Source organism: Mesorhizobium sp. M0904 (assembly GCF_040319475.1).
GTDB lineage: Bacteria > Pseudomonadota > Alphaproteobacteria > Rhizobiales > Rhizobiaceae > Mesorhizobium.
The window spans coordinates 55,909-111,849 of the sequence record NZ_JAMYOC010000020.1 but is presented as its reverse complement, the minus strand read 5'-3'; the positions used below and the strand labels follow the sequence as shown (position 1 = coordinate 111,849).

Sequence of the window (55,941 nt, the reverse complement as noted above, 5' to 3'; positions counted from 1 at the left end):
GCAGGAGCAGGAATTCATGGCCGATCTGATCGTCGTCTACTGGCGCGACATCCCCGCCCAGGTCATCGTCAAAAAGGGCCGGCAGAACGCCAAGCGCGAACTGCCGCTGCGCTTCACCGAGGCGATCGACATGTGCGCCATGCGCACCGGCGCCGGCGGCACCGACGACTATCTTGCCGAATGGCGCAAGGCAGAACCCATCCTAGTCGGTGACGATCTTGAAGCCGAGGCGGAGAAGGCTCTTCAGGAAATCGATGCGAAATACGACCGCGAGCGGCTGATAGCTCTGGTCAAGGCGGGCGGCAAAGAAAATGTCTGATCCCCAATCAATGCCGGCGACGACGGCTCAGACCGGCCTGACGCAGGCGACCATCGTCAGGAAGGCGGCGCCGAAATCCGACTACAAGCCGGCCGACGTGTCGCCGCAGCGGCGCGTGCAGCGTTCGTTTGCAGTGCGGCTTTGGTCGGTCCGGCATTCGCGGTTGCTCGAATGGTTTTACGCCAAATTCGCCGACATGTTTCTGCTCCTCCACCCGCTTTGGAAGGGCATCGGCTACAGCCGCGTCGAAGGACCGGTGAAATTCGTCGAAAAGCGCGTCAAGGGTTTCATGTTCGACTGCCGCATGTGCGGCCAGTGCATCCTTTCCTCGACCGGCATGTCGTGCCCGATGAACTGCCCTAAGCAATTGCGCAACGGCCCTTGTGGCGGTGTCCGCGCCAACGGCAATTGCGAGGTCGAGCCTGATATGCCCTGCGTCTGGGTTAAGGCCTGGGAAGGCTCGCGGAACATGGTGCATGGCGACAGGATTTTGGAGGTGCAGAAACCGGTCGACCAATCCTTGCGCGAGACCTCCGCGTGGCTGCGCGTCACCGCGCAGGCGGCGGCCGCCCGCGATGCGGCCCGGAACATTACCAACACTGGAGCGTCGGCATGATTGGCCGCCAGCCCGACGAGAATCCGGCCGGCATCCATTTGCCGCTCGATCCCCTGCCCGGCCACACCTCGCGTGGTCGCCTGGAGCGCGTATTGAGACGCGGCGAATTCGCAGTGACGACCGAGCTCAATCCGCCCGACAGCGCCGATCCGGAAGACGTCTACAACCGCGCCAGGATTTTCGACGGCTGGGTCGACGCCATCAATGCCGTCGACGCTTCCGGCGCCAACTGCCACATGTCGTCGGTCGGCATCTGCGCCCTCCTGACCCGCATGGGCTATGCCCCGATCATGCAGATCGCCTGCCGCGACCGGAACCGCATCGCCATCCAGGGCGACGTGCTTGGGGGTGCTGCGATGGGCGTCGCCAATATGCTCTGCCTGACCGGCGACGGCGTGCAGGCCGGCGACCAGCCCGGCGCCAAGCCGGTGTTCGATCTCGACTGCATGTCGCTGCTCGAAACCTGCCGTATCATGCGCGACAACGGAAAATTCCTGTCCGGCCGCAAATTGACGACCCCGCCGCAGCTTTTCCTTGGCGCGGCCATCAACCCGTTCGCGCCGCCGATCGATTTCCGGCCCTATCGGCTTGGCAAGAAGATCGCTGCCGGCGCGCAGTTCGTGCAGAGCCAGTATTGCTTCGACGTGCCGATGTTCCGTACCTACATGCAGAAGGTCCGCGATCTCGGCTATACCGAGAAATGCTTCATCCTGTGCGGCGTCGGGCCGCTGGCCTCGGCCAAGACGGCCAAATGGATCCGCTCCAACGTGCCGGGCATTCACATTCCCGATCAGATCGTCAAGCGCCTGGAAGGCGCTCAGGATCAGAAGAAGGAAGGTAAGCAGCTCTGCATCGACATCATCAATGAGGTGAAGGAAATTCCCGGTGTGTCCGGCGTTCATGTGATGGCCTATCGCCAGGAAGAATACGTCGCCGAGATCGTCGACGAATCCGGCGTGCTGAAGGGCCGCCGGCCATGGAAGCGCGAAATCCGCCGCGACGACCAGCTCGTTGCCGACCGGCTCGACCACATACTGCATGACGACCTCACCGAAACCCAGGTCGACATGGTCAAAACCGCGCATTGACAGCGCGAATCGTCAGCATTCGCTTGATCACAAACAGATAACGATATAAAGAACTCTTTATATCACGATGGAGAGATTTCATGACCCGCACCATCGTCGCATCGGCGACACGAGAAATCATCATCGGCTTCGATCAGCCCTTCTGCGTGATCGGCGAGCGCATCAATCCGACCGGCCGCAAAAAGCTCGCCGCCGAAATGATCGCCGGCAATTTTGAGACCGTCATCAAGGATGCGCTGGAGCAGGCCGCCTGCGGCGCGACCATGCTCGACGTCAACGCCGGCGTCACCGCAGTCGACCCCAACTCCACCGAGCCGGCGCTGCTGGTGCAGACGCTGGAGATCGTGCAGGGCCTGGTCGATCTGCCGCTGTCGATCGACTCCTCGGTGACCGCCGCGATCGAAGCGGCGCTGAAGGTCGCCAAGGGCCGGCCGCTGGTCAATTCCGTCACCGGCGAGGAGGAAAAGCTCGAAGCCATCCTGCCGCTGATCAAGAAATACAACGTTCCGGTCGTCGCCATTTCCAACGACGAGACCGGTATTTCGATGGACCCCGATGTGCGCTTTGCCGTCGCCAAGAAGATCGTTCAGCGCTGTGCCGACTTCGGCATTCCGGCGCATGACGTGGTCGTCGACCCGCTGGTCATGCCGATCGGCGCGCTTGGCGATGCCGGCCGCCAGGTATTTGCCTTGCTACGCCGGCTGCGCGAGGAGCTCAAGGTCAACACCACCTGCGGCCTCTCCAACATCTCGTTCGGCCTGCCGCACCGTCATGGCATCAACGCCGCCTTCATCCCGATGGTGATCGGCGCAGGCATGACCTCGGCGATCATGAACCCGGTGCGGCCGCAGGAAATGGAAGCGGTGCGCGGCGCCAACGTGCTGAACGGCACCGACGAGAACTGCACCAACTGGATCAGGACATACAAGGACTACAAGCCTGCTGAAGGCGGCCAGGCCGTTGCCGCCCGGACGCAGGTCAACGCGCCGGGCGATGGCAATGGCAATGGCGGACGCAGGCGCGGCGGCCGCGAAGCTCGGATGGCCCGGGGTTGAGCCATGGCTTGGCCGACACGATATGGGTTTACGACTGGGGAGGAACCGAAACACCGCGGCATCGCTGCCGTAGCCAAGACCCGAGCAGCGTAGAAAGTAAAGTCTGGAACGAATGAACTCTCCCGTCAACATCACTGATCCGCTCGTGCTGTTCATGCCGTCGGGCAAGCGCGGGCGGTTTCCGGTCGGCACGCCGGTTCTGGATGCCGCGCGCCAGCTTGGTGTCTACGTCGAGAGCGTGTGCGGCGGGCGTGCCACTTGCGGGCGTTGCCAGATCGAGGTGCAGGAAGGCAATTTCGCCAAGCACAAGATCGTCTCCTCCAACGATCACCTCTCGCCCAAGGGCGCCAAGGAAGAGCGCTACGAGCGCGTTCGCGGGCTCCCCGAGCGGCGCCGCCTGTCCTGCTCGGCACAGATCCTCGGCGATCTCGTCGTCGACGTGCCGCAGGACACCGTTATTAACGCGCAGACTATCCGCAAGGACGCCGATACCAGGGTCATCGCCCGCGATGCGGCTATCCGCATGTGCTATGTCGAGATCGAAGAACCCGACATGCACAAGCCGCTCGGCGACCTCGACCGTCTGAAGATCGCGCTGATGAAGGACTGGGGCCTCAAGAGCCTCGATTTCGATTTCCATCTGTTGCCGCAGGTGCAAGGCATTTTGCGCAAAGGCAACTGGGCCGCGACGGCCGCCATCCACAAGGACACCGACAGCGAGACCGCGCGGGTCATCGCTCTGTGGCCTGGCCTGAAGAACGAGGCGTACGGGCTTGCCTGCGATATCGGCTCGACCACGATCGCCATGCATCTGGTGTCGTTGCTGTCGGGTCGGGTCGCCGCCTCGTCGGGCACCTCCAATCCGCAGATCCGCTTCGGCGAGGATCTGATGAGCCGCGTCTCTTACGTGATGATGAACCCGGACGGCCGCGAAGGCATGACGGTCGCCGTGCGCGAGGCCATTTCGGGCCTCGTCGACAAGGTCTGCGCCGAAGGCAACGTCCAGCGTAACGATATCCTGGATTCCGTTTTCGTCGGTAATCCGATCATGCATCATCTGTTCCTCGGCATCGATCCGACCGAGCTCGGCGGCGCTCCCTTCGCGCTAGCCGTCTCCGGCGCCGTGCACATTAAGGCATCGGATATCGGCTTGAAACTCAACCAGGGCGCCAGGCTTTACATGCTGCCTTGCATTGCCGGCCATGTCGGCGCTGATGCGGCTGCAGTGACGTTGTCGGAAGGCCCGCACCGGCAGGACGAGATGATGCTGATCGTCGATGTCGGTACCAATGCCGAGATCGTGCTCGGCAATCGCCAGCGGGTCGTGGCGGCCTCCTCGCCAACCGGCCCGGCCTTCGAGGGTGCGGAAATCTCCGGTGGCCAGCGCGCCGCACCGGGTGCAATCGAGCGCGTCCGTATCGATCCCGAAACGCTGGAGCCGAAATACCGCGTCATCGGCTCGGAACTCTGGTCCGACGAGCCGGGCTTCCTCGACAGTGTGCAGGCGACCGGCGTCACTGGTATTTGCGGCTCCGGCATCATCGAGGTGGTCGCCGAGATGTACCTCGCCGGCATCATTTCCGAGGACGGCGTCGTCGATGGATCGCTGAGCGGCCACTCGCCTCGCGTTGTCGCCAATGGCCGCACCTTCTCCTATGTGCTGAAGGAAGGCGAGCCCAAGATCACCATTACCCAGACCGACGTGCGCGCCATCCAGCTTGCCAAGGCGGCGCTTTATGCCGGAACCAAGCTTTTGATGGAAAAGCAGCACACCGAACATGTCGACCGTATCCATTTTGCCGGTGCGTTCGGCTCGTTCATCGATCCGAAATACGCAATGGTGCTGGGCCTGATCCCGGATTGCGACCTCGACAAGGTCTCGGCCGTCGGCAATGCGGCCGGCGCCGGCGCCCGAATGGCGCTCCTGAACCGCGGCTATCGCCGCGAGATCGAGGAAACCGTCAGCAGGATCGAGAAGATCGAGACGGCGCTGGAGCCGAAATTCCAGGAACATTTCGTTTATGCCATGGCGCTCCCAAATAAGGTCGACCCGTTCCCCAAGCTGTCGGCGGCGGTGAAACTGCCGCCGCGCAAGACGGTGAGCGAAGACGGCATTGCCGGCGACGCTGCCCCGCGGCGGCGTTCGCGCGAAGGCCACGCCGCGCGGCGCGGGCGGGGATGACTCGCCTCCGCTCGGCTGTCAGCCTTTCAATTTTCATTTGTATGCAAATGTTTCCAGATCGCGCCGATCTGGAAACGAAATTGCGTTTTCGTGAAATCCGCCAGATACATGTGCGGAGCATTTAACCGGCATCGAACGGCAGGCAGAAACAGTTTTCGGCCACCGCAACGCTCCAAAGGAGATCAAGATGTCGATGTTCGGAAGCCTCGGCCGCTATGGTGCGGCCTTCAAGAAAACACGCGAAGCGCGCAAGTCGCTGCGCATCCTCAACAGCTTGCCGCCTGAGATCCAGAAGGACATTGGCTGGCCGGTGTCGCCGCGTTCAACCGAAAGGCAGCGGTCGGTCGGCTGGGGCATGCAGCGCGGATGAACTTCATCGACAAATGCAAGCTGCTTGGTATTCGCCGGGGCCGCAATGCGGCTCCGGCTGCACCCAGCAATTGGCTGCGCGCCGCACTCCCGCCGCGGCGCTGAGCTGCCCAGGTGGGCTGGCGACTTCATGGACCGAAGGCTTTATCGCCAGCTGGAGTCAAACCACCGTGTTGAGATTGCATAAATATTGACTTTTTTGGTGGCGACACAATCTTCAAAATAGTCGGGGGTTCTCTTAGTCGGCTCAGCCGAAGTCCGTGTATCTGCATGCCCAGTCTCAAAAGCCACGTCGTTTCGTTCGTGCTCAGGTACAGCCGTAAGAAGGCGTTTTCCAGCCCGGAGAACCTGCAGCGCTGGATCGCCTATGCGCGCAAGACGGAAAACCATCGGCCGCCTGCGTCGCTGCGGTCGCGCCTCGAGATCACAACCCGCACGATCAACGGCTTTCCCGTCTACGAGATCGCGCCCAAGGCTGGTGAGCGGAGGCGGATTCTCTACCTGCACGGCGGCGCTTACGTCTTTGAAATCACCCCCTATCATTGGCGGCTGATCGCCGACATGGCCGACCGCCTCGGGTTCGGCATCACCGTGCCGATCTATCCCATTGCTCCCGAACACGATTTCCACGCGATGTTCGGTATGGTCGGCGCCGTCTACCGCCAGATGTTCGGCGAAACCAGGGCAAATGACATCATCTTCATGGGCGATTCCGCCGGCGGAAACATGGCTGTCGTGCTGACCATGATGGCTGCGCAAGACGGCCTGCCCTTGCCATCACGCCACGTGCTGATTTCGCCCGGCCTCGACGTGTCGCTCGCCAACCCAGAAATGTATGAGGCCGAACGCAACGATCCGTGGCTGGGCATTGCCGGCGGCCGCGAGGCGATCCGGCTTTACAGCGCCGGCATAGATCCCACCGACTGGCGCATCAGCCCGGTTTACGGCGACCTGTCGGTGCTGCCCAAAACGCTGCTGCTGACCGGTTCACGCGATCTGCTCACCCCCGACAATCTGATCTTCGCGGAAAAGGCGCGCGCGGCCGGCGTCGAAATAGAGGTCGTCCACGAGCAAGGCATGTTCCATGTCTGGCCGTTGATCGACATGCCGGAGGCGCGGCGCGCGCGGGACAGCATCGTTGCGTTCTTGACCAACGAAACTGACAGTTATCATGCCAAGGCAGGAGAGTTGTCGCTGCAAAGGCCAGACCGCGACGGAACCCCTCGCGATCTGGTTGCGCCGCTCAGGTCGTAGTTTGGCTCAGAACTTCCCAGTTTCCCTGAACATCTCAAACGTCGCGCGGATATGGTCGGCGACTGCCTTCACCGGCGCGCTGGCGTCCGGCGTCACCACCATGGCGAGGTTGTAGGTGCCGATGTCTGGCATGCCGTCCTTCGGGCACAGCTCGACCATATCACTGCCGAGGAACGATTTCGGCAGCGGCGCGACTGCTAGATCCGCCATGATCGCGGCGCGCTGGCCGGCCGTGTGCGCGCTCATATAGGCGATACGGTAGTTGCGGCCCTCGCGGCCAAGTGCCTCCAATGCACCCGCCCGCCAGGCGCAGCCTTCTTCCCACAAGGAGACCGGCAGCGGCTCGCGCAGATGCGCACAGCCCCCCTTGGCACCGGCCCAGACGATAGGCTCGGTGAGCAGTACTTCGGCGCCGATCGCGCTGGTCTTGTATGAGTTGGTGAGCAGCGTGATGTCGAGTGCCCGATCGTCCATGCGACGGCGCAGGTTGACGCTCTGGTCGATGGTGACGTCGACCGCGATGGAAGGATGCGACTGTGCGAATCGCTTCAGCACATGCGGCAGCACACGTTCGCCATAATCGTCCGGCGAGCCGAGCCGCACCACCCCGACAATGTCTGGAATGATGAACTTCGACACCACCTCGCGATTGATCGACAGCAGCCGGCGCGCGTAGCCGAGCAGCATCTCGCCATCGGTGGTCAGCGTCACCGAACGGGCGTCGCGCGCGAACACCGAGCGGCCGAGAATGTCCTCCAGCTTCTTGATCTGCATGGAGACAGCCGACGGCGTGCGGAAGACCGCATTGGCCGCAGTGGTGAAGCTGCCGGTCTCGGCGATTGCAACGAAAGTGCGCAGAACGTCGAGATCGAGCAGCGGCAGCGGATGATTGAGTGGGGCGTTCATGGCAAGCGACCTTCAATTTTTCTGATGCAAACCATCATTCCATTTCGTTTGATTGAACATCAGTTTGGGAGGATAGTCAACTCCATCGAAGGCAGGACGCATCGAAGTGGTCCCGAAACAACCATGACACGGACCTGCAATCGACACGAAATGAAGCTGAAACAAACCCGGTGTACCGCCTGACGCTGCAAGCGCCGGGACAATCCCGGCCCAACGCGAAGGAGAATGAGATGTCTATCCTGTCATCCATCGGTCGGATCGCGACCGAGTTCAGCGAGGCCCGTGCCCGCTACCAGACGGAACGAGCCATCCGCGCGCTGCCGATTGAACTGCAGAAGGATATCGGCTGGCCCGAAGCTGCCGATGCCAAGACCGGCACTCGCCATGGTGTGGGATCTTGGGCTGGAGCAAAGTAAACCGTGTGTATCAACAGCTGAGGCCTGCCGCGCAGATCAGCCCGGCAGGCCTTTTTGTTTGTATTCAAATGATTTTCCCCGAGCCATGTCGCCGTCGCATGCCGCATATGAGCAAGTCGCATAGCAGCCCGCACTGGCAATCAACACATTGTAAATAATCGAAAATCCTGGGCAGGTTGCCCAAATTTGTCGCATTCCGTGTCGCTTTTCATATCAAGTGCTTCGCTTTTGCGATTTAGTTTCCCCTCACGTAAGCCTATATCATCATCAACAAACGAGCTGCCCCACTCCATCAAGCGAAGGCGACCCGTCTGAGCAACTGAATGGAGATGATCATGAAGCTTTTTGCCCGCCTCTTTGCCCGCCGCGAAATGAACCTGACGACCGCGCTCGAGCGCCAGCGCCTGGCCAACACCATGCCCGGCCAGACCGGGGCCATGGCTGCCGCGCGCCTCGGCTTCGTCGCCTGAGACAGCAATCCTGGCGGAAGCAGCCCAGCGCTGCTTCGAAGTCGATCCAGCGCCGCCTGGTTTTGCCGAGGCGGCGTTTTCGTGTGCGCAGACTGCGTAGGCTCGGTGGTCGATCCGGCGGCCTGTCACGTCCTTCGCCGCACAGCGATTGCCCATTTGCGACCCGTGTCGCAAATAAAGTCGCTCCGTTGCCATCTAGCCAATTGACAGGAAACGTCTTTCCTGATGTCGCTATGCTAATCGCGACATCCTGTTCGCGCCATTGCAGCGTGAGGATCTACCCGTGAACGTCGTAAAGCACCCGATCCGGCGATCGTTTGTATTCTTCCTGGTCCCCGATTTCACCATGATCGCCTTCGCGACGGCGCTCGATCCGTTGCGTTCGGCCAACCGCATGCTCGGCTATGAAGCCTATCGCTGGCGGCTCGCCAGTATCGACGGCAAGCCAGTGCGCGCCTCGAACGGTGTCGAATGCGCCGTCAACACCTCGCTGGAGGAAGAGCGCAAGAAAATGTCCGGACCGGACCGGCCGAACATGGCCATCGTCTGCAGCGGCATAAATGTCGAGCGCTACCAGAACAAATCGGCCTTTGCCTGGTTGCGCGAGGAGTACAATCGTGGCGTTGCCGTCGGCGGCCTGTGTACCGGCGCGCATATCCTGGCCGCAGCAGGCCTGTTGTCCAACAAGCGCTGTGCCATCCATTGGGAGAACCTGCCGGGCTTTTCCGAGGCGTTCCCCAAGGCCAATGTCTTCGCCGACCTCTTCGAGATCGACCAGAACATCTACACCTGCGCCGGCGGCACCGCCGCCCTCGATATGATGCTGAAGCTGATCGGCGACGATTTCGACGAGAGCCTCGTCAACCGTGTCTGCGAGCAGGTGCTGACCGATCGCGTGCGCAGCCCGACCGACCGCCAGCGCCTGCCGCTGCGCGCCCGCCTTGGCGTGCAGAATTCCAAGGTGCTGACCATTATCGAGCTGATGGAAGCCAATCTCTCCGAGCCGCTCTCGCTGATCGAGATCGCTGACCATGTCGACCTGTCGCGCCGGCAGATCGAGCGCCTGTTCCGCACCGAGATGGGGCGCTCCCCTGCCCGTTACTATCTGGAGATCCGCCTCGACCGCGCCCGGCACCTGCTGATCCAGTCGTCGTTGCCGGTCGTCGAAGTGGCGGTCGCCTGCGGCTTTGTTTCCGCCTCGCATTTCTCCAAATGCTATCGCGAGTTGTACGCCCGCTCGCCGCAACAGGAACGCGTCGACCGCAAGCAGCTTCTGGCGGCTTGATCGGGCACGTTTCGCGGGCGGCCGAAATTGTCATGACATTGTCTGGCGACATGTGGTATCCTTCAATCGAGAGGTATCAATGACGACCAGAACCACCAGATCGGAAAAACTGGACTTGCGCCTTACCCCCCAGGCAAAGCGTACACTCGCAACCGCCGCCGCGACTGAACGCCGTTCGCTCAGCGATTTCGTGCTTGAAAGCGCGCTTGCGCGAGCCGAAGAAACATTAGCCGACCGGCGCAGCTTCCATCTCGACGCCGAAAAATGGGTCGCGTTCATGGCAGCGCTCGACGCGCCAACGCGTGATCTCCCCCGCCTCAAGCGCCTATTGAACGAACCAAGCATCTTTTCCGGTCGCGATCCAGCGTGAGCGAATTCCAGATCGAGAAACTGGCCCGCAAGCATTTGGTGGACATGTTCGACTGCGGTGAAGAACCGCTCAATCGCTTTCTCGTACGCTATGCATTCCAAAACCAGCAAGCCAATGCTTCGCAGACCTACATTGGTCTCTCTGGCGAGGCTGTGATCGGCTTTTATACCCTGGTCGTTGGTGAGGTTAAACATGAGGGTGCGCCCGAACGATTGACAAAAGGTCTCGCACGCCATCCGGTGCCTGTAATGCTGCTGGCGCGTCTTGCGGTCAGTCTGGACTGGCAAGGCAAAGGCGTCGGCGGCGGACTGTTGCGCGATGCCGTTCTGCGCTGTTTGCAGGCGGCCGATATTGCAGGCATCCGCGCGGTCGTCGTCCACGCCAAGAACGACGGCGCCCGCACGTTTTACGAGCGCTACGGATTCGTGCAATCGCCGACGGACCCGCTGCATCTATACGTACTTATCAAGGACTTACGAAGTCTCTGAGCCGTTCAGGCGCCTTGCTGACCCGACTATACCTGCGCCGTGCGCATCGCCTCGACGCGGATGTCTTCCGTCAGCCGCGCCTTCAGCGCCGAAAATTCCGGGCTGGTCTTCAGCGTGTAGTGGCGCGGATGCGGCAGGTCGACGGCAACGTCCGACTTGATGCGGCCGGGCCGCGCCGTCATCACCACCACGCGCGACGCCATGAAGATCGCCTCTTCGATGTCGTGGGTGACGAACAGCACCGTTTTTTGCCGGCGCTCCCATATGCCGAGAAGCAGCTCCTGCATCAGCCCTCGGGTCTGGTTGTCGAGTGCGCCGAACGGCTCGTCGAGCAGCAGGATCTCCGGATCGTTGGCCAGTGCCCTGGCAATCGCGGTGCGCTGCTGCATGCCGCCGGAAAGCTGCTTCGGCCAATGGTTTTCAAAACCTCTCAGCCCGACGAGATCGACGTAAGAAGCGACGATTTCGCTGCGCTCGTGCTCGGCCATTCCACGTTCGCGCAGGCCGAAGCCGATGTTCTCGGCGACCGTCAGCCACGGAAACAGCGTATAGGACTGGAAAACCATGCCGCGGTCTGGACCGGGCCGGTCCACCACCCTGCCGTCGAGCATAACACGTCCCCCACTCGGCGCTTCGAGGCCGGCGACGATCCTGAGCAGCGTCGACTTTCCACAGCCGGATGGCCCCAGGATGGTGATGAAGTCGTTGGCGGCGACCGCCAGATCGATCGGCATCAGCGCCTTGACCGGCTGCCCACCGCCGACACCAGTGAAGGTGCGCGAGACGCCTTCGATGACCAGCTTGCTCACGCCAGGCTCCATGGAAACAGCCAACGGTTGAGCGACTTGAAGGCGAAATCGGACAACAGCCCGATCAGGCCGATGACAATGATGCCGAAGATGATCTGCCCTGTCGCCAGCCGCGACTGGCTGTTGATGATCATGTAGCCGATGCCCGACGACGAGCCGATCAGCTCGGCGACGATGACATAGGTCCAGGCCCAACCGAGCACCAGGCGCAGGGTTTCGGCGATCTCGGGCGCATTGGCCGGCATGATCACGCGCCGCACGATGCCGTTGTCGGACGAGCCAAGCGTGTAGGCCGCCTCGACCAGGTCGCGCCGTGTGCCGCCGACCTTGACCGCGATGATCAGGATGATCTGGAACACCGAGCCGACGAAGATCACCAGTAGTTTTTCGAGCTCGCCAACGCCCGCCCACAGAATGAGCAGCGGGATGAAGGCCGATGCCGGCAGATAGCGGGCGAAGGAGACGAACGGCTCCAGGAACGCCTCCACGGGCTTCCAGGCACCCATCACGATGCCAAGCGGCACGGCAACGATGGCCGCCATCAGGAACCCGCCGAAGACGCGCCAGATGGTGATAAGGATGTCGAGCCAGAAGCGGTCCTCGACCAGCAGCCGCCAACCGTCTCTCACCATCGACAGCGGATCGGCAAGGAAAATGCGATTGACGTGGCCGCCAAGCGTGATCCACGCCCAGAACGCCACGAACAGCACGAAGAACGAAATGCCGAGCACGGTTCGAATGCCCGGCGAGACCGGATGCAAGGGGCGCGGCATCTTCGACCGTCCTCTGATCGGAATGAAAAAGCGGCGGCGCACGCGCCGCCGCCGGGCGACAATCCTGCCGGTTAGTCGGCGACGGCGCTGGTGTCGGCCAATGTCGATACGTCGGGCGCTTCCTTGATCAAGCCCATCTGCAGCAGAAGCTCGCCGGCGGTCTTGGAAAAGTCCTGGAATTCCTTGGTGAAGAACTGCTTGTTTTCAGCCTTGTCGGCCCATTTCAGGTATTTTGCCGACTCTTCGAATTCCTTGGCCGACTGCTTCACGTCGGCGCCCATCGTCTCGTAGGATTTCGCCGGGTCGCTCTTTATCAGGTCAAGTGCCTCGAAATAGCTGTCGGCAAGCGCCTTGGCCGCATCCGGATTGGCCTTGAGGAACTCCGGCGTGCAGCCGACCGTGTCGAGCACCATCGGATAATCGAGAGTGGTCACAAGGATATGGCCCTGGTCGGACTTTTCGCGCACCGCCGAGATGAACGGCTCATAGGTGACCGCCGCATCGTTCTGTCCGGCGAGAAACGCCTGCGCCGCCGCGTCCGGCTCCAGGTTGACGTCCGTCACGTCCTTGGTCGACATGCCGTTCTTGTTGAGCACCCAGGCCAGCATGAAATAGGGCGACGTGCCCGGCGCCGAGGACGCGACCGACTTACCCTTGAGATCGGCGACGGTCTTGATGTCGTTGCGGGCGACGATGCCGTCGGCGCCGTAGGACTTGTCGAGCTGGAATATCTGCTTGGTCGTCACGCCGTTAGCGTTCCAGACCAGCCAGGTCTCGACCGTAGTGGCGGCGCATTGCAGGTCGTCGCTGGCGATGGCGAGGGGCCGACTGGCTTGCGGCACCTTCTTCAAGGTGACGTCGAGGCCGTGCTTTTCGAAGATGCCGGCCTGCTTGGCGAGCGTCAGCGGCGCAAAGCCGGTCCATCCACTGATGCCGATGCTGACCGATGTAGCGGCGGTGGCCGGCGCGGACAATCCGACGGCAAGCGTCAAGCTTGCTGCAAGAATTCCGATCCTGTTCATGTCGGTTCCCCTTTTTTGTTCGGATGGAGAATTGTCTCACAGACGCGCACAGGCTTGTCAATGAAGCAGATGCTGCACTGCGGCATGTCACCACCGGCAGCAAACTTCGCCATTAACGGGTGTTGTACATCCAGCTGCGGTCGCGCCACATTTTTTCGCCGACCAGGCAGTCGGTGACGGGGATGTCCTGTGCCAGCACCAATGGCGGATGCGCCGCCTCTTCCGCCGCTCGCTGCGGCCAGGCCGGACCGGCAAGCTCCAGCACCAGCTTGCGGCGGATGGCCTCCGGAAACTGCGTCCAGTCATTGACCGGAATCATGAAGGAGCCCGGCCCGCCGATGACGCAGTCGCTGTAGTAGCGGTCGAGATTGTTGACATCGTAGGCGCTGGTGAACCCGCCCCTGGTCATCAGCGGCAGGCCGTTGACGGTGATGCCCTGCTTGATCACGGCGTCGCGGGTGATATCGACAGGTGCGCCCTGGTTGTTGGGGCCGTCACCCGAAATGTCGATCACCCGCTTGACGCCCTGGAAGCCGCTTTCGGCAAAGAGATCGCTGGCGAATTCCAGCGCGCCGGAGATCGAGGTGCGCCTGGCACTGGCCGGCGGATGAGCGGAAAGCTGCGCTGCCAGCCGCTCGGCGTCGGCACGATTGGCGATCACCGTCCACGGCACGACGACCTGCTGCCAGGTCGCGCCAGCCCATTCGACATAGGTGACGGCAATCTTGCCATGAGCGCCTTCGCCGATTGCCTGCAGGACATCGTCATGCGTCAGCGCCGCCGCATAGCCATGACGCTGGATTTCGAGCTCGTCCGGCGACATGGACAAGGATACGTCGACTGCCAGCACCAGTTCGACATCGACCGGCTCGGCGGCGCGGGAGATTGCCGCCGGCCATAGCACCGACGCCAGCGCGGCGGCACCCGAGACGAAATGTCTTGCACGGGCAAAACCAGACATGCCGCACGTTAAGCGAAAATCGCCGATCGACAAAGAGAAAGCCCGGTGGAGAGCCGGGCTCATTCGGTCACATTTTTGCGACCGTCCCGATGCTTAGCTGCGCGGATTGAGGTTCTCCGGGTCGTAGAGCGGCCTGTAGCCGACGGCGGCCACTTCGACCGGGTATTTCTCGCCGAAATATTCGACGTTCAGCTTGCGGCCCTCCTGGCAATACGCCCAGGGAAGGTAGGCGAGCGCGATGTTCTTGCCGAGGGTCGGACCGTAGGCCACCGAGGTCGTGAAGGAGCGGCGGCCGAGCTCGTCGACGAGCGTCTCACCGGTTTGCGGGTCCATCACCGGCATCGTGCCGACCGGATAGCGGGGAACGCCGTTGGAATCGGTATTGTCCGTCATGATAAGCGTGCAAAGCATGGCCGGCTGGTGCACCCGGGCGCGATATTCCAGATGCTTTGCCTTGCCGCAGAAATCGGGCTCCTTGACCTTCGGTCGGGCAAGGTCGGCTTCCAGCAGATTATATTCGGTCAACAGATCCGCGTTTTGCAGACGCAGGCTCTTCTCCATACGGCGGCTGTTGGCATAGGTCTCGACGCCAAAGGCCATCACGCCGGTCGACCGCAGCGCGTCCCAGACAGCGAGGCCGTCCTCGTAGCGCATGTGCAGTTCCCACCCTTGCTCGCCGACATAGGAGATGCGGAAGGCGGTCACGTCCTTGCCGGCGATCCTGACGGGCTTGATCGCGGCAAAGGGAAAATTCTCCGGCGTCAGCCCGTCGGGGTTTTCCACGCACTTGCTCAATGTCGCCCGCGCGTTCGGACCCCAGATGCCGATGGTCACGTACTTCTCGGTCACGTCGGTGACGGTAACGTCGAAGCCTTTGTCTTCTGCCGTCCGGCGCATGTACTGGAAGTCGCGCGGCCCGGCATCGGCGCCGTCGATGACGCGGCAGCGGTCGGCCATGCGGATGACGGTCAGGTCGGCGCGCACCATGCCTGCCTCGTCGAGGAAATGGGTATAGATGCCCTTGCCGATATTGCCGTCGCCGCCGATCTTCGCCGCGCACAGCCATTCCATCAGCGCGACATTGTCCGGGCCTTCGACGTCGTACATGGCGAAATGCGACAGGTTGACGATGCCGCAATCCTCGCTCATGGCGAGATGCTCGGCGTTCGAGACGCGCCAGAAGTGGCGGTTATCCCATTCGTTTTGGCGCACCGGCACCCGGTTGCCGTATTTCTCGAGCAGATGCTCGTTGGCGGCGTAGCCATGGGCGCGCTCCCAGCCGCCGAGCTCCATGAAATAGCCGCCGAGTTCCTTCTCGCGCTCCCAGAACGGCGAGCGGCGGACATTGCGAGCCTTGGAGAAGGGCTCGCGCGGATGGACCGCCGGATTGTAGACCTTCATCGCCGTTTCAGTGCAGCGGTCCCAGATGAACTGCTCTTTCGTCTGGTGCGGATAGAAGCGCGAATAGTCGATGGCGTGATGGTCGATCGCCGTGCGGCCGTCTGTCATCCAGTCGGCGACGAGCTTGCCCATGCCGGGACCGTCCTTGACCCAGATCGCCACGGCATACCAGAGGCCCCTCACCTTCTGGCTTTCGCCCATCGAAGGACCGCCGTCCGCCGTCACCTGCAGCAGCCCGTTGAAGGAATGGCTCTCATTGTAGCCCAGCTCGCCCAGGATCGGCGTCAGTTCCATGGCCCGCTCGAGCGGCGCCAGGATCTGCTCCATGTCGAGATCGCGCTGCGAGGGCGAAAGCCGTGCCTCGTTTTTCTCGAGAATATCGCGCGGATGGCAAAGGCGCGGATTGGTCTCTTCGTAATAACCCCATTCGATCTGCCCGCCTTCGGCGGTCTTGGGATCGCCGGTATCGCGCATATAGGCCGAATTACCCTGGTCGCGCAGCAGCGGCCAGCCGATCTCCTTGCCGGTGCCGGCGAACTCGGTGTACGGCCCGAAGAAGGTGAGCGGGTGGTCGATCGGCATGACCGGCAGGTCCTCGCCCGCCATTTCCGCGATCAGCCGCCCCCAGATGCCCGTGCAGACCACGACGTAGTCGGCCTGGATGGTGCCGCGGTCGGTCACCACGCCCTTGATGCGGCCGTTGTCGATGACGAGCGACCTGGCCGAGGTGTTGGCAAACGCCTTGAGTTTGCCCGAGGCTTCCGCCTGGTCGACCAGCTTGCCGGCGACTGTCTGCGAACGCGGGATGACGAGGCCGGCATCGGGATCCCACAGGCCGCCCTGTACCATCTGTTCTTCGATCAGCGGGAATTTTTCCTTGATTTCGGCGGGATCGATCAGGCGGGCGCGTGTGCCGAAGGCCTTCGCCGAGGCGATCTTGCGCTTGATTTCCGCCATGCGGGCGTCGTCTCCGACGCGTGCGACCTCGAGGCCGCCGATGCGGGCGTAATGACCCATCTTTTCGTAGAAATCGATGGAATAGAGCGTCGTCCAGCACGACAGGAAATCATGGCTGGTCGTGTAGCAGAAGTCGGAGGCGTGCGCCGTCGAGCCGATATCCGTCGGGATGCCCGATTTGTCGATGCCGACAATATCGTCCCATCCGCGCTCGATCAGGTGATGGGCGACCGATGCGCCGACGATGCCGCCCAGCCCTACGATGACGACCTTCGCCTTTTCCGGAAACCCTGCCATTGCCCGCGACTCCAAGATGCTATTGCGAGCAGACTATAGGTCGGCGCGGCGGCGCGCTTGCAGCCTGTTTGCGACATCGCCAAAAAAGCCCGCGCCACCAGCTCGTCGAATGCAGTTGGTCCTACGCCTTCGCCCTGCTCGGTACGAAAGCGCTGCTAGAGCCCGTTCTGCGCAGCTTCGAAGAAAATTGAATACCTTCATCGCCGATTACTGGAAGTAAATAAAAGGCCGGGCGTTTGCCCGGCCTTCAAAAATCATGGCGTCGACTTTACTTGATGCGCGCGACGCCGCCCGAGATCTCGACGGTTTCCGAACCCGTCAGCGCCTCGAGGTCGCCATTCGGCAAGGTAACAAAACAGCCGCTCGGGCAAAATTCCACGGTTTCGCCGGCGGCCAGCGCCAGCTCGGTCTTGCCGCCGCCTTCCGTCACGATCAGCGTGCGGGTCTCGGCGTCCTTGTTGACCGCGCTGGCGGCATGGGCCGAACCGCCCACGGCCAGAAAAGCGATGGCGGCGACGAGAGACTTCCACATTTTGCAGTATCGGTGTTGCCACCGCCTCTGTTGCATTTCGCAAGGCATTCTCGCCGTTTGCAGGTGAGCTTATATGCAATGCAAGCTGAACAGCAACTGAATGCCGCATTCATGCCGCAATTGATTTCCGAAGACTTGAAGGCACGCTGCTAGTCAGGATCTGGCTTTCGTACCTTGCGTCCCGACTTGGCGAGACGTTTCGCCTCGACCGCCGCTAGAGCTTTTGCTTGTTCCCGTTCGGCGAATTCGACTTCGATCTTGTCGTCGTCGATCGGCCACGCCTCGTGCTTTTTGGTCTCGACGACGGCGCGCGGTGTCGACGGAATTTCGATATGCTGGTCGGCGAACACATCGAAGATGGCAAAGCGGATGTCGTTCTGGACGATATTGCCACTAAGAACGTCTGCCAGGAACACGCGGATCTCGAATTCGAGCGCGGCCGGGCCGAAATTGGAAAACAACACAAAGGGTTCCGGGTTCTTCAGCACCAGCGGATGGCTGCGTGCGATCTCCAACAGGACGCCATGCACGTGCTTGACGTCGCTGCCATAGGCAACGCCGACCTTGATGTCGATGCGGCCGAGCTTGTTGCGGTGCGTCCAGTTGCCGACCGCATTGTTGATCAGGTTTGAATTGGGCAGGATCACCGATTGCCGTTGAAACGTTTCGATCTCGGTGGCGCGCACGCTGATCTTCTTGACCGTGCCGCTGATGTCGCCGGCGACGATCCAGTCGCCGACCTTGAACGGCCGCTCGGCCAGCAGGATCAGGCCCGACACGAAATTCGAGACGACATTTTGCAGGCCGAAACCGATGCCGAGGGACAGGGCGCCGGCGACCAGCGCAAGATTGGAGAGGTCAATACCAGCCGCCGAGATGCCGACCAGTGCCGCGACCGCGACGCCGGCATAACCGACCGCCAGCCGGATCGAATTGCGCACGCCGGTGTCGACCCGGCCGCGCGCCATCACCGAGCCGTCGAGCCAGCCCTGGAACCAGCGCGTGAGGAAATAGCCGATAATGAAGACGACGACGCCGGTGAGAATGCCGGTGACCGAGATCGTCACCGAACCGATGGTGAGGCCGGTCGCCAGCTTGTAGGCCCAGGCCTGGATGTCGCCGGGCTGGAAACCCCACATCAACAGGATCAGCGGCAGGAACACCAGCACAATCATGATGTTGATGGCGGCGCTGACGACAAGCCCGAGCTGGTCGAGGGCGGTCTCTTCGTAGCTTGAATTGGCCGCTAGCCAGCGCCCGATCGAAGTTTTGGCGAACCCGCCTTCCTCGCCGATCGCCCGCGCCGACAGGAAACCGATATAGGCGGTGACCAGGATCGTGCCGGTGACTACGACCTGCAGCGAGACGAAAATTGCAAGGCCGATATAGCCAAGCAGTGCCGATGCGATGGTGAAAAGGCCTAGCGCGATGGCGGTGTAGCGCAGCCACGCCGGCCATGGGCGCCAGCTTCCGTCGGGAGCCTTGAACGGCTTCAGCAAGCCCATCAGGATCAGGATGATGCCGACGATGATGGTGGCGATGAAGCTTCTGGCGATGGTCAGCGACAGTGGCGAGCCCATCTTGTCGTTCACGACCGACAGGAAATAGTTGATGCCGATGGCGACGGCCATAGCGGTCGTCAGCCGCACCAGCCAGCGCGCCGGGCCGGTTTCGACCGGGATCAGACGCCAGTTCGGCAGTCGGGGCTCGAGCGCTGCGTTGGTCAGGCGGTTGACGCAGAACACCACCGCGACAACGGCAACCAGCGAATTCAGGAAGATGCCGATGTCACCGCGTAAAACGTTGTAATAATTGAAGAAGAAGATCGTCGAGACAAGGAAGGCGCCGACCGCCAGCGTCGGCAGCAATGTCGACCAGAACGCCACCGACAGCCGGCTGAGATAGGAGGGGTCCTCGACGGAGGGATCCGCTTCGAAGACGCGGCCGAACAGGCGTCGGCCGCCGATAAAAAGCACTGCAGCGAATGCGAGCGCCATCAAAGTCGCGGCAAGAATGGCCTGGAACTTGAACTTGAAGGCGAAGCTCAGCCAGGACGAGACCGCCTTATAGAAGCCGGAAAACTCAGCGTTGGCGTCGGAAAAGACTTCGGGGCTGAGCGCATCGGACAGCACGTAGCGCTTGGTAAGCACATTGCGAAACAGCTCGCTGCGCATGTTGCCGATCTTCTCGATCAGCCCACTGATGCGGATCGACAGGTTCTGCGCGCTGGCAATAACGGCGTTGATCTCGGCTTTTTCGGAAGCCAAGGCCTGGCGTTCACCGGTTACGATGTCTGGCTCGGCCGGCTGGCCCGCGGCCGGCGGAGGTCCCAGCACCTCAATCCGATCGTTGATATCGCCGAGACGCGAGCGGAACGCTAGCGCGCTGGTGAGCGCCGCCCGCGACAGATCCTCCAATTGCAGACGGATTTCCACCAGGGTGGCATCGTCTTGGCCGTCCTGCTGTATCTTCTTCTCGAGACCGTCGGTTTTGGCGGTCAGACTCTGGATGACCTTCTGCTGGTCTGCGATCAACCCGGCGGCGCCCTGCCCGAGTGCCTGCGCCATTGCAACGAACGACGGCGGCGCCGAGACGACAAGCGCAAGAATCAAGACCAGGCGGAGTAAACGAAAGAACATGTTTTTTCTGGTGACTCGCGGGCGGCATCGGCAGTTTTGAAGCACGTCCTTGATAAAGAGGCTCATATCACGGGGCAAGTCACCCCAGGCGTCTCGTTTTTCGAAGTCGGCCAATCGAACTCGGCCAATCGGAGTCGGTCAATCGAAGTCGGGGAGTCGAAAAGCGATGGCGCAATCTTGGCTTTGCGTTGGCCACCTGCTCTATAGTCTGCCGCCAAGCCTGAAATGGATGACAATAAGAATGGCGGAATATTCGGCCTTTTCGCTTCTCAAAAACGCGCTGACCGGAAACAAGGATTGGAGGCCGGCCTGGCGCAAGCCCGACCCGAAGGCGTCCTACGACGTGATCGTCATCGGCGGCGGCGGCCATGGCCTGTCGACCGCTTACTACCTAGCCAAGGAGCACGGCATCACCAATGTCGCGGTGCTGGAGAAGGGCTGGCTCGGCTCCGGCAATGTCGGCCGCAACACCACGGCGGTCCGTTCCAATTATCTCCTGCCGGCCAACACGCGCTTTTACGAGCATTCGATGAAGCTGTGGGAGAACCTGGCCCACGACCTGAACTATAACGTCATGTTCTCGCAGCGCGGCTGCCTGAACCTCGCCCACACACCCGCCCAGCTCGACGACTATGCCCGGCGCGGCAACGCCATGCGCCATCTCGGCGTCGACGCCGAACTAATGACTACGGCGGAGATCGCCCGCCTGGTACCGGCACTGGACGTCTCGGCCACCGCGCGCTTCCCGATTGTCGGCGGCCTGATGCAGCGGCGCGCCGGCACCGCCCGCCACGATGCCGTCGCCTGGGGCTATGCGCGCGGTGCAGATCGCCGCGGCGTCGACATCATCGAAAACTGCGAGGTCACCGGCTTCCTGCGCGACGGCGACCGTATCACCGGCGTCACGACGACGCGCGGCGAAATCCGCGCCAAGAAGGTAGCCGTCGCAGTGGCCGGCAGCACCGGGCAAGTCATGCGGCTCGCCGGGATCGAGACGATGCCGATCGAGAGCCACGTGCTGCAGGCCTTCGTCACGGAATCGCTAAAGCCGTTCATCGATACGGTCCTGACCTTCGGCATGGGCCATTTTTATATGTCGCAATCGGATAAGGGCGGCCTTGTCTATGGCGGCGATCTCGACGGCTACAACAGCTACGCCCAACGCGGCAGCCTGCCGATCGTCGATGAGGTGATGAGCGAGATGCTGGCGCTGTTCCCTGGGCTGGCCCGTGTCCGCATGCTGCGCTCATGGGGCGGCGTCTGCGACATGTCTATGGACGGTTCGCCAATCATCACCACCGGTCCGCTGCCGGGCATGTATCTCAACTGCGGCTGGTGCTATGGCGGCTTCAAGGCGACGCCGGCTTCCGGCTGGTGCTTTGCCTGGACCATTGCCAAGGACGAGCCGCACGATCTCAACGCGGCCTTCACGCTCGACCGCTTCTATCGTGGCCTGGTGATCGACGACAAGGGCCAGGGCGCCACGCCCCGGCTGCATTAGGCCATGATCCCGAACCTCAGGTCCGCGTCAGCGAAAAGTGGAAACCGGTTTTCGGACAAGATCATGGTCAAACGAGAAGTTTAAGAGATCCATGCTCATCACCTGCCCCTATTGCGGCCCGCGCGACGTGATCGAATTCACCTATCAGGGCGACGGCAATCGCCAGCGCCCACAGCCGGCCTCGCAGAATCTCGACGCCTGGAACGCTTATGTCTACGACCGGCTGAACCCGGCCGGTGACCACAATGAGATCTGGCAGCATTCCGGCGGCTGCCGCGCCCATCTCAGGGTCGTGCGCAACACGCTGACGCACGAGATCTCCAGCACCGCGTTCGCGCGCGGCGATCACAATTCGGTTGCGCGGCACCGGGCCGAGGACAAGCCATGAGCCCGCGCCGTACCGAGGCCGGCGGCCTCATAGACCGGCTGCGGACCATTCGTTTCACCTTCGACGGCGCGCCCTATACCGGCCACGCCGGCGACACGCTGGCTTCGGCGCTGCTGGCCAACGGCGTCACCCTGTTCGGGCGTTCGTTCAAATATCACCGTCCCCGCGGCGTGCTGACCGCCGGCGTCGAGGAGCCTAACGCGCTGGTCACCGTGTTGAGGGGCGAGGTTCGCGAGCCGAACATTCCCGCCACCATGGTCGAGATCTATGACGGGCTGACTGCAATCAGCCAGAACCGTTTCCCCTCACTTGCCTGGGACGTCAGTGCCGTGAACCAGCTCGGCGGCAAGCTTTTGTCGGCCGGCTTCTACTACAAGACCTTCATGGGACCGGTGATCGGTCCGCTGAAGGGCACGCGCTTCTGGATGTTCTGTGAGCATTTCATCCGCCGTGCCGCCGGCCTGGGCAAGGCAGGCACGGCTCCCGATACGGCGCGCTACGAACGCATGAATGCGTTTTGCGATGTGTTGGTAGTCGGCTCCGGCCCGGCCGGGCTGATGGCCGCCAGGGCTGCTTCCGATCAGGGTGCACGCGTCATCCTGGCCGAGCTCGAGCCGCATTTCGGCGGCTCGGCCAATTGGTCGGGCGAGACGATCGATGGCATGCCGGCCGCCGACTGGGCGGGGCGCGCCGCTGGCCAGCTCGAAGGCCGTGACAATGTCCGCCTGCTGCCGCGCACCACGGTCTGGGGCTATTATGACGGCAACACGCTTGCTGCGCTCGAACGCGTCACCGACCACAAGGAAACGCCGGGCAAGGGCGAACCCCGCCATCGCTACTGGACAATCCGCGCCAAGTCGGTGGTGCTGGCCACCGGCTCCCTGGAGCGTCCGCTGGTCTTTCCGGGCAATGATCGACCAGGCGTGATGCTGGCGCATGCGGCCGAACGTTTTGCCAATGAATATGGCGTGCTGCCCGGCGACAGGATCGGGCTGTTCACCAACAATGACAGCGCCTATCGCGCGGCCCTGGCGCTGAAGAAGGCCGGCGCCGTGGTCGTCGCCATCGTCGACGTACGCCCTGAGCTTTCGAGCGAGATGCGCAAGCTGGCCGGCGAAACCGAGGCCGAGATCTTTTCTGGCCACGCGGTGATCGCCACCGAGGGCGGCAAGGCGCTGTCCGGCTTCAAGGTGCAGCGCTTCGATATGGCGAGGGGCGCGCTTTCCGGCGATGCGCGCAGCATCCACGCCGATTGCCTGCTGATGTCGGGCGGCTGGTCGCCGACCATCCATCTGGCCAGCCAGGCCGGCGCCAAGGCGGAATGGAACGAAACGTTGCAAGCGTTCCTGCCGCCGAAACCTACAACACGGCAATGGATCGGCGCCGGCGCCTTCACCGGCAGTTTCTCCACCGCCGAGGCGATCGCCGAAGGCCGCGCCGCCGGTTTTTCCGCGACGGGCGGAACCGGCACGCCGGCGGCCTTGCCGGTTGTCGAAGCCGCTCTCGGCGATCCCGATCCGGCGCCGGTGTTCGAGATCAGGGCCAGTGGAAAGAGCTTCGTCGATTTCCAGCATGATGTGACGGCCGACGACGTGCGGCTGGCGCATCGGGAAGGCTTCGTCTCGGTCGAGCATCTGAAGCGCTACACCACGCTCGGCATGGCGACCGACCAGGGCAAGAGTTCCAACATACCAGGCCTGGCCATAATGGCCGAGGCGCTGGGCAAGCCGATCCCGCAGGTCGGCACGACGCGCTTTCGCCCGCCCTTTGCGGCGGTATCGATCGGCTCGCTTGCCGCCGAACGCTTCGGCGATCTGAAGCCCGAGCGGCTGACGCCGATGCATGACTGGCACGTCGCCAACGGCGCCACCATGTATTCGGCCGGCCTCTGGTACCGGCCGATGATCTACGGCCATCCCGGCGAGACGATCGAGCAGGCCTATGTGCGCGAAGCGAGAGCCACGCGCGAGAGCGCCGGCATCGTCGACGTCTCGACACTGGGCAAGATCGCCGTGCAAGGCCCTGACGCTGCGGAATTCCTTGACCGCGTCTACACCAACATATTTTCGACGCTGGCCGTGGGCAAGGCGCGCTACGGGCTGATGCTGCGCGAGGACGGTCTCGCCTTCGACGACGGCACAACATGGCGGCTCGGCGAGCAGGATTTCCTGATGACCACCACGACCGCCAATGCCGGCAAGGTGATGCAGCATCTGGAGTATTTCCTCGACGTGATCTGGCCGGAGCTGAAGGTCCACGTCACCTCCGTGACCGATCAATGGGCCGGTGCCGCCATCGGCGGGCCGAAGGCAAGGCAGATATTGGCTGCTTGCGTCAGCGGCACCGCCGTCGACAATGCCGCCCTGCCCTTCATGGGCATCGTCCACGGCGAAATCGCCGGCGTGCCGGTGATGATCTGCCGGCTGTCCTTCTCCGGCGAAATGGCCTTCGAGGTCTATTCCGGCGCCGGTTACGGCACCCATGTCTGGGAGGCGCTCATCGAAGCCGGCAAGCCGTTCGGGCTGGTGACCTACGGGCTGGAGGCGCTGGGCACCATGCGCATCGAGAAAGGCCACGTCACCGGTGCCGAGATCGACGGCCGTACCACGGCACGCGACCTGCATCTCGACTGGATGCTGTCGAAGAAGAAGCCGTTCATCGGCTCGGCGATGATGGATCGCGAGGGGCTGATCGCACCCGACCGCCTGGAACTCGTCGGTATTGTTTCGCTCGACAACCAGCCGCTCAATGGGGGCGCACACATCGTCGAGGAGCTTGACGAAGCCAATCCCCACGGCTCGCTTGGCCACATCACCGCCTGCTGCTATTCGCCGGCGCTCGGCAAATATATCGCGCTTGCCCTGGTCAAGGGCGGCAAGGCGCGGCGCGGCTCGCGTGCCTACGTTTCCGACCCGTTGCGCAACCGGTTCGGGCCGGTCGAGATCGTCTCCAACCATTTCTTCGATCCGGACGGGAGCCGCATGCATGGTTGAACGCCAGTCGCCGCTTGAGCCGGTGCTGCATCCGGGCTCGCATGGCAATTTCGAGCACGGCGTCGAAATCATCCTCTCCGAAACCAGGCCGGGGTCGATTCTGCAGCTCGCCGCCTGGCCCGGCGAGGAGAAGACGTTGATGGCCGGCATCCATACGGTCACCGGCCTGACTTTGCCCGACGGCGCCGGCGGCGGTGTGACGAACGGCGCCAGGTCGGTGTTCGGCTTTGCGCCGGGAAAATTTACGGTTGTCGATGAAGCCGAGGGATTGGCGACGGCCTTTGCCGATGTCGTCACTCCGGCCATCGGTACGGTCACCGACCTTTCGCACGGCCGCACCGCGATCCGTATCGCCGGGCCGAAGGCCGAGTGGGTGCTGGCGAAATTCTTCGCCATCGACTTCGCGCTGCCGGCCTTCCCGATCGGCGCCGGCCGCTCGACCATGCATCACGACGTCTTCGCGCAGATCCAGCGCACCGCGGCCGATCAGTTCGACATCTACGTGTTCCGCTCGTTCGCACGCTCGTTCTGGAAGGCACTCTGCCACGCCAGCGAGGAAGTCGGCTACGACGTGCAATAACTCAGGCGGCGCGTCGCCACGTTAGCTGGCGAACGTCACCCACTCTTCCAGCGGCGCGCGGTCGGTGCGGAATGCGTTTTCGGGCTTGGACGTGTCCTCATGGCCGAGCGCCATGCCGCAAACGACGATCTCCTCGTCGGGAATGTTGAGCACCGGCCTGATCTGCCGGTGATAGGGCGCGAAGGCAGCTTGCGGACAGGTGTGCAGGCCCCTGCCCCGCGCCGCGACCATGATGTTTTGCAGGAACATGCCGTAGTCGATCCACGACCCCTTGTTCAGCCGCCGGTCGACGGTGAAGATCATGCCGACCGGCGCATCGAAGAAGATGAAGTTGCGGTCGTGCTGCGCGCGCATCCTGTCGACCTCGCGCCGGCCGATGCCGAGCACGCCGTAGAGACCGAAGCCGTTGGCCCGCCGCCGCGTCAGATAGGGTTCGAAGAACTGGTCGGGATAGTAGCGATATTCGTCCCACTCCGCCTTTTCGGCGCGGATGCCCGAGCTGAGGATGGCATCGGTGATGCGCTGCTTGACCTCCCCCTTGGTCACATAGACCTTCCAGGGCTGCATGTTGGTGCCTGAGGGCGCGCGCGCGGCAACGGCGAGAATATCGCGGATGGTGTCGTCGTCGATCATATCGGGCAAGAAGGCGCGTACCGATCGGCGCGAGGTGATCGCCTCATCGACGATCGCCGCCGCAATCCGGGAGTTGTTTTCCAGCATGGCCGTCCCTTTGCGTATGATCCCGAACCCGATTCTCCGGAAGGATCATGCGCCGACTAGAAGTGATGGAGCATCCTTGCGCGTCTTTTTGAACGCCCGATAAGCCTATCCGCCTCGACCGGACGCCCCACTCGCCGCGTGCGCCGAGCCTTTGCCCGAACCGTCAAAATGGCGCAAGTAAATCTTGTGGGCGCATGAAAATCCTCTTGATTTTTTCACAAACGTGCCTTCACATGAAATTTGCTGGGAATTTTTCACCGAAACAGGGACAGCTTTGCCCTCAACCGCGGCCAGATCGGAACAAGACAGCAGCGAACGGCTGCTGGCCGGCGACATCCGCGCGTTGCGCAAGGCGCGCGGACTGACGCTTGCCGAGACCGGCCTCAAGCTCGGCCGCTCCGTCGGCTGGGTCAGCCAGGTCGAGCGCGGCCTGTCGATCCCGTCGCTCGGCGACCTCAGAGCCTTCGCGGAATTGTTCGGCGTGCCGGTCAGCCTGTTCTTCAGCCATGACGTGCCTGTCGAGACCGAGCGCGGCGTGGTCGTGCGCGCCGGCAGCCGACGCGTGCTTGGCACAAGCGATTCTGGCCTGGTGGAGGAGCTGCTGTCGCCCGATCTCGGCGGTAGCTTCGAGATGCTGCGTTCGGCCTTCGCCCCGGGTGCCGAGCTGAAGACCGAGGCGCGCCGGCCGACCGAGGAAGCCGGCTACGTCGCTTCCGGCAGCTTCGACATCGAAATTGCTGGCGTCTGGCACCGGCTTGGCGAAGGCGACTCCTTCCGCTTTGACGGCAAGCCATTCCGCTGGCGCAATCCTGGAGCCGAGCCGGCTGTCGTCATCTGGGTGGTTTCGCCGCCTGTCTATTGAACGAATGCATGTCGCCCAAAAGTGCGTGGCGGTTTTGGGACAACGACATGCATCAAAACAAATAGTCGGAGAAGAACATGGCCGGTTTGCCGACCACGGCACGCGTTGTGATCATCGGAGGCGGTGTCGTCGGCGCCTCCTCGCTCTATCATCTCGCCAAAGCGGGCTGGATCGACTGCGTGCTTCTGGAGAAGAACGAGCTGACTTCCGGCTCGACCTGGCATGCCGCCGGCAACGTGCCGACTTTCTCCTCGTCATGGTCGCTGATGAACATGCAGCGATATTCGACCGAACTCTATCGCCGGCTGGCCGACGAGGTCGGCTATCCCATGAACTACCACGTCACCGGCTCGCTCAGGCTAGCCCATAGCGCGGAGCGCATGCAGGAATTCCAGCGCGCCAAGGGCATGGGCCGCTACCAGGGCATGGACATCGATGTCGTCGGGCTCGACGAGATCAAGCGTCGTTACCCCTTCATCGAGACGCATGAGCTGAAAGGCGCGCTCTACGATCCGAATGACGGCGATATCGACCCGGCGCAATTGACCCAGGCGCTGGCTAAAGGTGCCCGCGACATGGGCGCGAAGATCATCCGTTTCTGCCCGGTCACCGGCGTGCGCCGAGAAAACGACGAGTGGGTGGTCGAGACGGCGCAAGGCGAGATCCGCTCCGAGATCGTCGTCAACGCCGCCGGATACCGAGCCGCCGAGATCGGCAGGATGTTCGGCCGCGAGGTGCCGATGATGGTGATGAGCCATCAATATATCCTGTTCGAGGAAATCCCCGAACTGGCGGCGTGGTCGAAGGAACAGGGCAAGAAGCTGCCGCTGCTGCGCGACGTCGATACGTCCTATTATCTGCGCCAGGAAAAGAACGGCATGAATCTCGGCCCTTATGAGCGCAATTGCCGCGCCCACTGGGTCGGCCACAACGACCCGATGCCCGACGACTTTTCGTTCCAGCTGTTTCCCGACGATCTCGATCGGCTGGAACATTACCTGGCCGATGCTGTCGCCCGCGTGCCGATCCTCGGCACCGCCGGCCTATCCAAGGTCATCAACGGGCCGATCCCCTACGCGCCGGACGGCAACCCGCTGATCGGGCCGATGCCCGGCGTGCCCAACGCCTTCGAGGCCTGCGTCTTCACCTTCGGCATCGCCCAGGGCGGCGGCGCCGGCAAGGTGCTGGCCGAATGGGTGACCGACAGCCAGACCGAATGGGATATGTGGTCCTGCGATCCGCGCCGTTTCACCGCCTTCGCCTCGGCTCCGGATTATTGCATTGCCAAGGGCATGGAAATCTACGGCAACGAATATGCCATCCAGTTCCCGCGCCATGCCTGGCCCGCCGGGCGCGACCGCAAGCTGTCGCCGCTCCACGGCCGCATCAAGGCACTCGGCGCCCAGTTCGATGCCTATAATGGCTGGGAACGCGCCACCTGGTATGCGCAGCCCGGTGACGACGTCTCCGAAGAAGCCACGCTGACTTTCCGCCGCGACGGGCCGTGGCAGCATCGTGTGCGCCAAGAATGCCTCGCCGTCCGCGATGCCGCCGGCATTCTGGACCTGCCGGGCTTTTCCCGTTTCAATCTCGATGGTCCAGGTGCCGCCGAATGGCTGAGCCTCCAGGTCACGGGCCTGGTGCCGAAACCCGGCCGCATCGGCCTCGTCTATTTTGCCGACGACAAGGGCCGCATCGTCACCGAAATGTCGGTGGTCCGCCACGACGAGAACCTGATGACGCTGATCACCGCCGCGGTGGCGCAGTGGCATGATTTCGAATGGCTGAAGTCGCGCATCCCGAAGGACGCCGCATTCAAGCTGACCGACCGGACGGAGGAATACTCTACCCAGATCCTCGCCGGCCCCAACTCGCGAAAAATCCTGGCCGAACTCTGCGCGGCCGACCTCACCCTGCCCTGGCTGACGCATCAGGAGACCAGTATCGCCGGACGTTGGGCAAAGCTAGTGCGCGTGTCCTTCGCGGGCGAGCTCGGCTGGGAAATCCACAGCAAGATCGATGATACCGCAGCGATCTTCGACACCGTCTGGGCAGCTGGCCAGAAGCAGGGCCTGAAACCGTTCGGCATGTACGCGCTGGATTCGCTCCGGCTCGAAAAAGGTTACCGCACCTGGAAGGGCGACCTGTCGACCGACTATTCGATCCTGCAGGGCGGCCTGGAGCGCTTCGTCAGATGGGACAAGCCCGACTTCCGCGGCAAGGCGGCGCTGCAGAACGAGAAGCAGCAGGGCGTCAAGAAGCGCTTCGTCACGCTTGTCGTCGAAAACCCCGGCGACTGCGATGCGCCTTATATGTCGACGCTGTGGCATGACGGCCGGATCGTCGGCGAGACGACGTCCGGCGGCTGGGGTCATCGTATCGACAAGTCGATCGCGCTCGGCATGCTGCGCGCCGACCTGACCGAGCCGGGAACGGCGGTCGAGGTCGAGATCTTCGGCGAACGTTTTCGGGCGGTCGTGCAGGAGGATGAGCCGTTATGGGATCCAAAGAACGAGAGGCTCAGAGCATGAAGAAAGTGATCCTCACCGATGGCGGCATGGGCCAAGAGCTGGTCCGCCGCAGCAGCTCCGAGCCGACGCCGCTGTGGTCGGCCAGGGTGCTCATCGACGAACCGGATCTGGTGCGCGACCTGCATGCCGAATTTATCCGCGCCGGCGCCCGCGTCATAACCATCAACACTTATTCCGCAACGCCGGAGCGGCTGGCGCGCGAAGGCGCGGAAGAGCTGTTCAAGCCGCTGCAGAAGCGCGGCATCGAACTGGCAAGGCAAGCGCGCGACCAAGCCGGCGACGCGGCGATCGCCGGCTGCCTGTCGCCGCTGTTCGGCAGCTATGCGCCAGCGCTGACGATATCCTTCCAGGATACGCTCGACGTCTATCGCCGTATCGTTGCCGAGCAGGCGGACGGCGTCGATCTGTTTCTGTGCGAAACCATGGCGTCGGCCGAAGAGGCGCGCGCCGCCGTCACCGCGGCATCGGAAAGCGGCAAGCCTGTATGGGTGTCGTGGACGCTCGCCGACCACGGCGCACCGCGCCTGCACAGCGGCGAAGCCATTGCGGCGGCGGCAAGCGCTCTCGACGGCCTGCCCGTCACGGCCCGGCTGATCAATTGCTGCCGGCCCGAGGCGATCGCTGCAGCGCTCCCCGAACTGATCGCCCTCGGCGGGCCGGTCGGCGCCTATGCCAACGGCTTCACCTCGGTCGAGGCACTCAAGCATGGCGGCACCGTGGAAGTGCTGCACGCCCGCCACGACCTCGATCCGGATGCCTATGCCGGCCAGGCGATCGGCTGGGTCGAGGCTGGCGCCGGCATCGTCGGCGGCTGCTGCGAAGTCGGACCTGCCCACATCGCCGCGCTGCGCGACCGGCTCGAACAAGCCGGCTACGAAATGTCGGGAGTAGCATAATGCCCAGACCATCATCGCGCATTTCCGGCATCGTGCCTTCGGGCAAGGATGGCTGGGAGGTTCATTCCGCTGCCTGGGCGCGCAAGCAGGCTGGCGAGGACATCATCATGCTGTCGGTCGGCGACCATGATTTCGACACGCCGGGCGAGACGATCGAAGCCTGTGTGACGGCCGTCCGCGCCAGCAATCACCACTACACGCCGCTGGCCGGCGTTCCTCGCCTGCGCAAGGCGATGGCGGCGGCGTCGACGCGGTGCACCGGGGTTGCGACCAGCCCCGACCAGGTCATCGCCACGCCGGGCGGGCAGGCCGCGCTTTACGCGGCCATTCAAGCGGTTCTCGACCAGGGCGACCATGCCATCGTCGTTGCGCCCTATTACGCCACCTATCCGAATACCTTCAGTGCGGCGGGCGCCGAGTTCAGCGTCGTCGAGACCCCCGCCGAAGACAGCTTTCAGCCGCGCGCCGCCGACATCCGCGCCGCCCTTCGGCCGAACACCCGCGCCATCCTGATCAACACGCCGAACAATCCCACGGGCGCCGTCTATTCGCGCGAGCGCCTGGAAGAGCTGGCGCAGATCTGCCGCGAGCATGACCTCTGGCTGCTGTCGGACGAGGTCTACTGGACGCTGGGCGGCGGCGAGCACGTCTCACCACGCTCGCTGCCTGGCATGGCGGAACGCACGCTGGTCATCAATTCGATGTCCAAGAGCCACGGCATGACCGGCTGGCGCATGGGCTGGCTGACCGGGCCCGAGGAGATGATCTCGCTGCTGACCGACCTCAATCTGGTGATGACCTACGGCCTGCCGGCCTTCATCAGCCTCGCCGGCGCCGAGGCGCTCGAAAACGGCTACGGCGTCGAGGAGATCGCCGAGCGCTATGCCGCGAGGCGCGCCGTCGTTCTCGATGCCATGCGCGGTATGAACAACGTCACCGTGCGCGGCTCCGAAGGCGGCATGTATGTGATGCTCGACATATCGGCGATCGAGCCGGACGACGAAAAATTCACCTGGGCTTTCCTCGACCAGGAGAAGGTCGGCGTCATGCCCGGTTCGAGCTTCGGCGCGGCCGCAGCAGGCCACATCCGCTTCAGCCTCTGCCAGCCTGAGCCGGTGCTGATGGAGGCTGCCACACGCCTGCGCCGCTTCGCATCCAGCTATCGCCGTGAGGCCGCATGAGCGCCCCGCCCACCAAAACCATTCCGACCAAGGCCATTCCTCCCAAAGCAAGGGCGGTCATCATCGGCGGCGGCGTCTCCGGTTGCTCGGTCGCCTATCATCTGGCCAAACTCGGCTGGACCGATATCGTGCTGCTCGAGCGCAAGCAGCTGACGTCAGGCACGACATGGCACGCTGCCGGCCTGATCGGCCAATTGCGCGGCTCGCAGAACATGACGCGGCTGGCGAAATATTCGGCCGACCTCTACGTCAAGCTCGAGGCCGAGACCGATGTCGGCACCGGCATGCGCCAGGTCGGCTCGATCACGGTGGCGCTGACCGAGGAGCGCAAGCACGAGATCTATCGGCAGGCGTCTCTCGCCCGCGCCTTCGATGTCGACGTGCGCGAGATTTCGCCAGGTGAAGTCAAGCAGATGTACCCGCATCTCAATGTATCCGATGTGGTCGGCGCCGTGCATCTGCCGCTCGACGGCCAGTGCGACCCCGCCAACATCGCCATGGCCTTGGCCAAGGGCGCGCGCCAGCGTGGTGCGACGATCGTCGAGAATGTGAAGGTCACCAAGGTCCGTACCAGGGCCGGCCGCGTCACCGGGGTGTCCTGGGCGCAGGGCGACGAGCAAGGCACGATCGATACCGACATCGTCGTCAACTGCGCCGGCATGTGGGCACGCGAGCTTGGCGCCCAGAACGGCGTCACCATCCCGCTGCACGCCTGCGAGCATTTCTATCTCGTCACCGAGCCGATTGCCGGGCTTTCCCGCCTGCCGGTGCTGCGCGTCCCGGACGAGTGCGCCTACTACAAGGAAGATGCCGGCAAGATGATGCTCGGCGCTTTCGAACCCGTAGCCAAGCCGTGGGGCATGAACGGCATAAGCGAGGATTTCTGCTTCGACCAGTTGCCCGCGGACATGGATCACTTCGAGCCGATCCTCGAAATGGGCGTCAACCGCATGCCGATGCTGGCCACCGCCGGCATCCACACCTTCTTCAACGGCCCCGAAAGCTTCACGCCCGACGATCGCTACTATCTCGGCGAGGCGCCGGAGCTTTCCGGCTACTGGATGGCGACCGGCTACAATTCGATCGGCATCGTCTCCTCCGGTGGCGCCGGCATGGCGCTGGCGCAATGGATCAATGACGGCGAGGCGCCTTTCGATCTCTGGGAGGTCGACATCCGCCGCGCCCAGCCGTTCCAGAAGAACCGCCGGTATCTCAAGGAGCGCGTCTCCGAAACGCTCGGCCTGCTCTACGCCGATCATTTCCCCTACCGGCAGATGGCGACTTCGCGGAACATAAGGCGCTCGCCGCTGCATGAGCATCTGAAGGCGCGCGGTGCGGTGTTCGGCGAGGTCGCCGGCTGGGAGCGCGCCAACTGGTTCGCTAGGCCCGGCCAGGAGCGCGAATACCGCTATTCCTGGAAACGGCAGAACTGGTTCGACAACCAGCGTGAGGAGCATCTGGCGGTCAGGAACGGCGTCGGCCTGTTCGACATGACCTCGTTCGGCAAGATCCGCGTCGAAGGCCGCGACGCCTGCGCCTTCCTGCAAAGGCTCTGCGCCAACGACATGGATGTGGCGCCGGGCAAGATCGTCTATACCCAGATGCTCAACCAGCGCGGTGGCATCGAGAGCGACCTCACCGTCTCGCGGCTGTCTGAAACAGCCTTCTTCCTCGTCGTGCCCGGTGCGACGCTGCAGCGCGATTTGGCCTGGCTGCGAAAACACCTTGCCGACGAGTTCGTCGTCATCACCGATGTGACCGCTGCCGAAGCCGTGCTCTGCCTGATGGGCCCGGATGCGAGAAAGCTGATTCAAAGGGTGAGCCCCGACGATTTCTCAAACGAAAACAACCCGTTCGGGACGTTTCAGGAGATCGAAATCGGCATGGGGCTGGCCCGCGCCCACCGCGTCACCTATGTCGGCGAGCTCGGCTGGGAGCTTTATGTCTCGACCGATCAGGCCGCCCACGTCTTCGAGGCGATAGAAGAAGCCGGCACTGACGCCGGCCTGAAGCTATGCGGCCTGCACACACTGGATTCCTGCCGCATCGAAAAGGCCTTCAGGCATTTCGGCCACGACATCACCGACGAAGACAATGTGCTGGAGGCCGGCCTCGGCTTTGCCGTGAAGACGGCCAAGGGAGACTTCCTCGGCCGCGATGCGGTGCTGAAGAAGAAAGAAACCGGCCTGTCGCGCCGGCTGGTGCAGTTTCGCCTGAACGACACCGAGCCGCTGCTCTTCCATAACGAGGCGATCCTGCGCGACGGCAAGATTGTCGGCCCGATTACCTCGGGCAATTACGGCCATCATCTCGGCGGCGCTATCGGGCTTGGTTACGTGCCTTGCAAGGGCGAGAGCGAGGCGGATGTCCTGTCGTCGTCCTACGAGATCGAGATCGCCGGCGAGCGCTTTGCGGCGGAGGCGTCGCTTAAGCCGATGTACGATCCGAAGGCGGAACGGGTGCGGATGTAGCGCATCCTCATAACGCGTCCATCCTGGCCGCGACTTTCGCCACGAACCTCGTCCGACTGCCGTCGGTCGACAGGTTCATCGAGTAATGCGCAAGGTAGGAAACCGACCCGCCGGGCTTGATCGTCGCACGCAGCACCCGATTGACCAGCTTGCGCGGCGGGTCACCCATCAGCATGGCTCGGAACCGGCTGCCGCCATAGGTCGTGACCGCGACCACCTTGCGAATATTGTGCAGTGACGGCTGCACCTTGCCGGCGACCAGCTTGAACGACACGCCGGGCAGGAAGACGCGATCGAAAAAGCCTTTCAGAATGGCCGGATAGCCGAAGTTCCACACCGGAAACGACAGCACCAGCGCCTCGGCCCGCAGCAAGCGCTCGACATAAGGCGACGCCGGATCGCCGTCGCTGCGTTCGTCGTGATAGGACATCCGTTCGGCGCGCGTCAGCCTGGGATCGAAATTCTCGGCATAGAGGTCACAGTCGTCGACCACATGGCCGGCCGCCATCAGGCGCTCGACGATGGTCCGGTGCAGGCCGGCATTGAAGCTGGTCTCCACCGGATGAGCGTAGAGGACGAGGATGTTCAACCCGCGTTCTCCAGCCCCTTGAACAGGAACGACTTGCCCGAGCGATAATCATAGTCCGGGTTTTCCCAGGCGATCATCTTGCCCGGATTGAGCAGCCCTTGCGGGTCGGTTTCGCGCTTGAAGGCGAGCTGCACCTCGTCGGTGCGCTTCATTCCGCCTTCTTCCAGCGTGTAGCGGTGCGGGTTGAATATCCAGCAGCCATTGTCCTCGTGGATGCGGATGATCTCGTCGAGCCGCTCCGCCGTGGTGAAGCGCACCAGCGGCAGCCCTGCGATGCCGATGGCGCCGTCGAAGCGGATGAATTCGAGATGCGCCGGCACCTCGTCGCCGAAGCGATCGACCATCGCCTTGACGTGGCCGAGGTGGTCTGGCGACGGGTAGCGGGTCTGCAGGTAGGTGATCGTCGGATCGACCCGGATGGCACGCAGTGTCGTGTGGTTCCAGGTCAGCTCATAAGCTGGCGGCAACCCCTTGAGATCGGCCTCCTTATCGGTGCGGAAGACGATCTCGCCCTTGCTGCGCGCCGTGAAGGCGAGGAAGGCATCCATCGCATGCGGTGCGATCATCAGGACGACGATGCTTTGGCCGCGCCGGAAAAACCGCTGGTGGCGCTTGAAATAATCGTAGGGGATCGGTGCTGCGATCGGCGTGATCAGTTTCGCCAATATACCGTCCTGGATGGCGAGGTCGTTGCCGAAGCCGGCCGCATCCATGAAATCGTCGAAGCCGACGATGACGTCGATCCAGTCATAGCTAGCGGTCAGCGGCATCTCGACTTCGGTGATGATGCCGTTGGTGCCGTAGGCATGCATCACCTTCAGCACGTCCTCGCCGGTGAGCTCCATGACACGCGGCTCAGCCTCCATCGTCACGGTCCTCAGCCGGATGACATTGCCGAGATCGCGCAGTCCGCCCCAGCGGATCGAGCCGATACCGCCGGAGCCGCCGGCGACGAAGCCGCCGATCGATGCCGTGTTGTAGGTCGACGGCGACATGCGGAGCTCCTGGCCGGAATGCGCCCGGGTCGCTCTGTCGATGTCGGCGAGCACGGCGCCGGGGCCGGTGACGACACGGCCGGGGGCGATCGTCTTGACCGCGTTCAGCTCGGCGAGATTGAGCACGACGCCGCCGGACAAGGGCATCGCTTGGCCGTAGTTCCCGGTACCGCTGCCGCGCGGCGTCACCGGCACGCCATGCCGGTGACAGGCGGCGAGAATGCGGACGACCTCGTCTTCGGTTTTCGGCGTCACGATCAGGTCGCCGGTGACGTGATCGAGCTGCTGCTTCAGCACCGGGCTGTACCAGTAGAAGTCGCGGCTCTTCTGCTGGACGATCGCCGGATGGTCGTCGATCTTCAAACCGTGCAGGTCGCGCTTGAGCGCCGCAATATCCATCATTCCACCATCAGATCATCGAGTTCGGCATAATCGGGCAACTGGCGCTCGATCGCCAGGCCGTCGCGTACAACGATGCGATCCGATTCGGGCCGTGACAGCAATTCCGTCCAGCTCCGCCCCTTGAAGACGACGAAATCGGCCGGCGCTCCGGCGGCAAGCGTGCCGAAACCGTCGAGCCGCATCACCTTGGCCGGCGTCGAAGTCACCGCTTGCGGCCAGTCGGCGACGGGATGGTCGAGATGCAGGATGCGCGTCGCCATCCGGTAAACCTCAAGCATGTCGAGATCGCCATAGGCGTAGAACGGGTCGCGCGTATTGTCGGAGGCGACGGCCACGGCAATGCCGCGCGCCTTCATCTCGTGCAGCAACGTCACCCCGCGCCAGCGCGGCGTGGTGTTGTCGCCGCGCCGGTCCTGCAGATAGAGATTGCACATCGGCAGCGACACCACCGCCAGGCCGGCCTTGGCGACCTTGTCTAGCGTGTCGAGCACGTCGAGATCGGGCTGGCGCGCCAGCGAGCAGCAATGGCCGACCAGGATGTTCCCCTCGAAACCGTTCCAAAGGGCGGCTTCGGCGATTTTCTTCAACGAGATCGCCGCGATATCGTCGGTCTCGTCGGCATGGAAATCGAGGTCGAGGCCGTGCTTGATCGCCTGCGCAAATACCTGGTCGAGCAGTTCTTCGAGATCCGGCACCATATAGGTGACGACGCCGAGCACGCCGTTGGCCGCAGCCACACGCTTGGCCAGCCTCTCGAACCATTTCCTGTCGCGCACGCCCTCGATGCCGAGCAGGCAGGCCGCCTGCAGCTCGATGCGGCCGCGCCATTTATCCCGCATCGTCTCGAACACCGGCCAGGAGATCTCTTCTTGCGGCGCAACGCTGTCGAGATGCGTGCGCAGCGCCCTGGTGCCATGCGCATAGGCCGAGCGCAGCGAAAAATCCATGCGGCGGGCAACGTCGTCGGCGCTCCAGCGCGCCGCCCGGTCGGCGCCCGTTGCGTTCAGCGCACCCATGAAGGTGCCGTCCGGGTTGGGCTTTCGAGGCCAGATATGGCCCTTGTCGATATGGGTGTGGCAGTCGACGAAGCAGGGCAAGACGATCCGGCCGCCTAGGTCGATGGCGCCTGCCGGTGCATTGGATCGCTGATGTGCTGCAATGCCGGAGATTTTTCCGTTGGCGACGGCGATATCCGTAAGCGCAAAGCCGTCGGCATCGAATGCTGCGGCCAGTCTTGGCGTCAGCGACTGATGAACACGAACGTTTGCAAGATGATAAGGACCAGAAGCTGGTATCAAGGCCCACCCCCCTCTGTCCTGCCGGACATCTCCCCCTCAAGGGGAGAGATGGGCAGCTTCAACCGAGGCGCTTCCTTTGCCGCGTCCGAGATTAGCGAAAACAAAACATGCAGCCGATCTCCCCCCTTGAGGGGGAGATGTCCGGCAGGACAGAGGGGGGTGCCTTCCTCCAACATTTCTACCGCTCCTGCCTCAGCGCGCTCTCGTGCCAGCGCCGCAAAATGAGATGCGATACCAGCGACAGAACCAGGAAGATCAGGATGCCGGTGAGCGAGATCAGGATCAGCGCGGCGAACAGCCTTGGCGCGTTGAGCCGGTAGCCGGCCTCGATGATCCGCGAGGCGAGGCCGGACGACTGGCCGGTGGCGCCGGCGACGAACTCGGCCACCACCGCGCCGATCAGCGACAGCCCGCCGGCGATCTTCAGCCCACCGAGGAAATAAGGCATCGCCGCCGGCAGCCGCAGGTAGCGCAATTGCTGCCAACGGGTCGCACCGTTGAGCTTGAACATGTCGCGCAGATTGCGGTCGACCGAATTGAGGCCGAGCGTGGTGTTGGAAAGGATTGGGAAGAAGGCGACGATCCAGGCGCAAAGCAAAAGCTTTGTCGTCTGGTTGTCGACATAGATGTTGATCAGCGGAAAGATCGCGACGATCGGCGTCACCTGCAGCACGATGGCGAACGGAAAGAACGACATCTCCACCCATTTCGACTGAGCGAACAGCACCGCCAGCCCGACGCCGCCGATGACGGCGAGAAGCAGGCTCAAGAAGGTGATCCTGAGTGTCACCAGCAGCGAGGAGAACAGCAGCCCGGCATCGTCATGCAACGTCTGCAGCACCACGCCGGGACGCGGCAGGATGTATTTCGGGATGTCGTTCCAGACGCAGACACGGTCCCACAGCCAGATCGCCAAGATCATGATGGCCAGCGGCAGCAGCCATCTGCCGATGCGCTCGAAGCGCTCCTGGCGGACGCGGCGCGCCTCCTCCGGGTCGAGCGCCAGGACTGGTTCTTCAATGGCCGTCATGATGCGGTCCGGCAGTTGAGTTGATGGCGCCGATCAGCACGTCGGATGCCTGGCGGCAGAGCGCGGCATAGTCGGGCGAGGTGCGAAACGCCTCGTCGCGCGGATAGGGCGCGTCGACGGCAAGCTCGGCGAACACTCGGCCCGGCCGCGCCGCCATGACGACGACACGGTTGGAGAGGAAAACGCTTTCGAAGACGCTGTGGGTGACGAAAACGACGGTGAAACGCTCATCCTGCCATAGCTCCAGAAGGTCATTGTTGAGCTTGAAGCGGGTGATCTCGTCGAGTGCCGCGAACGGCTCGTCCATCAACAGAATCCGCGGCTTGGTCACCATGGCGCGGGCGATCGAGACGCGCATCTTCATGCCGCCCGACAGTTCGCGCGGCACCGCCTTCTCGAAGCCGGTCAGGTGAACCCGCGCCAGCATCTCCATCACCGTCGGTGCCGCCTTGGCCCGCGACACGCCCTTCAGCCGCAGCGGCAGCCAGACATTGTCGAAGACGTCGGCCCAGGGCAGCAGCGTCGGCTCCTGGAAGACGAAGCCGATATTCGAGCGGTCGCCGATATTCGAACGATCGCGGGCGCCGCTGCCGCGCCAGTCGAGCAGGCCCGAGGTCGGCGTCGACAGGCCGGCAATCAGCCGCAGCGCCGTCGATTTGCCGCAGCCGGACGGCCCGAGCAGGCTGAGGAAATCGCCTTCCCGGATCGTCAGCTCGACATTGCTGAGCGCGGTGACGCCGTTGGAAAAAACCTTGCCGACGCCACGCAGGGCCAACAGCGTCGGCCCCGGTACACTTCCTGGCTGTTGCGCCACCTTCTCCAGCTTCACGGTCTACTTCTTCAGGTCGAGCCCGACGCTCTTGTTGACGAAGGAAAGCGTGTAGGCCTTCTTGATGTCGATGCCCGCCGGCGCGACCTTGGCCTTGACCATCTTGTCGTAAAAACTCTGGATGCGCGCGTCGGTCATGGCGCCGATGCCGAGCTTTTCGCTGTCGCCGGAATCGACCACGCCGAACTTCTTCAACTGCTCGATCGAGAAGGCGATCTGCTCATCCGTCATGTCCGGATTTTCCTTCTTGATCATTTCGTTGGCGGCCTTGTTGTCGCCGTAGAGATAATTGTACCAGCCCTTGGCCGAACCATCGACGAAGCACTGGACCACCTCGGGCCGCTTGTCGATCGTCTCCTGCATGGTCTCGACCGTCGTTGCATATGTGTCCCAGCCATAGTCGGCCAGCAGGAACTGGTTCGGCGTGAAACCGCCCTGCTTCTGAACGGCGAATGGCTCCGAGGTGACGTAACCCTGCTGGATCGACTTCTTGTTGGCGATGAACGGCGCAGGGTTGAAGGTGTATGGCACGCGCTTGGCGGCATCGAAGCCGAGGTCGGTGACCATCCACTGGAAGAAGGTCTGCGCACCTTCGTCGCCGAGGATGTACTGGTCGGCGTTCTTCAGGTCTTCCCATTTGTCCAGCCCCTGGCCGGGATGGGACATGATGACCTGCGGGTCCTTCTGGAAGTCGGCGGCGACGACGCGCATCGGTATGCCTTGCTGCACGGCATCGAAGGCCGACAGCAAATTGCCGCCCATGTAGAAATCGATCTTGCCGGCCAGCAGCAGCGGCCGGCCGCTGACCTGTGGGCCGCCCTGCATGATCGTCACGTCGATGCCGCAGGCCGCATAGGTGCCATCCGCCACCGCCTGGTAGTAACCGCCATGCTCCGGCTCGGCCAACCAATTGGTGCCGAAGGTGACTTTTTCGTTCGCTGCCGCAGCAAGCGTGCCTGCGCCAAGCAGCACGATCGCGCCGGCCGAAATCTTCAGTTTTCCGTACATCCACACCACCCTTTGTTCGCTCCGGCGCGTTACGCGGCGGGCTCGACACCATTGTTTCAAGAAGCAAGACACATGCCACCGGCGCGTTGCGCCGGGACCGCCCGCTTGTGCAATGCCCGCCTGTGCGATGGCGGCGCGAAGGCCGGACGGGTCATGCTATACGAAAGGCATCGTGCCTATTTTTTGATCGCCTGTCCACAATCGCCCTCGTGACATGCACCGCCATCTTGATGCCCGCATCGATCCCGCATTAGAGCGACGTGCGTCCACTTGGACGCACAAAGTACGCTCTAAAACTTCGTATCCTGTCGCATCGTGCTTTCCGAAAATCGATCTCGATTTTCGGGCCGATGCGATAGGCTGCCGTGAACGGAGATTGCCATGTTCAAATTTCTCACGCCGAAGTCGATCAAGCCGCCCTTCGCCCGCTACAGCCACGGCGTCGAGCTGCCGCCCGGCAAGCGGCTGGTGCTGTGTTCGGGCCAGGTTGCGATCACCGCGGACGACCAGATCCCGGAAGACGCCGGCGCACAGGCCGAGCTCTGTTTCCAGAACATATCGGCGATTCTCGGCGAGGCCGGGCTCAGCCTGTCCGACATCGTCCGCATAAACGCCTACGTCACCGACCGCGCCTTCCTGCGCCCCTATATGGAGGTTCGCGACCGGCTGTTCGCCAGCCCTGCGCCGGCCTCGACGCTGATGATCGTTTCAGGTTTTGCCCGGCCGGAATTCAAGGTCGAGATCGAGGTCATCGCGGCGGGTTGAGCAGCGCTGGCCAGCGGCTGGAATCGACAGGCCGATGATCTCAAGTTACACGACAAAGGTTGGCGCTGCCCCTCATCCGCCTGCCGGCAGCTTCTCCCCGTGTAGTGACGGGGACAAGGCTAGCCGGAACGCTGGCGATCCCCCTCTCCCCGTCCTTCACGGGGAGAGGTAAGGGTGAGGGGCAGCGCAAACGCCCATTCAGTCTCTTCGAGGTTCAAAATGGCCGGAACAAGAAAGCGTGTATGGTGGGGTGACTACCGGACCACCGAATACGCGACCATCGATCCTGAGGCGACCATTGCCGTTCTGCCGCTGGCAGCGATCGAGCAGCACGGGCCACATCTGCCGGTTTCGACCGACACCTCGATCATGAACGGTATGCTGGAAACGGTGATCGCCCGCCTGCCCGGCGATCTCGACATCCGCATCCTGCCGGTGCAGGCGGTAGGCAAGTCGAACGAGCACCTGCATGCGCCCGGCACCATCACCCTGCCGGCGACGACCCTGGTCGAGGCATGGACCGAGCTCGGCCTGTCGGTCGCGCGCGCCGGCGTCCGAAAACTGATTGTCGTCAACTCGCATGGCGGCAATGAAGAGATCATGGGCATCGTCACCCGCGAATTGCGCGTGCGGGCAAAGATGCTGGCGGTAAAGACCAGCTGGCAGCGCTTTGGCCGGCCGGCCGGTATGTACACCGATCTCGAAGACCGCCACGGCATTCATGGCGGCGACGTCGAGACCTCGCTGATGCTGCATTTCCGGTCCGACCTCGTCGATATGGCCAAGGCCGACAATTTCGTGTCCAAGGTTGCCCGCGCCGAAAAGGAATTTTCGCTGCTGCGCCACACCGGAACGCACGCCTTCGCCTGGATCGCCAGCGATCTCAACCCGAATGGCGTGGTCGGCGACGCCAGCATTGCCACCGCCGAAAAAGGCCGGCTCACCGCCGAGCATCAGGCCGACGGCTTCCTCGGCTTGGTGAGGGACATGCGGAAGGCCAAGCTGGCGGATTGGCTGGCGTAGGTGTTTGATCCCACCAACTCAGGCCTCGCTCACGAGGGGCGATTCCATTCGCGCGCGAGGATCCTCACTTCCCCTCTTGAAGCGGCGACACCGTGTAGATTTCGTCCAGTATCTTCACCATCAAGGTGTTGGCGGTCGCCTGGCCGTCGAGCGCGAGAGTCAGGTTGGTCCATATGACCAGGGTGACGTCATTGGCCGAATCGTAGCCCATGAAGGACTGGTAACCGGGCATCTCGCCTTCGTGATAGAAGATTTCGTTAGGCCCGAAGGTCAGCGTTAGGATGCCATAGCCGTATTTTTGCATGGCGGGTTCGCCCGGCTCCGGCGCCACAGGGCTTGCAAGCCACTGCCGCTGGAAGTCGGCATTGAAGAGCTTGCCCCCGACCAGCGCGCGCATCCAGGTCGCGAGGTCATCGGCGGTGGAGATGACTCCGCCAGCCGCAAAGTAGGCGGACGGGTTCTGCCATGTGTCGTCGTTGGGCTTGAGCGTTCCGGCCCTGGCCGCAGCCTGGAGGTCGTCCGGATAGGGCGCATCAGCCAGGGCGTACGAAGTACTGCCGTAGAGGTAACCGTTTGAGTATGGCTCGGGGATGGCGTTCGACGTGCTCGGCGGCAACGCCGTGTTCTTCATGCCGAGCGGCCCAAAAAGGCGGTCCCGGAAGATGGTCGAGAGCGGCTTGCCGTCGATCTTCTCGGCAACAAGGCCGAGCAGGTAGTAGTTGGTGTTGTTGTACTCGAATTCGGCACCCGGCGCGAAGTCCGGCGGCCGTTTGAACGCCATGCCGAGGACTTCATCAGCGGTCCATACCCTGTAAGGATACTTGTCCAGGCTTTCGGCAAGTTCCGGCGCATTTGTGAAGTTAGGGAGGCCACTCCGCATTGTTATGAGCTGCCGAATGGTTATCTCGTCGCCGTTGGGAACGCGCTGGACGTATTTTGAGATCAGATCGGCAAAGCTCAGTTTCCCTTCCTGCACCAGTTGCACGATAACAGCGGCGGTCATCGTCTTGGGGTTCGAGGCCGCACGGAAGTGGGTATCGGCGCGCGGCGGGTTCGTGGCACCCAGTTCAGTCGTACCGTAGCCGAAGACGAGGTTGCCCCGCGGAGTCTTGAGCAAAACCATAGCACCGGGCAGCATAAGTTCCTTGGCCAAACCCTCGACAGTGGCTTGAAGCGCTGCCAGGTCGATCGACTTGAGAGCCGGCATGGAGGCGGCCACGGCGCTGCCTGTCGTGCAGACCACGCCAACAACGATGGCCAAAATTCTCCCGATCATCATTCGCCCCTTGGCCGTGTCCTAGAACTCCTGCGCACTTTCCCTGGAACTTGTTTTAAGGTTCAGATTTTCAATTCGAACGGTGTGCCTTCGAAAGCATCCGCGCCGCGCCCGATCGCCTGGATCGCTTCGATCATCCGGCCCCTGCGATCGAGCAGCGTGTCGGCGATCGCGATCAGCCGCGGATTGGGTGTCGCCGTCGGCGACAGCCTGCGCAGAGTCTCGGCCAACTCGGCCTCGTCGCGCTTCGGCGCCAGCGCTGCCGCGATGATATAGGCCGAGGCGGTCGAGCGGCTGATGCCGGCATAGCAATGCACCACCAGCGGCCGCGAGCGGTCCCATTGGCGGGCGAAATCGAGCAGGGTCACAACGTGCTCCTCGCCCGGCATGGTCATGCCCTCCTGCGCCACCGCAATGTCGTGCATGACCAGATGCAGATGGTTTTCCCTGGTGATCGAGGCCGGTCGCACCACCTCCGTTCCGGCGGCGAGCAGCGAAAGCAGCCGCCCGGCGCCGGTCTTCGTTACCGTTTCCTCGACTTTGGACAGCGAGCAGACATGAATCATTGGGTCGTTTCTCCCTTGGCATCATCGTCGCGCCGCGAGGCCCAGCCGGCAAGCGCCGATTCGAGCCGCCGCCATTCTTCGTCGGCTCCCGGCAGGCCGGCGCGCAGCACATCCGGCCGGCCGGCGAAATGCCGAAGCAGGATGCCGCGCTGGCCAAGCGCCGAAAACAGGCCGGCAGCGTTCGCCAGCCTGAGATAGCGGAACAGCGTGGTGCCACCGGCGACAGGCACGCCGAAGCGGCCGAACAGCGTGTCGAGCCGTGCGGCGTCCTCGGCCAGACGGTGCCGCATCCCGGCCTGCCAGCCGGTGTCGGCAAGCGCCCTTGTGCCATATTCGAGCGCCGGCCCGGCAACCGCCCATGGCCCGAATTGCGCCTCCAGCCGCTCGACCATCAGCGCGTCGGCCAATGCAAACCCAAGCCGCAGGCCGGCCAGGCCGAAGAACTTGCCGAACGAGCGCAGCACGACGATGCCGCCCTGGTCGACGTCGCCGGCCAGGCTCTCGCTGCGCGGGCCGACATCCATGAAGGCCTCGTCGACGACCAGCAGCCCGCCTCTGGCGCGTAATGTCCCGGCAAGTCGAAGCAATCTTTCGCGCTCGACGACGCGCCCGTCCGGGTTGTTTGGATTGACGACGATCGCAAGGTTGGCCGCAGCCAGGGCTTCGAAATCATCGACTTCAGCCGCCGCGTGGCCGGCGATCGCTGCTGCCCGCCGATGCTCGGCATAAGTCGGCCCGAGCACCAGCGCCTTGCCCGGGCTGACCAGCGAAGCGACGCGCGGCAACAGGATCTGCGTGCCGGGCGCCGCCGCGACGTTCGCCGCCGACGGCGCGCCATAGGCGCTTGCCGCGAGTTCAGCCAAGTCGCGGCTGCGCGCCGGTTCCGGCAATCGCGACAGGGCGGTGGCGGGCAAATCGAAAAGCGGGTAGGAGTGCGGATTGATCCCGGTCGAGAGGTCGACGAAAGGCAGCGGCGCGTGAGGGAAAAGCGCCCTCGCCCGGCCAAGGCTTCCGCCGTGGTCCACTGCCGCCGTCACCCCATCAAGAGACTTCATGTCGATCCTGATCACTTTCCTGTCGCTGGCCATCGAACTTGTACTCGGCTACCCGGCCCGGCTCTTCGATGCCATTGGCCATCCCGTCACCTGGTTCGGCAGGCTGATATCCTTTCTCGACCGCAGGCTCAACCGCGCCACTGATTCCGACGCCGACCGTCGCCGCTGGGGCGTAGTCGCGCTGCTGGTGATCGTGCTGGTGCCGGCCGCCCTCGCCTTCTGGATCGAAGCCATGCTTTGGACCATTCCCCTCGGCTTGTTGATCACCGCAATCCTGGCGACGTCGCTGCTGTCGCAGAAGAGCCTGGCCGAGCATGTCGAAGCGGTGGCCGACGCACTCGACAGCGGCGGACTGGACATGGGCCGCATTGCCGTCTCCAGGATCGTCGGCCGCGATCCGGAAAAGCTCGACAGGGCCGCTGTCTGCCGCGCAGCGATCGAAAGTCTTGCCGAGAATTTCTCCGACGGCGTCGTCGCGCCGGCCTTCTGGATCGGTATTGGCGGGCTCGCCGGCGGCGTCGCCTACAAGGCCGCAAACACCGCCGATTCGATGATCGGCCACCGCACGCCGCGCCACGAAGCCTTCGGCTGGGCGGCTGCGCGCTTCGACGACTGGATCAACCTGCCGGCGTCGCGGCTGACGGCGCTGCTGATCGTGCTTGCGGCTTTCCTGGTAAAGGGCGCCGACGCCAAAGCCGCCTGGCACGCCGTGCGGCGCGATGCGAAAAAGCACCGCTCGCCCAATGCCGGCTGGCCGGAAGCAGCGATGGCCGGCGCGCTCGGCCTGGCGCTCGCCGGTCCCCGTTCCTATGACGGCGTGATGGTCGAAGACGCGTTGATGGGCGAAGGCGGCCGCCGCGACGATGTCGAGAGCACCGACATCCGACGGGCGCTGAAACTCTACCGGGTCGCCGACTTGCTGCTGATTGCGCTGTTCGGGGTGGTCGCAGTGGTTGTTATCTTGGCGTGACCTGCGCTCGAGATCGACGGAAACAAAAAACCCGCCAAGCGGCGGGTCGTTGGAGCCAATTAGGACCATAGCGAAATTAATAGCATAGCTGCCGGCACAAAGCAAGAACAAAATAGGGCAACGCCTCAAATAATCGGTTCAGGTCGGCGTTGCCCTCAGCCTTACCTCCCCGTGAAAAGACAGGGAGAGGGAGATCGCCAGCGTTGCGGCTAGCTCCTTCTCCCCGTCCTTCACGGGGAGAAGTCGCCGGCAGGCGATGAGGGGCAGCGCTGACCTCGACAAACCAGCAACCCCCTCAGAACTCGATCCCCTGCTGCGCCTTCACACCGGCGGAGAAGTGGTGCTTGGTCACGCCCATCTCGGTGACCAGATCGGCCGCCTCGACCAATACCGGTTTGGCGTTGCGGCCGGTGACGACGACATGCAGGCCTTCGCGACGCGCCTTCAGCGCCGCGACCACCTTTTCGAGATCGAGGTAGTCGTAGCGCAGCGCGATGTTCAGCTCGTCGAGCACCACGAGGCTGATCGACGGCTCGGCCATCAGCTCCAGCGCTTTCGCCCAGGCAGCCTCGGCCGCCGCGATGTCGCGCTTCAGGTCCTGTGTCTCCCAGGTAAAGCCCTCGCCCATGGCGTGCCAGACGACGCGATCGCCAAAACTAGCAAACGCGTCCTTCTCGCCGGTGTGCCACTTGCCCTTGATGAACTGGACGACGCCGACGCGCTTGCCGTAGCCGAGCATCCTGAGCGCCAGCCCAAAGGCGGCCGTGGTCTTGCCCTTGCCCGGTCCGGTGTTGACGATCAGCAGCCCCTTCTCGACCGTCTTGGCCGCGACCTCGGCGTCCTGCACCGCCTTGCGCTTGGCCATCTTGGCGCGGTGGCGTTCCTCGTCCTTGGGATCGATAGTATCAGCCATGTCATTTCACCTTGAGCGGCAGCCCCGCCACCATCAAAAGCACGGTGCCGGCAACAGCCGCGACGTCCTGGTTCAGCCGGCCGGCGGCGTCGCGAAACCGTCTTGCCAGCGCATTGTCCGGCACGATGCCCTGGCCGACCTCGTTGGACACCACGAACCACGGCCCACGCGGCCGCGACAGTACATCGGCCAGCCTCCGGCATTCGGCCTCGACATCATGGTCGGCCAGCATATGGTTGGTCAGCCACAGCGTCAGGCAGTCGATCAGCACCGGCTGGCCGTCAGGCAGCGCTCCGATCGCGTCGGCAAGGTCGAGCGGCGCATCGATGGTCGTCCAGCCGGCGCCGCGGCGCGAGCGGTGCAGCGCGATGCGCTGGCGCATCTCGTCGTCATAGGCTTGCGCCGTGGCGATATAGCTCCAAGGCGGCGGGCCGACCGTCACCAGGCTCTCGGCATGCGCGCTCGTGGCCGACCCCCCACCGCCGATGACCAGGGTCAGTGCCCCGGCAGCGCGGTCAGGCAAAGCTGTCGCGCAGGCTGGTCGCCGTGCCCGTGAAGCGTCCGCGCACCACGGCGACGACCGCGCCGAGCACCAGCCAGAACACCAGATTGGTCAGCGTCACCGCCACCACGAACTGGTGGTGCAGGCCTTCCGGGATCGCCGTCTCGAAGCTATCGGGCTGCGGCGCGCCGACAATATGCGGCGCCACGATCAACGCTACGGCAAGGATCGCCAGCGGCAACGATCTGCGGAAGGCGATAAGGCCGAGCCCGGCGGCGGTCGCCACCACTGTTGCCCACCACCAGATCTGGCGTTGGACAAGGTCGGCCGCCGGCATCGCCGGCAGTTCCGGCGGCAGGCCGAGGCCCGGCGCCAGCGTGAACACGGCAAAGCCGGCAAGCCCCCAGAACAGGCCCTGGCGCCAGTTGCCGATGCCGCCGGCGAATTCCGAAACCGCGACCAGGACCAGCGCAAAGCCGATGCCGGTGACGATATTGGCAACGACGCTGAAGCCGAAGCGCTCGAAACCGTCGGCCGGCGCCCAGCCTTCGTCTTCCGCCGGAGCCATTGCTTCAGCCGGTGCCGGCGCGGCGCTGCTCATAGCCGTCGTGCCCGCGGCGTTTTCGGCCGGTGCCGCAGGTGCCGCGGCATGGTCATGGCCGCCGCCGGCCTGTTCGTAGACTTCCGCCTTTAGGATGAGCGGCACCGTGGCATAGGCTTGCATGCAGGCGAGAGCGACGCCGGCCACAAGCCCTGCGATCGCCGCGATGAACACGACGTTGCGAAACAGTGTCATGATGTCAGCCCCTTGTCAGTGGCAGGGAAAGCCCATCGAATGGCGATAGTCGTGCGCGGCATTGTGGACCGCATCGATATGCGAGAAGCCGACAAAGCCCATGACGAAAATGCCGAGGAATGCAGCAAGCGCCAGCTGCAGGAGACGCGACTGCGAGGAGGCGGAAGCGCCGAGCGAAACGGAAGCGGTATTCATGTCTTGTCCTTTCGCCCTCCACCCGAGGGCATAGAAGTCAGTTTCCTGTCGCCGGCAGGTCTCCTGGCTCGCGGATCAGCGCCCTTCCCCACCTTCCCGAAGGCGAACCTTCAGTGGCATATGGAGAGGACTACCGCACACAGTTGCGGGGGCAGCCACGGCATTGGGCAAACAATTTCGCCCGCACCGCATTCCCTCTTGGTTCCAAACGGAACCGACGACATCAGCGACTATAGGCAGAATCGCCGCGCCCGGCAAACCAAATTCCGCCGGATCGTGTGGCGAATGCGCCGCCTCGCCAAACCGGAGAACTGGCGCCGCAGACGTCGCGATCTGCGCGGTCAAACAGAACGGCCTGCGTTCGATGCGGCACTGCACCGCTTCCACAATTGGGTGTTCGAGCGCCATGCGGCGCTCGAACATCAAAGCGATTTGGGCAGATAGCGCCAGGTGACGAAGCCGCAGATCGCCGCCAGCAGGCCGAGTGTCGCGAAAACCGCGCCCAGGCCGAAGAACGCCAGCACCACGGAATAGACCAGCGGCGGCGTCAGCTCGGAAAAGTCGAGATAGGTGCGGTAGACCGCCGCCATCTGTGCCCGCTCATACGAGCGCACCGAGCGCATGAAGGCGGTCGAGCCCAGCGCATCGAGCGCGATGGTGAAGAAGGCACCGCAAAGCAGCAAGGCGCCGGTGATGAGCGGTGCGGCCTCGCCGACGGCGCCGGCCGCCAGCAGCGTTGCCGACATCGCGAAATAGGCGAACGTCATGGTGCGCCGGCCGCCGAAACGCTTTCCTGCCCTGCCCCAGAAGATGGCCATGAACAAAAGCGCATTGCCGGCCGAAACCAAGAGGCCGCCGGCGAGCTTGCCCTCGCCGGTGATCACCATGAACAGCGGCCCATAGACGAAGAACGTCGTCCAGAAGCAGGAGCGGCCGAAAGCGATCAGCCAGGCCAGCCTCAGCCTTGGCTGCGCGACGAAGCGGCCGATATTGGCCAGCGGATTGACCGGCCGCGTCTTGCCGGGGCGGATCGACGGGTTATCGCCAAGCCGGTAAGTCCAGAACAGCGCCAGTAAAGCCATGGCGAAGACGGCCACCGCGCCATGCGCGGCATAGATGCCGAAACGCGTGTAGAGGTAAATTCCGAGGGTCGGCCCGGTGGTCCAGGCAAGCATCGACCACGCCATGCGCAGCGACTCGGCCTGCATGAAATCGGTCTTGCGGATATGGTCCATGATGTAAAGGTTGAGCGTGATCGCCAGCGCGCCGGCGCCGACGATGCGGCAGAGCATGCCGACCACCTGGCCAGCCAGCGTATGGGTGACGAAGAACAGCGAGCCGGCGGCCAGCAGGCAGGCGCCGGCGGTATAGACCCAGCGCCGGGCAAAGCGGGCGATCAGCATCGGCATGAACAGCGTCGCCGACAGGCCGAGCATCGCCACGATCGTGTAGAGGATCGAAACAATCTGCTCGTTGTGCAGTATCTCATAGGCCTGGATCGGGATGACGCTGGACACGGTGGCGCGCGCGAAGGATTCGACCGCATAGAGCGAGGCGAAGGTGCGGGCATCCGCCGGCCGCAAGGCCGCAAGCCAGATCGGATGGCGCACATGGGTAGCCATTGTGTTCCCCGAAGCCGAATCGCCCGAAGCAGGGTTGGAGCACAAATCTGCCGCGGCGATTCCTGGCCGCGTAACAGGAAACCGACGCCTTCACGGCAAAAAGCGAAGCCGGCCAAAGGCTTTCCGGCTCTGGCCTAAAGCAGCCCTGATGCCGCCGTCACCAACGCAAAGCAAGGCCCTGCTTCTTTTGACGGTGGCAACCGTGATAGTCGTCTTGCCGGGGCTGAACCAAGACAGCGAGACCAATGAGCATCGACACGCCGAGCGCAGCCGTTCAGGATCAACCGAAGTCGAAGCGCATCGCCGCTATCGACATTGCACGCGGCATCGCATTGCTTGCCATGGCGAGCTATCATTTCACCTGGGACCTCGAATTCTTCGGCTACACCGATCCCGGCCTCACCGCCTTCGGCTGGTGGAAAATCTACGCGCGCTGCATCGCCTCGAGCTTCCTGTTCCTGGTCGGCATCAGCCTCTATCTCGCCCATGGCAAAAAAATCCGCTGGACCGGCTTCTGGAAGCGCTTCGCCATGGTTGCCGGGGCAGCGCTCGCAATATCGCTGGTCACCCGCATCGCCACGCCCGACGGCTTCATCTTCTTCGGCATATTGCACGAGATCGCGCTCGCCAGCTTGCTCGGCCTGGCGTTCCTGCGGCTGCCGGCGCTGCTGACGCTTGCCGTGGCGGCCCTCGTTATCGCCGCGCCTTTCTACTTGCGATCCGAGCTTTTCGATCATCCGGCTTTGTGGTGGGTCGGCCTGTCGGCGACCAACCCGCGCTCCAATGACTACGTTCCGCTGCTGCCCTGGTTCGGCGCCGTACTTGCCGGCATCGCGGTTACCAAGCTCGCCGCCACCTCCGGCGCACTGACGCGGCTGTCGGCCTTGGCGCCCGGCCGCTGGGCAAACCCGCTGGTCTTCATCGGCCGGCACAGCCTTGCCTTCTATTTGATCCATCAGCCTGTGCTGATCGGCTCGGTCTGGCTGTTTTCGCAATTCATGCCGGCGCCGGCCGAAACCAGGGAGGTGAGTTTTCTGAAATCCTGCCAGATATCCTGCGAGCAGGCACGCGACACCGAGTTCTGCTCCAGCTATTGTGCCTGCATGCTGGACACTCTCCAGGGCGAAGCCTCGCTTGACCGGCTCTACAGCAACGACCAGTCCCTGGAGTGGAAGGCGCATATTGGCGAGCTCGCCGGCACCTGCACCGCCCAAGCCGAGGCGGCGGAACTGGGAACGCGCTAATCGAGGGAGGACAATAATGAGCGACAGTCACCCGAAACCCGTGCAGCAAAATCCTGGGCAGCCGAAGCTGGGGCACATCCCATGGCCGCCGCTGATCTATATCGCCGCCATCATCGTCAGCGTCGCGCTAGGGCTGTTCTATCCGCTGCCGTGGATCGGCGATCTTCTCGGCGACATCCTGTTCGCCGCCGGCCTTGTGGGGTTGGTGGCGGTTGCCGCGCTCTGGTTCACGGCAATTCGCACCATGATCCGCGCCAAGACGACGCTCAACCCGAACGGCGTGCCTGACCATCTGGTGACCACCGGACCCTTCGCCGTCAGCCGCAACCCGATCTACCTCGCCAACACATTGCTGCTGGTCAGCCTCGCCTTTGTCACGGGGATCGCCTGGTTCCTGCCGCTGGCGGTCATCGCGGCGTTCTTGACGCAGAAGCTGACGATCGAGAGCGAGGAGAAGGTGCTGACCGCCAAATTCGGCAAAAAGTACCGGGACTACGCCAAAAGGGTGCGGCGCTGGATTTGAGCCGAGGCTGACACCGCGCCTATGTGGTGACGCCGAGTTCCACCAGCCGCTCGACGCAGGATTCCTCGGCTTGGTCGAGTTCGGCCAGGGTCTCTTCGAGGTCGCGGCGTTTCTGGCGCAAATGCTCACGCTTTTCCTCGATTCGCTTGATCATCAATTTGAGTTGGCCGACCTCGCCGGGCGGCTCCCTGTACATCTGGATGATTTCGCGGATCTCGTTGATCGAGAAGCCGAGCCTTTTTCCCCGCATGATCTGGCGGATCAGATGCCGGTCCGATGGCCGGAACAGCCGGGTGCGGCCGCGCCTTACCGGCTGCACCAGCCCTTCATCCTCGTAGAAGCGCAACGTCCGCGTCGACACGTCGAATTCCCGGGTCAGTTCCGTGATCGAATAATATTCCCGCATCGTCACTCCAATGCCCCGACCACGCCGCGAGTTCCAACTGGCCGGCGCCGCCGGCGCTCAGGCGCGTACCAGAATCGGCGGACAAGGCGCTTTCCAAAGCCTCGCACGGCATTTACGTAAAAGTCAATTGAGGTGCCGTTCAGCGCACGCCGAACCACCATGTGGCGAGCCCGAGAAAGGCAAAGAAACCGACGACATCGGTGACCGTGGTGACGAAAACCGCCGAAGCCACAGCCGGATCGATCTTGAAGCGGTCGAGCAGCAGCGGGATAAGGATGCCCGCCAGAGCCGCCACGAACATGTTGATGATCATCGCCGCCGCAATGATGCCGCCGAGATTGCGATCGTGGAACCAGGCAGCAGCCACCAGGCCGATCAGGATGGCGAAAATGATGCCGTTGATGAAGCCCACCCCGATCTCGCGGCGGATGATGCGGCCGGCATTGTAGATGTCGAGGTCCCTGGTCGCCAGCGCCCGCACCGTGACGGTCATGGTCTGCGAGCCGGCATTGCCGCCCATGCCGGCGACGATCGGCATCAGCACCGCCAGCGCCACGATATGCTCGATGGTGCGGTCGAACAGGCCGATCACCGAAGCCGCCAGGAAAGCCGTCAAAAGATTGACCAGCAGCCAGGGCACGCGCGAGCGCGAGGTCGAAAAGATGCTGTCCGAGAGTTCTTCGTCGCCGACGCCGCCCATGCGCAGCAGATCTTCCTCGGCCTCCTGCTGGATGACGTCGACGACGTCGTCGATGGTCAGCACGCCGACCAGCCGCTCGTTCTCGTCGACGACGGCGGCGGACAGAAGATCGTATTGTTCGAATTCGCGCGCCGCCTCCTCCTGGTCCATGGTGGCCGGGATGGCATGCCTGGTCTCATGCATGACCTCTTCGACCTTGACCGAGCGCTTGGTGCGCAGGATCTGGTCGAGGTCGATGGCGCCGAGCAGCTTGAAGCTCGGATCGATGACGAAGATCTGGCTAAAGCGGTCGGGAAGGTTGTTGTCCTCGCGCATGTAGTCGATGGTCTGGCCGATCGTCCAGAAGGGCGGCACCGCGACGAACTCCGTCTGCATGCGGCGGCCGGCGGTCTCTTCGGGATAATCGAGCGAGCGCCGCAGCCTGATTCGCTCGGTGAACGGCAGCTGCGACAGGATCTCGTCCTGGTCCTCCTGGTCGAGGTCTTCGAGAATGTAGACGGCATCGTCGGAATCGAGATCCTGCACCGCCTGGGCAATCTGCGCATTGGGCAGACTGTCGACGATGTCGCGGCGGATCGCCTCGTCAACCTCGGTCAGCGCGGAAAAATCGAAATCCTTGCCCAGCAATTCGACCAGCGCGCGGCGCTGTTCGGGGTGCAGCGCCTCGAGCAGGTGGCCGAGTTCCGACTGGTGCAGATCGTCGACTTCACGCTTCAGCGTCAGCGTATCGCGATCGGCGATCGCGGCCCCGATCTGGGCGAGGAACGACGACAGGATGACGCCGTCCTCGTCATAGATGTCGGCGCGGCGCTCCTCGGCGGCCCTGGTGCCGGTCATCTGTTCGTCCTGGCCTTCCACCAGCGCCTCCCGCCATCGGATTTCCGGATAAGGTGCCTGTCAGGTCTAACGCATGACCCTGACAATCGGAATCGATTTTGCGAAAGGACCATGCGCAACGGCAAATTGCTACAGCGCCGTTCGCGCGTCCAAACGACGCAACGCATACCGGATGGTAGGAGGAGAGGACGTTCTCCAAACCTGCGGCGCTGCAAAACCTTCGCGGCGCCAGGTAAAGGGCAGCGTATCTCCCCGCCGGGTCAATCAGATGGGGAGATCGACACTGATTCAAACGGCGAGGCCGACAGTGCGAGGGCCTCGCTGGTATTGGACTGGAAGGCTTCCCGATCAGGCGGCGTGGCGCTTGGCCTCGGCCGCATAGCGGTCCAGGAGACCGCTCCAGCCACCCTCGGATTCGAAGGCCTCGCGCATCGCCTCTGCGGTTTCGCCCATGTTCTCCAGAAGCCTGTGCTCGAGTTCCACACGCGTCGCGTTCTCGCCGAGCGCGACAAAGCGGATCTCGACTTCGGTCAGCAGTGCCGGATCGTAGCGCCAGCCGGCTCCAATGCGCCAGGCGAGCGTCAGCCTTGACGGCGGATCCCAGGCGAGAACCTCGCCCCAATCGCATTGTGACCCATCCTCGCCAATCTCGTACCAGCGACCGCCGGCTTTCGGTTCGATCACCGCGGTCGTCAGGGCGGATTTGCCGATCGAGTGCGAAGCCGGCCACCAGCGCCCGAATCCTGTGGTGAACACATCGAATGCCTTGTCGAGCGGCACCTCCACGGTCACCGACTTCCTGACCGGCGCGGGCTTGATCATGGTCGTCATTTCCTCTTCTCCTTGCTGTTGTCGACTTCCCGTTTGAAGGCGTCGAGCGCATCGCCCCACATGCGGTCGAGCCAGGCGCGCATCTCGCCAAGTCCATGCGGGTCGAGATGATAGATGTTGCTGGCACCTCTCGGCTCTGCGCGGACCAGCCGGGCTTCCTTCAAAACCTTGAGGTGCTGCGATACCGCCGGCTGCGAGACCGGAAGCACTCGCGTCAGATCGATGACCGAGCGTGGCCGATCGGCGATGAGCTCGAACACCTTGCGGCGCGTCGGATCGGCCAAGGCCATCATGCCTGCATAATCATAAACCATGATTTATGATAAGCTAAAACTTATGATACGTCAACGGGAGGCGGCAGGCTCGTTAAGCACCGGCCAGCCAGTTCGATTTCCAGCCCCCGGGGCAATCCCTTCACGCAGGGGCTTGGACAGCAAATGCGGATGCAAGATTACAGGGAAACAATCCGTCGCATGCGAGCCGGCGGCAAATGTCGACCACCGGGGAAAAGTAAACCTGGCGGCAAGGTTTTTACCTTATCGGTATATGTGTCTCTCCAGCGAAACGTTAAGAACGGGTAAATTGGTTTGGCCCTAACCACGGAAGCCTCTCGCTACAGGCCCTCCGCCATATGGCAATTGCGCCTCTCATTGTTCATGGCGACGTATGTTTTAGGCGCATCCGCACTATACCCAGAAGTATTCTATACGTCTGCCTTAATCTATTCTCACAAATTTCTTGTTGGGATCCCGGTGTTGTTTATCGGTGGCGTCTGCTGTGCCGCGCTAATCCATGGCCGGCGGCAACCGGTTCGCTACGCACTGGATTTGGCTCAAGGGCGCTGGCGTGGTTGTCTGCTGGTGCTGCTGTTCTTCTTTGCCAGCTTGACCGCGTTCTCTACCTATAAGATCGCCATCCCGTCCGTCGTCCCATACTATGCCGACAACTGGTTGGCCGACGCTGATGAATGGCTGCACGGGATACCGCCATGGGAGATCGTCCATAAGCTCGACAGCAACAATTGGTCGTCCGTCGTCTTCAACAGCTATGAAGTCATTTGGTTTTACCAGTGGTTCGGCACCATCCTTTTCGTGTCGCTCTGGTCGGACGAGATTGCCCGCATCCGCTATCTCTGCGCAGCAGCGCTGACGTTGTCCGTCCTCGGAACGCTCTTGGCCCTGGCGCTGGCATCGGTCGGACCGGTTTACTACCACCACTTTGTCGGCGTGGATCG

Annotated in this window: 54 protein-coding genes and 1 riboswitch (1 of these 55 only partly in view); of the genes, 27 read left to right on the top strand and 27 right to left on the bottom strand. The window is 63.1% G+C overall.

Annotation, left to right across the window (positions count from 1 at the left end; translation table 11 throughout):
* Nucleotides 1-16 precede the first annotated feature (16 nt).
* The 7 genes from NKH80_RS21360 to NKH80_RS21330 all read left to right on the top strand — a co-directional run bounded on the left by NKH80_RS21360 (nt 17) and on the right by NKH80_RS21330 (nt 6,883).
* A complete protein-coding gene (locus NKH80_RS21360; protein WP_352505748.1) occupies nt 17-319 on the top strand; it encodes a virulence factor in 303 nt (100 codons plus the stop codon).
* Nucleotides 312-935: a methylenetetrahydrofolate reductase C-terminal domain-containing protein gene (locus NKH80_RS21355; protein ID WP_352505747.1), complete on the top strand. Its 624-nt coding sequence runs from the start codon at nt 312-314 to the stop codon at nt 933-935. The genes NKH80_RS21360 and NKH80_RS21355 overlap by 8 nt, the downstream gene beginning before the upstream one ends.
* Complete coding sequence (locus NKH80_RS21350; RefSeq protein ID WP_352477600.1) at nt 932-2,023, top strand: methylenetetrahydrofolate reductase; 1,092 nt, start codon at nt 932-934, stop codon at nt 2,021-2,023. The genes NKH80_RS21355 and NKH80_RS21350 overlap by 4 nt, the downstream gene beginning before the upstream one ends.
* 80 nt (nt 2,024-2,103) lie before the next feature.
* Nucleotides 2,104-3,078 (top strand): methyltetrahydrofolate cobalamin methyltransferase, encoded by a 975-nt coding sequence (locus tag NKH80_RS21345; protein ID WP_352646919.1) that lies wholly within the window; start codon nt 2,104-2,106, stop codon nt 3,076-3,078.
* A 112-nt stretch (nt 3,079-3,190) separates the two neighbouring features.
* Complete coding sequence (locus tag NKH80_RS21340; protein WP_352993310.1) at nt 3,191-5,260, top strand: ASKHA domain-containing protein; 2,070 nt, start codon at nt 3,191-3,193, stop codon at nt 5,258-5,260.
* A 187-nt stretch (nt 5,261-5,447) separates the two neighbouring features.
* Nucleotides 5,448-5,630: a hypothetical protein gene (locus NKH80_RS21335; RefSeq protein WP_352993308.1), complete on the top strand. Its 183-nt coding sequence runs from the start codon at nt 5,448-5,450 to the stop codon at nt 5,628-5,630.
* Nucleotides 5,631-5,899: 269 nt separating this feature from the next.
* Complete coding sequence (locus tag NKH80_RS21330; RefSeq protein WP_352993306.1) at nt 5,900-6,883, top strand: alpha/beta hydrolase; 984 nt, start codon at nt 5,900-5,902, stop codon at nt 6,881-6,883.
* A gap of 6 nt (nt 6,884-6,889) precedes the next feature.
* On the opposite strand, the gene NKH80_RS21325 is transcribed toward NKH80_RS21330, so the two are convergent.
* Nucleotides 6,890-7,789 (bottom strand): LysR substrate-binding domain-containing protein, encoded by a 900-nt coding sequence (locus tag NKH80_RS21325; RefSeq protein WP_023676521.1) that lies wholly within the window; start codon nt 7,787-7,789, stop codon nt 6,890-6,892.
* A gap of 230 nt (nt 7,790-8,019) precedes the next feature.
* Here NKH80_RS21325 and NKH80_RS21320 point away from each other — a divergent pair, with 230 nt between their 5' ends.
* From NKH80_RS21320 to NKH80_RS21300, 5 genes are all read left to right on the top strand, one after another.
* Nucleotides 8,020-8,205 (top strand): hypothetical protein, encoded by a 186-nt coding sequence (locus tag NKH80_RS21320; protein ID WP_023719925.1) that lies wholly within the window; start codon nt 8,020-8,022, stop codon nt 8,203-8,205.
* Nucleotides 8,206-8,540: 335 nt separating this feature from the next.
* A complete protein-coding gene (locus NKH80_RS21315; protein ID WP_013894968.1) occupies nt 8,541-8,675 on the top strand; it encodes a hypothetical protein in 135 nt (44 codons plus the stop codon).
* A 346-nt stretch (nt 8,676-9,021) separates the two neighbouring features.
* Complete coding sequence (locus NKH80_RS21310; RefSeq protein WP_302895626.1) at nt 9,022-9,960, top strand: GlxA family transcriptional regulator; 939 nt, start codon at nt 9,022-9,024, stop codon at nt 9,958-9,960.
* 79 nt (nt 9,961-10,039) lie between these two features.
* Entirely contained in the window at nt 10,040-10,330 is a 291-nt protein-coding gene (locus NKH80_RS21305) for a type II toxin-antitoxin system TacA family antitoxin (RefSeq protein WP_352477597.1), read from the top strand.
* Nucleotides 10,327-10,818: a GNAT family N-acetyltransferase gene (locus NKH80_RS21300; RefSeq protein WP_352993304.1), complete on the top strand. Its 492-nt coding sequence runs from the start codon at nt 10,327-10,329 to the stop codon at nt 10,816-10,818. Before NKH80_RS21305 ends, NKH80_RS21300 begins: the two co-directional genes overlap by 4 nt.
* Before the next feature lie 26 nt (nt 10,819-10,844).
* On the opposite strand, the gene NKH80_RS21295 is transcribed toward NKH80_RS21300, so the two are convergent.
* The 7 genes from NKH80_RS21295 to NKH80_RS21265 form a co-directional block, all read right to left on the bottom strand.
* Complete coding sequence (locus tag NKH80_RS21295) at nt 10,845-11,627, bottom strand: ABC transporter ATP-binding protein (RefSeq protein ID WP_352993302.1); 783 nt, start codon at nt 11,625-11,627, stop codon at nt 10,845-10,847.
* Nucleotides 11,624-12,400 (bottom strand): ABC transporter permease, encoded by a 777-nt coding sequence (locus NKH80_RS21290; protein WP_352646927.1) that lies wholly within the window; start codon nt 12,398-12,400, stop codon nt 11,624-11,626. The genes NKH80_RS21295 and NKH80_RS21290 overlap by 4 nt, the downstream gene beginning before the upstream one ends.
* Nucleotides 12,401-12,471: 71 nt before the next feature.
* On the bottom strand, nt 12,472-13,422 hold the full coding sequence (locus NKH80_RS21285) for an ABC transporter substrate-binding protein (RefSeq protein ID WP_352993300.1): 951 nt from the start codon (nt 13,420-13,422) through the stop codon (nt 12,472-12,474).
* A gap of 112 nt (nt 13,423-13,534) precedes the next feature.
* Nucleotides 13,535-14,383 carry a DUF1194 domain-containing protein gene (locus NKH80_RS21280; RefSeq protein ID WP_352993298.1) on the bottom strand — a complete coding sequence of 283 codons (849 nt, stop codon included), beginning with the start codon at nt 14,381-14,383 and terminating at the stop codon, nt 13,535-13,537.
* 93 nt (nt 14,384-14,476) lie between these two features.
* A complete protein-coding gene (locus NKH80_RS21275; protein WP_352993296.1) occupies nt 14,477-17,038 on the bottom strand; it encodes a GcvT family protein in 2,562 nt (853 codons plus the stop codon).
* 268 nt (nt 17,039-17,306) lie between these two features.
* Nucleotides 17,307-17,570 (bottom strand): hypothetical protein, encoded by a 264-nt coding sequence (locus NKH80_RS21270; RefSeq protein WP_254818157.1) that lies wholly within the window; start codon nt 17,568-17,570, stop codon nt 17,307-17,309.
* A 149-nt stretch (nt 17,571-17,719) separates the two neighbouring features.
* Complete coding sequence (locus NKH80_RS21265; RefSeq protein WP_352738695.1) at nt 17,720-20,209, bottom strand: mechanosensitive ion channel family protein; 2,490 nt, start codon at nt 20,207-20,209, stop codon at nt 17,720-17,722.
* Nucleotides 20,210-20,450: 241 nt separating this feature from the next.
* On the opposite strand from NKH80_RS21265, the gene NKH80_RS21260 reads away from it, so the two are divergent.
* The 4 genes from NKH80_RS21260 to NKH80_RS21245 all read left to right on the top strand — a co-directional run bounded on the left by NKH80_RS21260 (nt 20,451) and on the right by NKH80_RS21245 (nt 25,671).
* Nucleotides 20,451-21,710, top strand: a complete 1,260-nt coding sequence (locus NKH80_RS21260) for a sarcosine oxidase subunit beta (RefSeq protein WP_352646938.1) — start codon at nt 20,451-20,453, stop codon at nt 21,708-21,710.
* A gap of 91 nt (nt 21,711-21,801) precedes the next feature.
* Nucleotides 21,802-22,098 carry a sarcosine oxidase subunit delta gene (locus NKH80_RS21255; RefSeq protein ID WP_023676536.1) on the top strand — a complete coding sequence of 99 codons (297 nt, stop codon included), beginning with the start codon at nt 21,802-21,804 and terminating at the stop codon, nt 22,096-22,098.
* Nucleotides 22,095-25,091, top strand: a complete 2,997-nt coding sequence (locus NKH80_RS21250; protein ID WP_352993293.1) for a sarcosine oxidase subunit alpha — start codon at nt 22,095-22,097, stop codon at nt 25,089-25,091. Before NKH80_RS21255 ends, NKH80_RS21250 begins: the two co-directional genes overlap by 4 nt.
* Nucleotides 25,084-25,671: a sarcosine oxidase subunit gamma gene (locus NKH80_RS21245; RefSeq protein ID WP_352993291.1), complete on the top strand. Its 588-nt coding sequence runs from the start codon at nt 25,084-25,086 to the stop codon at nt 25,669-25,671. The genes NKH80_RS21250 and NKH80_RS21245 overlap by 8 nt, the downstream gene beginning before the upstream one ends.
* Before the next feature lie 21 nt (nt 25,672-25,692).
* Here NKH80_RS21245 and NKH80_RS21240 read toward each other — a convergent pair whose 3' ends face one another.
* Nucleotides 25,693-26,391, bottom strand: coding sequence for a nitroreductase (locus NKH80_RS21240; protein WP_352993289.1), 699 nt, complete (start codon nt 26,389-26,391; stop codon nt 25,693-25,695).
* Between the two features lie 274 nt (nt 26,392-26,665).
* Between NKH80_RS21240 and NKH80_RS21235 the strand changes: the two genes are divergently transcribed.
* The 5 genes from NKH80_RS21235 (at nt 26,666) to NKH80_RS21215 (ending at nt 34,332) form a co-directional block, all read left to right on the top strand.
* Nucleotides 26,666-27,253: a helix-turn-helix domain-containing protein gene (locus NKH80_RS21235; protein ID WP_352805201.1), complete on the top strand. Its 588-nt coding sequence runs from the start codon at nt 26,666-26,668 to the stop codon at nt 27,251-27,253.
* A 77-nt stretch (nt 27,254-27,330) separates the two neighbouring features.
* Nucleotides 27,331-29,784 carry a GcvT family protein gene (locus tag NKH80_RS21230; protein ID WP_352993287.1) on the top strand — a complete coding sequence of 818 codons (2,454 nt, stop codon included), beginning with the start codon at nt 27,331-27,333 and terminating at the stop codon, nt 29,782-29,784.
* Nucleotides 29,781-30,680, top strand: coding sequence for a homocysteine S-methyltransferase family protein (locus NKH80_RS21225; protein WP_352993285.1), 900 nt, complete (start codon nt 29,781-29,783; stop codon nt 30,678-30,680). The genes NKH80_RS21230 and NKH80_RS21225 overlap by 4 nt, the downstream gene beginning before the upstream one ends.
* Nucleotides 30,680-31,861 (top strand): pyridoxal phosphate-dependent aminotransferase, encoded by a 1,182-nt coding sequence (locus tag NKH80_RS21220; protein ID WP_352993282.1) that lies wholly within the window; start codon nt 30,680-30,682, stop codon nt 31,859-31,861. The genes NKH80_RS21225 and NKH80_RS21220 overlap by 1 nt, the downstream gene beginning before the upstream one ends.
* On the top strand, nt 31,858-34,332 hold the full coding sequence (locus NKH80_RS21215) for a GcvT family protein (RefSeq protein WP_352993280.1): 2,475 nt from the start codon (nt 31,858-31,860) through the stop codon (nt 34,330-34,332). The genes NKH80_RS21220 and NKH80_RS21215 overlap by 4 nt, the downstream gene beginning before the upstream one ends.
* A gap of 7 nt (nt 34,333-34,339) precedes the next feature.
* On the opposite strand, the gene NKH80_RS21210 is transcribed toward NKH80_RS21215, so the two are convergent.
* The 6 genes from NKH80_RS21210 to NKH80_RS21185 all read right to left on the bottom strand — a co-directional run bounded on the left by NKH80_RS21210 (nt 34,340) and on the right by NKH80_RS21185 (nt 40,483).
* Complete coding sequence (locus tag NKH80_RS21210; RefSeq protein ID WP_352993278.1) at nt 34,340-34,921, bottom strand: NAD(P)H-dependent oxidoreductase; 582 nt, start codon at nt 34,919-34,921, stop codon at nt 34,340-34,342.
* A complete protein-coding gene (locus NKH80_RS21205; RefSeq protein ID WP_502900980.1) occupies nt 34,918-36,318 on the bottom strand; it encodes an FAD-binding oxidoreductase in 1,401 nt (466 codons plus the stop codon). The genes NKH80_RS21210 and NKH80_RS21205 overlap by 4 nt, the downstream gene beginning before the upstream one ends.
* Entirely contained in the window at nt 36,315-37,616 is a 1,302-nt protein-coding gene (locus tag NKH80_RS21200; RefSeq protein WP_352993276.1) for a cytosine deaminase, read from the bottom strand. Before NKH80_RS21200 ends, NKH80_RS21205 begins: the two co-directional genes overlap by 4 nt.
* Nucleotides 37,617-37,794: 178 nt before the next feature.
* Nucleotides 37,795-38,646, bottom strand: a complete 852-nt coding sequence (locus tag NKH80_RS21195) for an ABC transporter permease (RefSeq protein ID WP_254818144.1) — start codon at nt 38,644-38,646, stop codon at nt 37,795-37,797.
* Nucleotides 38,633-39,475 carry an ABC transporter ATP-binding protein gene (locus NKH80_RS21190; protein ID WP_352646963.1) on the bottom strand — a complete coding sequence of 281 codons (843 nt, stop codon included), beginning with the start codon at nt 39,473-39,475 and terminating at the stop codon, nt 38,633-38,635. Before NKH80_RS21190 ends, NKH80_RS21195 begins: the two co-directional genes overlap by 14 nt.
* A gap of 3 nt (nt 39,476-39,478) precedes the next feature.
* Complete coding sequence (locus NKH80_RS21185; RefSeq protein ID WP_352805214.1) at nt 39,479-40,483, bottom strand: ABC transporter substrate-binding protein; 1,005 nt, start codon at nt 40,481-40,483, stop codon at nt 39,479-39,481.
* Between the two features lie 381 nt (nt 40,484-40,864).
* On the opposite strand from NKH80_RS21185, the gene NKH80_RS21180 reads away from it, so the two are divergent.
* Nucleotides 40,865-41,248, top strand: a complete 384-nt coding sequence (locus NKH80_RS21180; RefSeq protein WP_352688143.1) for a RidA family protein — start codon at nt 40,865-40,867, stop codon at nt 41,246-41,248.
* A gap of 219 nt (nt 41,249-41,467) precedes the next feature.
* On the top strand, nt 41,468-42,271 hold the full coding sequence (locus NKH80_RS21175) for a creatininase family protein (protein WP_352993274.1): 804 nt from the start codon (nt 41,468-41,470) through the stop codon (nt 42,269-42,271).
* A 64-nt stretch (nt 42,272-42,335) separates the two neighbouring features.
* Here the strand turns inward: NKH80_RS21175 and NKH80_RS21170 are convergent, their stop codons facing one another.
* The 3 genes from NKH80_RS21170 to cobD form a co-directional block, all read right to left on the bottom strand.
* Nucleotides 42,336-43,532, bottom strand: coding sequence for a serine hydrolase domain-containing protein (locus NKH80_RS21170; RefSeq protein ID WP_352993272.1), 1,197 nt, complete (start codon nt 43,530-43,532; stop codon nt 42,336-42,338).
* A gap of 77 nt (nt 43,533-43,609) precedes the next feature.
* Entirely contained in the window at nt 43,610-44,113 is a 504-nt protein-coding gene (locus NKH80_RS21165; RefSeq protein ID WP_352646973.1) for a tyrosine phosphatase family protein, read from the bottom strand.
* The gene (cobD, locus tag NKH80_RS21160) at nt 44,110-45,168 is read right to left on the bottom strand and encodes a threonine-phosphate decarboxylase CobD (RefSeq protein WP_352993270.1); all 1,059 of its coding nucleotides are present in this window, start codon (nt 45,166-45,168) and stop codon (nt 44,110-44,112) included. Before cobD ends, NKH80_RS21165 begins: the two co-directional genes overlap by 4 nt.
* Between cobD and cbiB the strand changes: the two genes are divergently transcribed.
* Nucleotides 45,167-46,138: an adenosylcobinamide-phosphate synthase CbiB gene (gene cbiB, locus NKH80_RS21155; protein WP_352993269.1), complete on the top strand. Its 972-nt coding sequence runs from the start codon at nt 45,167-45,169 to the stop codon at nt 46,136-46,138. The genes cobD and cbiB overlap by 2 nt on opposite strands.
* 295 nt (nt 46,139-46,433) lie before the next feature.
* Here the strand turns inward: cbiB and cobO are convergent, their stop codons facing one another.
* The 5 genes from cobO to NKH80_RS21130 all read right to left on the bottom strand — a co-directional run bounded on the left by cobO (nt 46,434) and on the right by NKH80_RS21130 (nt 50,166).
* Nucleotides 46,434-47,051 (bottom strand): cob(I)yrinic acid a,c-diamide adenosyltransferase, encoded by a 618-nt coding sequence (cobO, locus tag NKH80_RS21150; RefSeq protein WP_352815825.1) that lies wholly within the window; start codon nt 47,049-47,051, stop codon nt 46,434-46,436.
* Nucleotide 47,052: 1 nt separating this feature from the next.
* Nucleotides 47,053-47,574 carry a bifunctional adenosylcobinamide kinase/adenosylcobinamide-phosphate guanylyltransferase gene (cobU, locus tag NKH80_RS21145; RefSeq protein WP_352993268.1) on the bottom strand — a complete coding sequence of 174 codons (522 nt, stop codon included), beginning with the start codon at nt 47,572-47,574 and terminating at the stop codon, nt 47,053-47,055.
* A complete protein-coding gene (locus NKH80_RS21140) occupies nt 47,567-48,349 on the bottom strand; it encodes a CbtA family protein (protein WP_352993267.1) in 783 nt (260 codons plus the stop codon). The genes cobU and NKH80_RS21140 overlap by 8 nt, the downstream gene beginning before the upstream one ends.
* A gap of 15 nt (nt 48,350-48,364) precedes the next feature.
* Entirely contained in the window at nt 48,365-48,544 is a 180-nt protein-coding gene (locus NKH80_RS21135; protein WP_352505715.1) for a CbtB domain-containing protein, read from the bottom strand.
* 36 nt (nt 48,545-48,580) lie between these two features.
* A riboswitch (cobalamin riboswitch) is annotated at nt 48,581-48,778 on the bottom strand.
* A 188-nt stretch (nt 48,779-48,966) separates the two neighbouring features.
* Nucleotides 48,967-50,166 carry an MFS transporter gene (locus NKH80_RS21130; RefSeq protein ID WP_352505714.1) on the bottom strand — a complete coding sequence of 400 codons (1,200 nt, stop codon included), beginning with the start codon at nt 50,164-50,166 and terminating at the stop codon, nt 48,967-48,969.
* A gap of 245 nt (nt 50,167-50,411) precedes the next feature.
* Here NKH80_RS21130 and NKH80_RS21125 point away from each other — a divergent pair, with 245 nt between their 5' ends.
* Together NKH80_RS21125 and NKH80_RS21120 are read left to right on the top strand one after the other, a co-directional pair.
* On the top strand, nt 50,412-51,410 hold the full coding sequence (locus tag NKH80_RS21125; RefSeq protein WP_352505713.1) for a heparan-alpha-glucosaminide N-acetyltransferase: 999 nt from the start codon (nt 50,412-50,414) through the stop codon (nt 51,408-51,410).
* A gap of 16 nt (nt 51,411-51,426) precedes the next feature.
* Complete coding sequence (locus NKH80_RS21120; RefSeq protein ID WP_352454650.1) at nt 51,427-51,933, top strand: methyltransferase family protein; 507 nt, start codon at nt 51,427-51,429, stop codon at nt 51,931-51,933.
* Between the two features lie 19 nt (nt 51,934-51,952).
* On the opposite strand, the gene NKH80_RS21115 is transcribed toward NKH80_RS21120, so the two are convergent.
* From NKH80_RS21115 to NKH80_RS21100, 4 genes are all read right to left on the bottom strand, one after another.
* Nucleotides 51,953-52,339 carry a MerR family transcriptional regulator gene (locus NKH80_RS21115; RefSeq protein WP_254818129.1) on the bottom strand — a complete coding sequence of 129 codons (387 nt, stop codon included), beginning with the start codon at nt 52,337-52,339 and terminating at the stop codon, nt 51,953-51,955.
* A 139-nt stretch (nt 52,340-52,478) separates the two neighbouring features.
* The gene (gene mgtE, locus NKH80_RS21110; protein WP_352993337.1) at nt 52,479-53,876 is read right to left on the bottom strand and encodes a magnesium transporter; all 1,398 of its coding nucleotides are present in this window, start codon (nt 53,874-53,876) and stop codon (nt 52,479-52,481) included.
* Between the two features lie 348 nt (nt 53,877-54,224).
* Nucleotides 54,225-54,707, bottom strand: coding sequence for an SRPBCC family protein (locus tag NKH80_RS21105; protein WP_254818127.1), 483 nt, complete (start codon nt 54,705-54,707; stop codon nt 54,225-54,227).
* Entirely contained in the window at nt 54,704-55,021 is a 318-nt protein-coding gene (locus NKH80_RS21100) for an ArsR/SmtB family transcription factor (protein WP_352993266.1), read from the bottom strand. Before NKH80_RS21100 ends, NKH80_RS21105 begins: the two co-directional genes overlap by 4 nt.
* Nucleotides 55,022-55,459: 438 nt before the next feature.
* Here NKH80_RS21100 and NKH80_RS21095 point away from each other — a divergent pair, with 438 nt between their 5' ends.
* Nucleotides 55,460-55,941 carry the 5' portion of a phosphatase PAP2 family protein gene (locus NKH80_RS21095; protein ID WP_352993265.1) on the top strand. It continues 334 nt past the right edge of the window, so 482 of the gene's 816 nt are visible here — the first part of the coding sequence; the start codon lies at nt 55,460-55,462; its stop codon lies beyond the right edge, outside the window.

What these genes read in the sequence shown, in the direction of transcription:
- NKH80_RS21315 (WP_013894968.1), top strand. Translation starts at nt 8,541, where the DNA reads ATGAAGCTTTTTGCCCGCCTCTTTGCCCGCCGCGAAATGAACCTGACG.
- NKH80_RS21175 (WP_352993274.1), top strand. Translation starts at nt 41,468, where the DNA reads ATGGCCGGAACAAGAAAGCGTGTATGGTGGGGTGACTACCGGACCACC.
- NKH80_RS21120 (WP_352454650.1), top strand. Translation starts at nt 51,427, where the DNA reads ATGAGCGACAGTCACCCGAAACCCGTGCAGCAAAATCCTGGGCAGCCG.
- NKH80_RS21305 (WP_352477597.1), top strand. Translation starts at nt 10,040, where the DNA reads ATGACGACCAGAACCACCAGATCGGAAAAACTGGACTTGCGCCTTACC.
- cobO (WP_352815825.1), bottom strand. Translation starts at nt 47,051, where the DNA reads ATGGCTGATACTATCGATCCCAAGGACGAGGAACGCCACCGCGCCAAG.
- NKH80_RS21130 (WP_352505714.1), bottom strand. Translation starts at nt 50,166, where the DNA reads ATGGCTACCCATGTGCGCCATCCGATCTGGCTTGCGGCCTTGCGGCCG.
- NKH80_RS21280 (WP_352993298.1), bottom strand. Translation starts at nt 14,383, where the DNA reads ATGTCTGGTTTTGCCCGTGCAAGACATTTCGTCTCGGGTGCCGCCGCG.
- NKH80_RS21135 (WP_352505715.1), bottom strand. Translation starts at nt 48,544, where the DNA reads ATGAATACCGCTTCCGTTTCGCTCGGCGCTTCCGCCTCCTCGCAGTCG.
- NKH80_RS21290 (WP_352646927.1), bottom strand. Translation starts at nt 12,400, where the DNA reads ATGCCGCGCCCCTTGCATCCGGTCTCGCCGGGCATTCGAACCGTGCTC.
- NKH80_RS21320 (WP_023719925.1), top strand. Translation starts at nt 8,020, where the DNA reads ATGTCTATCCTGTCATCCATCGGTCGGATCGCGACCGAGTTCAGCGAG.
- NKH80_RS21310 (WP_302895626.1), top strand. Translation starts at nt 9,022, where the DNA reads ATGATCGCCTTCGCGACGGCGCTCGATCCGTTGCGTTCGGCCAACCGC.
- NKH80_RS21180 (WP_352688143.1), top strand. Translation starts at nt 40,865, where the DNA reads ATGTTCAAATTTCTCACGCCGAAGTCGATCAAGCCGCCCTTCGCCCGC.
- NKH80_RS21265 (WP_352738695.1), bottom strand. Translation starts at nt 20,209, where the DNA reads ATGTTCTTTCGTTTACTCCGCCTGGTCTTGATTCTTGCGCTTGTCGTC.
- NKH80_RS21355 (WP_352505747.1), top strand. Translation starts at nt 312, where the DNA reads ATGTCTGATCCCCAATCAATGCCGGCGACGACGGCTCAGACCGGCCTG.
- NKH80_RS21330 (WP_352993306.1), top strand. Translation starts at nt 5,900, where the DNA reads ATGCCCAGTCTCAAAAGCCACGTCGTTTCGTTCGTGCTCAGGTACAGC.
- NKH80_RS21205 (WP_502900980.1), bottom strand. Translation starts at nt 36,318, where the DNA reads ATGATGGATATTGCGGCGCTCAAGCGCGACCTGCACGGTTTGAAGATC.
- NKH80_RS21345 (WP_352646919.1), top strand. Translation starts at nt 2,104, where the DNA reads ATGACCCGCACCATCGTCGCATCGGCGACACGAGAAATCATCATCGGC.
- NKH80_RS21140 (WP_352993267.1), bottom strand. Translation starts at nt 48,349, where the DNA reads ATGACACTGTTTCGCAACGTCGTGTTCATCGCGGCGATCGCAGGGCTT.
- NKH80_RS21275 (WP_352993296.1), bottom strand. Translation starts at nt 17,038, where the DNA reads ATGGCAGGGTTTCCGGAAAAGGCGAAGGTCGTCATCGTAGGGCTGGGC.
- NKH80_RS21225 (WP_352993285.1), top strand. Translation starts at nt 29,781, where the DNA reads ATGAAGAAAGTGATCCTCACCGATGGCGGCATGGGCCAAGAGCTGGTC.
- NKH80_RS21360 (WP_352505748.1), top strand. Translation starts at nt 17, where the DNA reads ATGGCCGATCTGATCGTCGTCTACTGGCGCGACATCCCCGCCCAGGTC.
- NKH80_RS21240 (WP_352993289.1), bottom strand. Translation starts at nt 26,391, where the DNA reads ATGCTGGAAAACAACTCCCGGATTGCGGCGGCGATCGTCGATGAGGCG.
- NKH80_RS21350 (WP_352477600.1), top strand. Translation starts at nt 932, where the DNA reads ATGATTGGCCGCCAGCCCGACGAGAATCCGGCCGGCATCCATTTGCCG.
- NKH80_RS21270 (WP_254818157.1), bottom strand. Translation starts at nt 17,570, where the DNA reads ATGTGGAAGTCTCTCGTCGCCGCCATCGCTTTTCTGGCCGTGGGCGGT.
- cobD (WP_352993270.1), bottom strand. Translation starts at nt 45,168, where the DNA reads ATGAAGTCTCTTGATGGGGTGACGGCGGCAGTGGACCACGGCGGAAGC.
- NKH80_RS21335 (WP_352993308.1), top strand. Translation starts at nt 5,448, where the DNA reads ATGTCGATGTTCGGAAGCCTCGGCCGCTATGGTGCGGCCTTCAAGAAA.
- NKH80_RS21250 (WP_352993293.1), top strand. Translation starts at nt 22,095, where the DNA reads ATGAGCCCGCGCCGTACCGAGGCCGGCGGCCTCATAGACCGGCTGCGG.
- NKH80_RS21245 (WP_352993291.1), top strand. Translation starts at nt 25,084, where the DNA reads ATGGTTGAACGCCAGTCGCCGCTTGAGCCGGTGCTGCATCCGGGCTCG.
- NKH80_RS21230 (WP_352993287.1), top strand. Translation starts at nt 27,331, where the DNA reads ATGGCCGGTTTGCCGACCACGGCACGCGTTGTGATCATCGGAGGCGGT.
- NKH80_RS21185 (WP_352805214.1), bottom strand. Translation starts at nt 40,483, where the DNA reads ATGTACGGAAAACTGAAGATTTCGGCCGGCGCGATCGTGCTGCTTGGC.
- mgtE (WP_352993337.1), bottom strand. Translation starts at nt 53,876, where the DNA reads ATGACCGGCACCAGGGCCGCCGAGGAGCGCCGCGCCGACATCTATGAC.
- NKH80_RS21260 (WP_352646938.1), top strand. Translation starts at nt 20,451, where the DNA reads ATGGCGGAATATTCGGCCTTTTCGCTTCTCAAAAACGCGCTGACCGGA.
- NKH80_RS21255 (WP_023676536.1), top strand. Translation starts at nt 21,802, where the DNA reads ATGCTCATCACCTGCCCCTATTGCGGCCCGCGCGACGTGATCGAATTC.
- NKH80_RS21215 (WP_352993280.1), top strand. Translation starts at nt 31,858, where the DNA reads ATGAGCGCCCCGCCCACCAAAACCATTCCGACCAAGGCCATTCCTCCC.
- NKH80_RS21285 (WP_352993300.1), bottom strand. Translation starts at nt 13,422, where the DNA reads ATGAACAGGATCGGAATTCTTGCAGCAAGCTTGACGCTTGCCGTCGGA.
- NKH80_RS21125 (WP_352505713.1), top strand. Translation starts at nt 50,412, where the DNA reads ATGAGCATCGACACGCCGAGCGCAGCCGTTCAGGATCAACCGAAGTCG.
- NKH80_RS21100 (WP_352993266.1), bottom strand. Translation starts at nt 55,021, where the DNA reads ATGGTTTATGATTATGCAGGCATGATGGCCTTGGCCGATCCGACGCGC.
- NKH80_RS21195 (WP_254818144.1), bottom strand. Translation starts at nt 38,646, where the DNA reads ATGACGGCCATTGAAGAACCAGTCCTGGCGCTCGACCCGGAGGAGGCG.
- NKH80_RS21165 (WP_352646973.1), bottom strand. Translation starts at nt 44,113, where the DNA reads ATGATTCATGTCTGCTCGCTGTCCAAAGTCGAGGAAACGGTAACGAAG.
- NKH80_RS21220 (WP_352993282.1), top strand. Translation starts at nt 30,680, where the DNA reads ATGCCCAGACCATCATCGCGCATTTCCGGCATCGTGCCTTCGGGCAAG.
- NKH80_RS21325 (WP_023676521.1), bottom strand. Translation starts at nt 7,789, where the DNA reads ATGAACGCCCCACTCAATCATCCGCTGCCGCTGCTCGATCTCGACGTT.
- NKH80_RS21340 (WP_352993310.1), top strand. Translation starts at nt 3,191, where the DNA reads ATGAACTCTCCCGTCAACATCACTGATCCGCTCGTGCTGTTCATGCCG.
- cbiB (WP_352993269.1), top strand. Translation starts at nt 45,167, where the DNA reads ATGTCGATCCTGATCACTTTCCTGTCGCTGGCCATCGAACTTGTACTC.
- NKH80_RS21115 (WP_254818129.1), bottom strand. Translation starts at nt 52,339, where the DNA reads ATGCGGGAATATTATTCGATCACGGAACTGACCCGGGAATTCGACGTG.
- NKH80_RS21105 (WP_254818127.1), bottom strand. Translation starts at nt 54,707, where the DNA reads ATGACGACCATGATCAAGCCCGCGCCGGTCAGGAAGTCGGTGACCGTG.